Below are 56,693 nucleotides of genomic sequence, written 5' to 3'. Positions count from 1 at the left end.
GATCAGGCCTCGGCGGGCGTCCTCGACCTCGGGCGAGCGCCGGATGAGGGCGATCACCTCGTCGAGCATGTCGAGCGCCTTGGCGAGTCCACGCAGGATGTGGGCCCGCGCCTCGGCCTCGCGCAGGAGGTATTCCGTACGACGCCGGATGACCTCGATCTGGTGCTCGACCCAGTTGCTGATGAACTGGTCGATGCTCAGCGTCCGCGGGACGCCGTCGACCAGCGCCAGCATGTTGGCGGAGAAGTTGGTCTGCAGCTCGGTGTGCTTGAGCAGGTTGTTGAGCACCACGCGGGCGACGGCGTCGCGCTTGAGCACCACGACGATGCGCTGGCCCACGCGCGACGAGGTCTCGTTGCGGACGTCGCTGATGCCCTGCACCTTGCCGGCGTCGGCGAGCTCGGCGATCTTCACCAGCAGGTTGTCGGGGTTGACCATGTAGGGCAGGTCGGTGACCACCAGGACGGTACGGCCGGACTTGTCCTCGTCGACCTCGATGATCGCGCGCTGCGTGATGGAGCCGCGGCCGGTGCGGTAGGCCTGCTCGATGCCCTCGCGGCCGACGATCAGCGCACCGTTGGGGAAGTCGGGGCCCTTGACCCGCTCGAGCAGCGCGTCCTGCAGCTCCTCGCGGGTGGCGTCGGGATGCTCGAGCGCCCACACCGCACCCTCGGCGACCTCGCGCAGGTTGTGCGGCGGGATGTTGGTGGCCATGCCGACCGCGATGCCGGCCGAGCCGTTGACCAGCAGGTTCGGGAACCGGGCCGGCAGGATCGTCGGCTCCTCGGTCTTGCCGTCGTAGTTCGGGACCATGTCGACGGTCTCGCGGTCGATGTCCCGGACCATCTCCATGGCCAGCGGGGCCATCCGGCACTCGGTGTACCGCATGGCCGCGGCGGGGTCGTTGCCCGGCGAGCCGAAGTTGCCCTGGCCCGCGACCAGCGGGTTGCGCATCACCCAGGGCTGCGCGAGCCGGACGAGGGTGTCGTAGATCGCGGAGTCGCCGTGGGGGTGGTACTGACCCATCACGTCGCCGACGACGCGCGCGCACTTGTTGAAGCCGCGGTCGGGCCGGTAGCCGCCGTCGTACATGGCGTAGAGGACCCGGCGGTGGACCGGCTTCAGCCCATCGCGTACGTCGGGCAGGGCGCGCCCGACGATGACGGCCATCGCGTAGTCGATGTAGGAGCGCTTCATCGACTCCTGGAGGTCGACGGGCTGGACGCGGCCGCCACCGGCGCCGTCGGCGAGGTTGTTCTGGGTTTCAGTCACGATTGCTCTCTCTGGCTCGATCTATCGATATCTAAGGAATCTGCTAGAAACTCAGATATCGAGGAATCGGACATCCTTGGCGTTGCGCTGGATGAAGGAACGACGCTGCTCGACGTCCTCCCCCATCAGGATCGAGAAGATCTCGTCGGCCTGGGCGGCGTCCTCCAGGGTGACCTGGAGCAGGACGCGCTGGTCGGGGTTGAGGGTGGTGTCCCACAGCTCGTCGGCGTTCATCTCGCCCAGACCCTTGTAGCGCTGGATCGGGGCGTCCTTGGGGAGCTTCTTGCCCTGCTCGAGGCCGTCGCGCATCATCGCGTCGCGCTCGGCGTCGGAGTAGACGAACTCGTGCTCGTGGGGCTTGTTCCACTTGATCCGGTAGAGCGGCGGCTGGGCGAGGTAGACGTGGCCGGCCTCGATCAGCGGCCGCATGAAGCGGAACAGCAGCGTCAGCAGCAGCGTGTTGATGTGGTGGCCGTCGACGTCGGCGTCGGCCATCAGCACGATCTTGTGGTAGCGCAGCTTCTCCAGGCCGAACTCCTCGTGGACGCCCGTGCCGAGCGCCGAGATGATCGCCTGGACCTCCTGGTTGGCCAGCACCTTGTCGATGCGCGCCTTCTCGACGTTGAGGATCTTGCCGCGGATCGGGAGGATCGCCTGGATCCGGTTGTCGCGGCCCATGACCGCCGAGCCACCGGCCGAGTCACCCTCGACGATGAAGACCTCGCACTCCTCCGGGCTGCGCGAGCTGCAGTCGCGCAGCTTGCCGGGGAGACCGCCGCCGCCGAGCAGGCCCTTGCGGTTGCGGGCCAGGTCGCGGGCCTTGCGGGCCGCGATCCGCGCGGTCGCCGCGGCCTGCGCCTTGCGGATGATCTCCTTGCCCTCGGCCGGGTTCTGCTCGAGCCAGGCGCCCAGCTGGTCGTTGACGACCGACTGCACGAAGCCCTTGGCCTCGGTGTTGCCGAGCTTGGCCTTGGTCTGGCCCTCGAACTGCGGGTTGGAGATCTTCAGGCTGATGATCGCGGTGAGACCCTCGCGGATGTCGTCACCGGTGAGCCGGTCCTCCTTCTTCTTGATGAGGCCCCACTCCTCGCCCCATCGGTTGACCAGTGAGGTCAGCGCCGCACGGAAGCCCTCCTCGTGCGTGCCGCCCTCCGGCGTGTTGATGGTGTTGGCGAAGGTGTGCACCGACTCGTTGTAGGACGAGGCCTGCCACTGCATGGCGAGCTCGAGGCTCATCGGGTTCGGGGCGTCGTCACCCGTCTCGGACTCGGCGGCGATGATCGGGCTGATCGGCGTCTTGCGCTTGTTGAGGAAGTCGACGTAGTCGGCGAGACCGCGCTCGTACTGGAAGACCTGCTCCAGCGCCTTGTGACCGTCGACATCGGCCGCGTGGACCTCACCCAATGACGCAGTGGCATCGGCGACACCGTCGACATCAGATGCAGTGCCGTCCTCGACCGCCTCGGCGAGCTCCTCGGCCTTGGGCCGGGCGTCGACGAGCTCGATGCGCAGGCCCTTGTTGAGGAAGGCCATCTCGCGGAAGCGGGCCGAGATCGTCTCGAGGGTGTAGTCGGTCGTCTCGAAGATGTCGGGCGAGGCCCACCAGGTGACGGTGGTGCCGGACCGCTCGCCCTCCTCGAGGGGGCGGACCTGGCGCAGCGGGTAGTCCGGGACGCCGAGGGAGAACTCCTGCTCCCACAGGTAGCCGCGGTTCTTCACCTGCAGATGGAGCCGGTCGGACAGCGCGTTGACGACCGACGAGCCGACGCCGTGGAGACCACCGGAGACCTTGTAGCCGCCGCCGCCGAACTTGCCGCCCGCGTGCAGCACGGTGAGCGCCAGCGTCGCGGCGGGGAGCTCTTGGCCCGGAGCGGTGTCGGTCGGGATGCCGCGACCGTCGTCGACCACGGTGACCGAGCCGTCGGGGTTGAGCGAGACCTTGATGACGTCGCAGTAGCCGGCGAGCGCCTCGTCGACCGCGTTGTCCACGATCTCCCAGATCAGGTGGTGGAGGCCGCGCTCACCGGTGGAGCCGATGTACATGCCGGGCCGCTTCCGGACCGCTTCGAGGCCCTCCAGGACCTGGATCGCCGAGGCGTCGTACTCGGTTGCCTGGGGGGCCTGATCGTCAGTCGACACAGCCGGTGACCTCTTCTGAATCGGGGAGTGCGCGCCAGGGCCGATGGCATGGCGACGGCCGAGTCAGGCGCCTGCGCGACGCATTCCCGGCCGATAACCCATTCTAGCCCGCTGAGGGCCTCAGGACACGTGTCCGGCCCGTCGTGGGGGAGGTCTGCTGTGGAAAAGGGGCTCTGAGTGCCCCGGAAACGCGGATCGGAGCGCTTCGCAGGGGCACAGGTGGGCCCCCGTACGTCGGCGCCGCTGTTCGGCCGCCCACTGGGAGACTGCTGAACAATCCGCGCGGCTACGCGACGCTCGCGCTCGCCCGTCTCGTCCAGCAGTCTCCTAGCCGGTGGCACCGCCGGCGATCCGCAGGACCTGCGCCGCTCGTACGTCGAGCTCCGGGACCTCCGGCACCGCGCCCACCCGGGTCAGTGTCGCGAAGCTGCGGTCGGCGGCACCGAGGTAGGCCTCGAACCGGCGCAGGCCACCCTCGTCGTCCACCCAGTAGCGGGTGCGGGAGCCGCGGGCCGCAGCACCCTCGTCGGCGGGCCGCGGGCCGCTCATCACGGTGACCGCGGTGCCGTCGACCTCGTCGCGACGGAGGTGACGGGCCGATCCCTGCTGCAGCAGGACCGGGTTCTCGGGGCGGTCCGAGCCGAGGGTCAGCGCCAGCAGGAGGAAGAGGTCCTGGACGACGTCGGTGCTCATCGCGCGGGTGGTCCAGTCCGCGTCGGCCGGCGCGGGGCGGCCGTCGTCGGGACGGGCGGCTGTCGCGACCACGTGGGTGGTCCAGGCGATCACGCGGCTCGGGGCGTCCGCGAAGGTCGCGGTCCCCCACGCCGTACCGGCGGCCAGAGCGAGGGTCGCCTCGATGGTCGAGCCGTCCGCGCCCGGCAGCTCCATCCGGACCGGGACGGCCTTCTCCTGGTGGAGGCGGAAGCGGGTCAGCGCCAGCAGCTCGGCCTCCTCGCCCGTCAGCGGCCGCTCCTCGTCCACCACCGGGTCGGGCTCGTCCTCGCCGCACCCGACGGCGGTCAGGAGCGGGGCGAGCGTGGCGGCGACGAGCAGGGTCCGCCGAGAAGCAGTGGGCACGGGTCGAGGCTAGGCAGCGCCGTACGGCGGCGGGCCGGTCGGACGCCGCCCCGGGACGATTTGACCCCCGGAAGGGGGTCACGGTCGTCCCAGGTGACGAATTCGGTCGTCCCGGGGGCGGAGCCGATGGTGGGGTTGGGCCCATGAAGATCGCGGCTGCCCGGTTGCTCCTCGCCTCCCTCGTCGCCCTGGCCGCGGCCGGCTGCTCCGACGGCGCCGACGAGGAGGCCCCCGCCGCGAAGCAGGCGCTGGTGGAGGTCCCCGGCGACGCGGCGACGATCGGCGAGGCGCTCGACCTGGTCGCCGAGGACGGCATGGTGCTGGTCGGCCCGGGCACCTACCGCGAGCAGGTGCTGGTGAGGACGCCGGGCGTCACGCTGCGTGGCACCGACCGCAACGCGGTGGTCATCACCGGCGAGGGCACCCGCACGGCCGGCGTCGTCGGGATCGCCGACGGCGTGCGCGTGCAGAACCTGACCGTCACCGACACCCTCCTCTACGGCGTCCTGATCACCGGCACGCACGAGGGCGACGAGGTCCTCACCCCCGCCGAGCACGGGTACGACGAGTTCGACCCCGCCGCCTTCCCGCCCCTGCAACGCTTCCGCGTCGACCACGTGACCGCGACCAACAACGGCCTCTACGGCATCTACGCCTTCAACACCCAGCACGGCGTGATCGCCGACAACTGGGCGTCGGGCTCGGCCGACAGCGGCATCTACGTCGGCCAGTGCCGCGACTGCGACACCCTCGTCCAGGGCAACGTCACGGCCCGCAACGCGGTCGGCTTCGAGAACGCCAACGCGTCCGACTCGCTCACCGTCGTGGGCAACCAGCTCAGCCACAACCGGGTCGGGATGACCCTGACCTCCAACTACCAGGAGGCGTTCGTCCCGCAGCACGGCAACCTCGTCGCCGGCAACGTGATCGCCGACAACGACGAGCCGCAGTCGCCGGAGCAGGCCGACGGCGGCTTCGGCATCGGCGTCGGGATCGCGGGCGGCCAGGACAACGTGCTGGTCCGCAACCTGATCACGGGCAACCCGCTCGTCGGCGTGCTGCTCGACGGCGCCGAGGACGTGCCCTCGACGGGCAACCGGATCGCCGACAACCTGCTGGCCGGCAACGGCGCGGACGTCGCCAACGTCTCCCTGCCGGCAGCGGCGACCGCCGGCACCTGCGTCGTCGGGCCGGCGTCGCTGCGCCTGGTGCCGGCCGGTCTCGGTCTCGGCTGCGCCGCGGGGGTCGACCCGGCCGCGACCTCGGCGGACCTGCCGCAGCTGTCGGCGCCCGCGGGTGTGGCCTTCCTCGACGTACCCCGGCCGGGGGCGCTGCCGTCGATGACCGACACCCGGCAGGCACCGACCCCGCTGCCGGCGACGATCGAGCGTCCGGCCGCCGACGCGGTACGACGCCCCGCCACCGACCTGCTCGCGGCCGTGCTGCGCGCCGGCGGCGTGCGGTGAGCGTGCCGTCGCGCCGCCAGGTCCTGTTCGGAGGCGCCGCCCTCGCGGTCGGAGCGGCCGCTGCGGAGACGACGCGGGCGGTGATCGACGCGCCCTCCCCCGCCGCGGATCCCGCGCCAGCAGAGGGATCCAGCAGCACCGCTGCTGCGGGCCGCACCCAGGCCGGCGTCGACCGCCCGGTCCCGCCGCTCGCCCACCTGCACCTGCACGCGCTGACCGCACCCGCCTCCGTCCGCACGCGCGAGGCGATCGGCGCGCTGCTCGCCGGGCTCGGGGAGCGGGTCCTCGCGCTGGTGGCGTCGGCGCAGGCCGGACCCGCCGGCGAGGCTGCGGGCGACCTGACCATCCAGGTCGGGATCGGCAGCGAGCTGCTCGCGCTGGCGGAGCTCGCGGACGCCCCCGACGTACTGCTGCCGCAGTTCCGCGGCTCGGCCGCCCTGGCCGACGACCGCCGCGGGGGTGACCTCTTCCTGCAGGTCGCGGCCGAACGGCCCGAGCTGGTCAACGGCACGGTCGACGCGCTGCTCGCCGCCCTGCCGGGCTTCACGCCGCGCTGGAGCCAGGTGGGCTACCGGCCGCTCGGCGACGGCGCCGTCACCCGCAACCCGTTCGGCTACGAGGACGGCATCGTCCAGCCCACGACGGACAAGGGCGTCCCTGAGCACGTCTGGCTCACCGACGGACCGCTCGCGGGAGCGACCGTGGGCGTCGTACGACGGTTCGTGCTCGACACCGCCGCCTTCCACCGGCTGCCCGCAGCCGAGCAGGACGGGGTCTTCGGCCGCGAGCGGGTCTCGAGCGTGCCGCTCAGCGGCGGTGCACCCCGCGCCGACGTGAACCTCGGCGCCAAGTCGCCCTCGGGCGCCTACCTGGTCCCGGTCGACTCCCACGCCCGGGCGGCGCACCCGTCGTTCGTCGACGTGACCGTGATGCTGCGCCGCGGGTACGGCTTCCGCGAGACCGTCGACGGCGCCGCCGACCGCTCGGGCCTGCTGTTCATCTCCTACCAGGACGACATCACGGTGTTCACGCGCACGCAGCAGCGGATGGACCGGACGGACCGGCTGATGGAGCTCGCGACGCCGACCGCGGAGGCCGGGTTCCTGGTGCTGCCGGGGTTCGACCGCGACCGGCCCCTGGGCAGCTCGCTCTTCGGCTGACGCCCATCGCTGGTCGAGGTGCGAGCGCAGCGAGCCTCGCGACCGGGTTCAGCTGCGCAGGGCGAGGTTGTTGCAGGCCTCGCAGGTCTCCTCGGGGATCAGCCCGGCCCGCATCAGCCAGCCGAAGATCGTGCAGCCCAGGCAGAACGCGAGGAAGGCCTCGAGGCCGGCGGCCACGATGATCAGGACCAGCAGGACCTCGGCGAGGCCGGTCAGACCGAGCGCGACGGCGACGGTGGCCAGCCCGGTGACGACGGCGCCGATGACCTGCGCGAAGCGCTTCGGCGGCCCGGGGACGGGCTTCGGCTCCCCCAGCCGGGGTGCGACGACGGCGCTGGCGAGCCGCCCGAGCGGACTCAGCGTCGGCCCGGTCAGCGCGCGGGCGACGAAGCCCAGCGCCAGCACCAGGCTCAGCCAGAGCCAGTCGGTGCTGACCAGGCGACCCAGCAGCAGGGCGGTCGCCGCGATGAGGACGACCCCGCCGGCGACCACGCGCGCCGCCTTCTCGTTGACCGGGTGCGGGAAGCTGAAGGTACGACGGAGCAGCGACTCCGGAGCAGTGACGGTCATGGTCTCGATCTCTCTCTTCGGGGAGGAGGCGGGGCGAGCACCGCTCGCCCCGCCTCGGGGTGTTCGTGCGCTACCGCGGGACCTGCGTGCCGGCGCCGAGCCCCGGTACCAGCCCGAGCGGCGCGGTGGAGGTGACGGCCCAGTTCCCCTCGGGGAAGTAGGAGTCGTCCTGACGCTCGCCACCGGCGGAGCCGGGGATGAGCGTCGGCGCCAGGAACTGCGGCTGGAGGGCCACGACCGCGGTCGATCCCAGGCCCGGCTGCCGCGGGCTCCAGGGCGCCAGCAGCGCCGAGCTGAACACGTCCGGCGAACCCAGGTATTCGAGGACCTTCCTCGCCGAGGTGCCCGTGGCCAGCGCCTCCGCGATCGCCCGTCCGGTCGCGTATCCCCGCAGCCCGTCGAGCGAGGCGAGCTCGCCGCGGAACAGCTGCGGGACGGCCATCCGGTAGAGCACGGCGTCGGTCGACGAGGGCGAGACCTCGCTGACGCCCTGCACCGCGCCGAGGTGCCCGAGGGCGCCCGACGCGCGGACCACGGTCTCGGACAGCACCCGTTCGGACAACAGGATCGGCGAGGTCAGCACCTTGTCGCCCCGGGCCCGCCCGAGGCGCTCGATGGCGCCGACGTCGGGACCACCGGCGTCCGGCAGGTCCACGACGAGGGCCGTGGTCCGGCGGGCGTCGATGACCCGGGTCAGGGCACCGTCGTCGAGCGACGCGAGGGATCCCGGCTCGAGCTGGACGACCTCGGGGACCGGTCGGGACGACGGCTCGGCGAAGCCGCGCGGCGCCGCCTTCGGCGACAGTCCGATCCGCAGGCCCGCGAGCAGGCGCCTGCCCTGGAGGTCGTCCGCGACGAGGGCGCGCACGACCGGCTCGGCAGCGACGCCGGCCGGCTGCACCCGGCCGCGGATGAGCTGTCCGAGCGCGACGCCCTGGGCGAAGGGATCGGCCACCAGGCGGAACACGCCCCGCGTCTCGGTGGGATCGACGGCGGGGTCGCCGACGACCACCGGGAGATCGGCGTCGGCCAGCGCCTCGACCGCCTCCGAACCGCCGCCGCCGCAGGTGCCGGCCGAGGCGACGCCGCCCGCACGCAACGCTCGGGCGGCGGCCTTCCGCGCACCGTCGGGGGTGCCGCCGCTGTCGATCGTCAGCAGGGACACCTTGCGTCCCCCGTCGAGCCCGCCGTCCGCGTTGAGCCGGGCCAGCGCCATCTGGACGCCGATCACGTGCGCGCGGCAGCGCTCGGCCGCGGGCCCGCTCAGGTCGGCCACGGCGACCACGTCGATCGGCGGCGCGCCCGGTGCCTCGGGCACCCCGACCTCGAGGGCCACGGCCTGGCCGGACTCCCCGTCGACGGTCACCTCGGCACGCCACTGGCCGTCCGCCGGCACGTCCACGGGCGCCGACCAGGTCCGTCCGCCGTGCTGCTGGAGGTCGACGGTGCGCGGGCGGTCGCCACGGTCGGGTCCGGTCAGGACCACGGACACCTTCTTCGCCGCCGGGTCCTCCGGGGGCAGGGCCACGGTGAGGACGTTGTCGCCCGCCCGGGCCGGCGCCAGGCCGACGGCCGCCGTACCGCTGTCGAGGACCGCGGTCGCGGCCGCCGGTCCGGCAAACAGGTTCCCGACCTGGGCCGGGAGCGGCCGGTCGCGGCCCTGCACCAGGGCGCCGAGCGTGACCGCGAGGGCGAGCACGACGACCCCGGCGACCAGCTCGAACCCGACGGCCCGAGCGGGCCCGGGCTGACGGTCGCCGCGCGAGCGGCGCCAGGCGACCAGGCCGATGACCGCGATGACGACGACCAGTGCGGCCTTCGCGAGGACGACGCGTCCGTAGCCCGACCACGTCAGGAAGTACCAGTGCGCCACCTCGCGGATGGCCGCGGCCACGCCGGTGAGGACCACCACGACGAGCGCGCCGATCGCGATCGCGGCATAGCGACGCAGCGACGTGCGCACGTCGACGCCGCCGACCCGCGAGGCGACGGCGACCGCACCAAGCCCACCGAGCCAGAGGCCCGCGGCGAGCACGTGGACGACGACCGCGAGCAGGTAGGGCACCGACGGCTCGGTCAGCACGTGGCCCGAGAACGCATAGCTGGCGAGCACGCCACCGGCGGCGGCGAGGCCGACCCAGGGACGCACCCGGGGCCGTCGTCGTACGACGAGCAGCGCCGCGGTGGCCACGGCCACGAACGCGAGACGGGCGAGGTCGGCCCGGCCGGTGGCGGACTCGGTGAGCAGGCCGAGGTCGAACTCACCGGTCGACCCCGCCGTCGCCGAGGTCAGCGCACCGGCGACGGCGGCCAGCACCGTCACCAGCCAGGCCGTCGGTGTCAGGCGCAGCAGTCGCGACTCCCCAGCCGGCGAGATCTCACCCGCGCGGCGCAGGCGGTGCAGCAGGAGGAGGCCGGCGAACAGCACGGAGGCCATCAGGATGCCGGCCCAGCGGCCGGTCCACCGGATCACGCTGTCGCCCGCGGCGCTGCTGTCGGGGCGTTGGCCGGCGCCGGTCAGCGAGGCGGCCCCGGGCGGGTCGTCGCCGTCCGCGGTGGCGACGCCGAAGCGGAAGGACCCGGAGACGACGTGACCGTCGTCGCCGAGCGCGGACCAGCGGACCGTGTAGACGGCACTGGCCAGGGTCGTGCGGGGGACGACGGACAGGATCTGGCCGTTGGCCTTCTCCGTCACGGGTCCGGTCGCGACGGCCTTGCCGCCGGGACCGGTGACCTCGAAGGTCGAGCCACGGGCGACCGCGGGCTCACTCAGCGCGATGGAGATCGCCTTCGGCGCCTCGGGCGCGACCGAACCGGCCTCGGGGGTGGACTGGATGGCGTTGGGGTGCGCCGCCGCGGGCGCCGCGCCGCCACCCAGGAGGGCAGACAGCGCGACGACCGCGACGACGACGAATTGCCGGAGGATCAACGGAAGTCCCTGTACGACAGGTCCTTGCCCGACGCGTTGGGCGTCGAGATCCCCGGCGGCGTCACCCACAGCTCCGAGTGCGGCTTGTAGAAGCCCGCATCCGGGTTGCCCGGCCAGTTGCGCCGGTTGAAGTTGACGCCCAGACCGCCGGTCTTCTCGTCACGGAACGAGTCGTCGTAGCTCAGCTTGCCGGACGGCGTGATGTTCACCGAGTACAGCCGGTGGTCACCGTCGACACCCGTGCGGGAGACGAAGTAGTCCGTGAACTGCAGGCGCCACGGCGTACCCCACTGGTCGACGGTGTGGTTGTCGAGCGCGCCCCAGTGCGGGCCACCCGTCGTCACGTCGGCCACGGGCAGGGCGGAGATGAACCGCGGGCAGTCCGCGACGGTCTCGCCCTGGGCCAGCTTGTTCCACAGCCGGATGCCGGTGAGGTCGAGCGTGCCGTTGTGGATGCCTCGGGACAGGTCGCAGTCGACCTTGCCGTCCGCGGCGCTCTCGATGAGCGGCGAGATGTCGATGTCGTAGACGATCTTCGCCGAGCCCTGGTCGAAGTAGTTGTCCGAGCCGGGGTTGCGGCCCTGGACGGCCCGGAACAGGATCCGGTTGTTCGGCGCCACCTGGTGCCACGCACCACCGGCGCAGCCACCGGGCTCGTCGTACTTGCGGCCGTCGGGGGTCTGCACGATCGACAGGCCGTCGTTCCACACCTGGACGATCTGGTCGGAGAAGTCGCCCTTGGCCTTGGTGAGGTCGGGGACGAAGAACACGCCGCCGCCGCACATCGAGCCGAAGAACGCGCCCTTCGACGACAGGCCCTTCTGGTACCGGTCGGCGTTCGGCCAGGTCTTGGCCGCCTCCATGATCCCGTACTGCTCGTGGGCCCGCTGGGCGGGCTCCGTCGGGCCGTTGGGGACGTGGGCGACACCGATCAGCTTCGGCTTGCCGGCGTTGGCGCCCTCGTTGTTCCAGGTCCGGACCGTCGGCCGGAAGGCGTACTTGTCGATCGTCTTGACCGGGTCGAGGACGATCTCGCGCGGCTCGGCGTAGTCGGAGGTGATGCCGACGCCGAGGTCGTTGCGGAACTGGATGCCGTGCGGGTTGGCGCAGGTGCCCAGCGGGCGGGCCTCCCGCAGGGTGCAGGGCTCCTTGATGCCGTTCGGGTTGGCACCGAGCGCGCCACCGGCCGGCGACTCGGACTCGACGACGACACCCTTGGTCGGGTGCGGCTTGAAGGTCACGACCTCACCCGGGGAGCCGCCGAAGTTCGCGAGCGGGCCGCCCATGAGGGTGAGGTAGAACCGCCCGCCGGGGCCGTTCTCGTACGCATCGGCGATCGAGCCGCCCGGCGTCGAGGTCACGGGGATCTCGTTGAGCAGCTTGAGGTTGGGGATGTCCGAGGCGTCGAGCACGTGCGTCGTACCGGTGAAGAGGCCACCGGCGAGGATCGGGTCCCCGTCGTTCCACTCGTACTGCATGTGGTGCGACTCGTTCTCCAGGCCCCACGGCAGCGGGAGCTGCACGAAGTTCACCACGCGGGCGTAGTCCGGGTTGTCCGAGCCGTCCAGGTTCTTGGCCCGGCCGTCGATGACCTGGAAGCCGTCGAGACCCGGGAGGAACTGCGGGTTCAGCAGGTCGAGGAGACCCTGCGGGTTGATGGTCGCGTTCTGCACGAACTTGCTGATGACGTCGGCGTTGATGTCGGCGACGTTCTGCTTGGCCGACCACACCACGGAGTACTCGGGCTTCGCCAGCGGATTGGGCTGCGGGCCCTTCCCCGCCTCGTACTTCGCCTGGGCGGCCTTCCACTCGGCCGTCGCCTTGTCACGGCGCGCGATCGCGCCGCTGACGGTGTTGTTCTTGACCTTCCCGAGGCTGGTCGCGTTGCTGAGGGTGTTGACGAGCCACTCGGCGCTGATCGGCAGGTCGCCGAGCAGGCCCAGCGCACCGTCCCCGCCGAGGCCGCCGCCGAGCCCGCCGCCGTCCAGGACGTCGAGGCCGGGCAGTGCGTCGAGGCCCGGCAGCGGGAGCCCGCCCTCACCGAGCGAGTCGAGACCGGGCAGGGGCAGTCCCCCTCCCCCGAGCGAGTCGAGACCGGGGAGCGGCAGGCCGCCCGGGTCGGACGTGTCGTCGGCGGCGGCGGTGACGGTGCCCGCGGTCAGGAGACCGAGACTGAGCAGACCGACAGCCACCCCGCGGACGACGCGGTTCTTCCTGTGCATGCTGTGCATGTGCCTTCCTCTGTACGGGTGCGGTGACGCGACCTTCCGGGGTCGCGTCGAGACATGGACAGGTACGGCGCCGTGACGCGCCGACTCCCGGCTCTGCACCCGAGCAGGGCGGATCGTGCTCCCAGGTCGATCCGACGTCGGTTCACACCGCACTTGTCCAGCAGTTCTCGACTGCCTCCCACCGCGGCCACGAGGACCGCGATTCCCTACAGACGATGGCTCTACTTAACCATACTAATTTAGGTAACTTTAAGGTGATTGAGCTTTCGTGGCACGGACCCCGGCTCCGCCACTCACCCGCCACTCACTTCGCGGCGACGAAGGTCCCCTCGAGGTGCCAGTAGCCGCTGAACCTGTCGAACGGCCCGCCCTCGATGGTGCTGGACCACGAGAGCTCGAAGTGGCCCGAGTCCTCGTCGTAGGTCCCCTCCACCGGGCTGGTGAGACCCTTCTCGGAGCCGTCGGGCTTCGGGGAGCCCTGGTTGAAGTAGAGGTTGTTCCAGCCCGCGGTCCACGCGGTGAGCTGGCCGGACAGGACCCCGTCGTCGTTGCGGATCTCCGGACGCGGGAGCTCCTCCCCCGTGCCCGGGTCGACCGACTGCGTCGAGATCGCGAACTTGATCGCGGTGAACGTGCCCGGTCGCGTGATCTGACCCGCGAGAGCGTCGCCCTGCGGGCTGAACGCCGCCTTGGGGCCGGGCTGGAAGGTGCCCGTCACCAACCCTCCGTCGGTGCCGGCGACCGCGACCGAGTAGGACTGGTCGGGGCACTTGGAGTCGGGGTTGAGGAAGTACCCGCCCTTCTCCACCGTGCCGCCGGGCTGGATCATCCGGAAGTACGAGCCCGTGACTCCCTTCGCGTCGCAGTGACCGGCGTCGAGGCGGAAGGTCCCGACCAACGGCTCGCCGCTGGCCTCCTCCCCGTCGTCGGAGGAACCGCACCCGGCGAGGGTGGCGGACAACAGCGCGCCTGCGGCGACGAGCCGGAACGACGGGCCGGAGAGCTTCATGGTCGAGCCTTTCGGGGAGTGAGGGAGATCAGGACGAGAAGGGCACCTGGAGCGACGAAGAACCACGGGAACAGGCGGAAGCTCGGCAGCGAGGCGACCGCCTGGTAGTTGTCGACGCTGTCGCTCATCGCGCCGATCATCGGAGTCATGTCGTTGAGGACGCGGATCCACTGGGCGTCGAGCTCCTCCGTCGCCGGGTGGGGTACGCCGGCGCGGGCGAGCTCCGGGGCGATGTCCAGCCGGATGGCGCCCTGGCCCGCCGCCATGGTGGCGAAGTAGCCCTGGATGCGGGCGACGTTCTCGGAGGTCTCGATCGTCTGGAAGGCGCCCATCATCTGCGCCCCACGGGGCGCCTTGTCGAACATGCCGACCGCGAACGGCAGCACGACCAGGGCGACGCCCAGCGCGGCGGCCGGCAGCCGGAGCCACCACCCGTCGCGGCCGGTCACGGCGCCGTACCCGGCGAGGAGGAGGATGATCACCCCCGGAACGGCGAAGAACCACGGGAAGAGGCGGAAGTCCGGCAGCGAGGCGACCGCGTCGTAGCCCTCGCGGTTGGCCGCGACCTGGTCCATGAGCGAGGTCATCGTGGTGTGGATCTCGGGCCAGTCCCGGCTGAAGGTGGCGTAGGCCGGGCTCTCGATGCCGGGGCGCGCCTCGACCAGCGGGTCGATCTCCTGCACGGCCGCGTCGATCCCGGCCAGGTGCCCCTGGAAGCCCGCCAGCCGCTCCTGGGTCATCAGGGGGGCGAAGTCCTGGATCATCTCGGCGCCCAGGGGCGCGCGCTGGAACATCCCGAACGCGACGGGAGCCAGCGCCAGGCCCAGCCCCACCAGTGCCAGCGCGAGTGCGGCCCCCCGTGTCGACGTCCTGCCGGTCGCCATGGCATCCCCTTGTCGTCTATTTCTTCCATATTGTTGACTGAATAACTATACTTTAGCCCGTTCCCTCCGCGGGCTGCTCCGCCCCGACAGAAACGACGCCATGACGACGTACTCCCTGCGCAGCGCGCGCCTGCGCCGCTGGACGCCGGCCCTGCTGCCGGCCCTGGTCCTGGGCCTCCTTCCTCTCGCGACCGTGGTCGCGCCGCCGTCGGAGGCCGACACCGCCACCCGCCTGGTCGGTCTCTTCCGGCTCGCGCCGGGCAGCTGCAAGGGCGGGAAGGTCACCGGCACCTACCTGCGGATGGTCCTGCCGAGCGGCACCGCCAACGGTCCGTACATGTCGAACGGCGACTCGTCGTGCAGCGACCAGTCGTTCACCCCGCTCGGCCCGGGGGCGGACGGCGGCCTGAGCACGGTCGGTTACCAGGCCGCACCAAAGCCGGCCTTCGACTCCTCGGGCAACGCCCGGGCCAACCGGATCACCGCCCCGGCGCAGTACTACGGCACCGCCTTCACCACCGCGACCGCCGCCACCGAGCCGCAGTCCGGCCGGTCGGTCCCGGTGCCGACGGTCACCCTGCGCGGGACCAGCCTCACGGCCGACCTCCGCGCGTTCACGGTGAGCTGGAACAAGCAGTACTTCAACCAGGGCGCCCCGAAGCCGGACGGCTCGACACCCGGCAACACGAAGCTCGCGAAGGGCAGCTACGACCCGGCCACGGGCCGCTTCACCCTCGACTGGGCGAGCCAGGTGCAGGGCGGACCCTTCGACAAGTTCACCGGCAAGTGGCACCTCGAAGGCGTGTTCGTGCCGGCTCGCTCGAGCGGCAGCGGCGGTTCGACCGGCGGGCAGGGCTCGGCGTCCGGTGGCTCCGGCTCCGTGAGCACGCCCGGGGCGGTCCAGCCCGGCGCCGCGCAGCCCGGTGCCGCCCCGGCACCCGGGCAGGCGCCCGCCGCCGGTGCTCCGCTCGCCGCCTCACCCGGCGCGGTCGCCACACCGGGAGCGCCGCTGGCAGCCACGGACGCCGGCACCCTGACGGCAGGTACGCCAGGCACCCGCACCGTCACGCAACGCCACAAGGAGTGGCGGGTGTCCGGTCCCCTCACCGGCCTGGCCGTCGGCCTCGCCGTGGTGGCGATCGGCCTCATCGTCGGGACCCGGGTCCTCGAGCGTCGCGCGAGCCGGAAGGTCGCCGCGTCATGAAGCTCTCCCTCGTCCGCAGGCTCGCGACCGGCTTCCTGTTCCTCGACGTCCTCGTCATCGGGGCGGCCGCCGTCCAGGTCGACGCCGTGGTCGCCCAGACGGTGACCGCCCCACCCGTGGGCGCCGCTCCGGCCCCCACCCCGCTGCCGGTCGACGGACTCGCGCCCGCCGCGGTCCCGGAGTGGCCCGGCGCCCCGCTCCCCGCGTCCGTACCCCTCGGCGACGGCGGGGTCCCCCAGGCCGCGGCACCGGTGCCGCCGGTCACCCCGTCCGGCACGGACGAGCCGTCGTCGGGCGGCAAGGGGTCGACGCCGCCGACCGCACCGCCCGAGGAGGGCGGCGTGCCGGCCGGGCCGGGCATCCCGCCCTGCCCGATCAGGCTCAGCGAGCACCCGCAGAGTGGGGGCCTCCAGTCGCTGGTGCCCTTCGCGCCGGCCTTCGGCCCGTTCTCGGCGGAGGCGTTCGCCCTGGCGTCCGCCTACCAGCCCGAGCTGCAGCTCCTCGGACCGATCCTCGCCCAGTACCCCGGCATCGAGCCGGCGGTCGAGCCGATCCTGACGCCGCTGGTCTCCACCCTCGGCACCCTGCTCACCCGCGGGCTGGACGTCATCAACCCGCTCTACGGTCCGTACCGGACCCGGTTCCTCGAGGCGGAGACCAAGCTCGCGGCAGCCCTGGCGCCGTACTCCCAGGCGCTCGCCCACAACGCGCTCGGCGGATGCATCGTCGAGCTGCAGAGCGCCCTGCTGACCGCGAGCAGGACCGGTACGCCGGGCGTACCCCGCCCGACGGCCCTGGACCTGACCGCCCTCGGCCTGGGTGGGCTGCTGTGAGGCGCGGCGGCGCCGCGGCCTGGCTCGCCCCGGCCGTGGTCGGCGTGCTCCTCTCGGGGTGCACCTTCTCCTCCGGGGACACCACGGAGGTCACCGAGTCGGGCCAGGAGGCAGCCGGCGCGTCCGGCACGGGCGGCCAGGCTGCCGACCGCAAGCCGGCGCAGCCCACGCCGTCGGCCCCCCACGTCTCCAAGCTCTGCGACAGCCTCACGGCGGTCTACCTCACCAACATCTCCGACGCGGAGAATGCGGCCAGCATCGTCAACGACTGGGTCCGGGTCACCGCGCAGGCACCTGCTCGGCTCAAGGACGACCTCAACGCCGTCGGCGCCTACCTGGTGGCGGCCGCGAAGGGCGACTACGCCACGCTCAAGGCCGCGTCCGACATCGTCGGTGACGCCCTCGACCACGTGGACAGGTACGTCACCAAGGTCTGCAAGGCCTAGAGCCCGCTCGGGGTCGTCGGCGCGCTGCTGCGGTCGTCGGTGGTGCAGTTCGCAAGCGGCAGCGACGGGGCGAGCCCGGTGAAGGGTCGGGTCCGGCGGCCTGCGGCCGGGCGGTGGTCGGCGGCGCGTGGTGACCCCCTCGAGTGGGCGAGTACCGCAGATTTCGCGGCGCGTTTTCTGCGGTCTGTGACCGATCCAGCAGCACGAGCCAGTCCCAGCACCACGGACAGAGGTTTCGAGGCTCGTCGCTGGCGCTCCTCGCACCTCAACCACCGAGGAAGGGACCGGCCTCTCAGACCGCCTGCCAGCGCAGCACCTCGAGCGCGACGCCGACCCGCAGCGCGTCGTCCGCGAGCGGCCGCGGGAGCAGCTCGTCGGCGCGCGCCAGCCGGCGCAGCACGGTGTTGCGGTGCGTGAAGAGCCGCGCGGCCGCGGTGGAGGCGTTGCCGAGCGAGGCGAGGTAGGTGCGGACCGTCTCCTGCAGCTCCGCCGACGCCTCGGCGAGGTCGCCGAGGACCGTCCGCACGAACTCCTCAGCCCGCGCCTCGTCGCGGGTCACCAGGGCCGCGAGCTGGACGTCGTCGAAGGTGACCAGCTGGTCGTCGGCCCCCAACCGGGCGACCAGGCGTCGTACCTCGACGGCGTCGCGGTGGCTGCGCCGGAAGCCCTCGACGTCGCGGGCCGGGCCGCCGACGGCGACCCGCACCTCCGGGGTACGGCGGAGCGCGGCCTCCAGCGCGGCCCGGTCCGGCGGCGCGGACGACGGGAGCCAGACCCAGATCGTGCTGGCCGCGGCGACGACCGTCAGCCGCTGCCGGGCCCCGCAGGCACGCATCAGCGCCTCGGCCGCCCGCTCGAGCCGGCCGAGGTCGGCGTCGGGGTCGGTCGCCCAGACGACCGCGGCCGTGTGGTCGCCGTCGAGGCGGTGCGCGAGCACGGCCTCCGCCCGGGAGCGGGAGACCGGAGCGCCCTCGAGCAGCAGCGAGACCAGGTCGCGCCGCTCGGCCTGCGAGCCGCGCGTCAGCTCGTCGCGCTCGGCGTCCATCCGCGACGCGACGGCCGCGATGGTCCCGTCGACGAAGGTCGAGATCGACGCGGCCGAGACCACCAGGAGCTCCTCGAGCTCGTCGACCTCGCGGGTCAGGCCGAAGCAGATCTGCATCCACGACTGCCAGGCGACGTTCTGGCCCGTACGGTAGGCATCAAGGGCGGCCTCGTCGAGCCCGCGCCGGACCAGGTCGCGGGCCACGTCGAGCTGGACCGTGCTGACGTTGGGCGGCACCCGGTCGCCCGGCGCGCGCACGTTGGCGCTCGCCCACGCGAGCAGGTTGTCGAAGTTCGCCCGTCGCAGGGCATCGGCCAGCGCGGGGTCGGCCGCGATCGCGGCGATCGGCCGCGCGGACAAGGTGGCCTCGTGGACCGGCACCACCCACGCGTCGGGCGCGGCCAGCGCCAGCTCGGCCGCCTGCCGCATCAGCTCACGGGTGCGCGCGGAGGGGTCGTCCCAACTCATCCCGACACGGTACGGCGTGCGGTGCACCCTGCACCATCGACCAGGGTCGAAATGTCGGATCAGCCCTGCCCGGCCCCGTACCGGCCGCCGCACCATGGAGTCATGACCACGAGCCCCGAACACCTCGACGTCCTCGTCATCGGCGCCGGCATCTCCGGCATCGGGGCGGCCCGCTACCTGCTCACCGAGCGGCCCGGCACCACCTTCGCGGTGCTCGAGGCGCGCGGCGCGTCCGGCGGCACGTGGGACCTGTTCCGCTACCCCGGCATCCGCTCGGACTCCGACCTGCAGACCTTCGGCTACGAGTTCAAGCCGTGGACCGACAAGTCGGCGATCGCCAGCGCCGACAAGATCCTCGCCTACCTGCGCGAGACCTCGGCGGAGTACGGCATCGAGCCGCACATCCGCTACCAGCACCGCGTCCTCGGCGCGGCCTGGTCGAGCGAGGACGCCCGGTGGACGGTCGACGTCGAGCGCGGCGACACCGGCGAGCGGTTCACGCTGACCGCGGGCTGGCTGTTCGGCGCGACCGGCTACTACGACTACGAGGCCGGCTTCACCCCGACCTTCGAGGGCCGCGACCGCTTCCGCGGCGAGATCGTGCACCCGCAGCACTGGCCCGAGGAACTCGACTACGCGGGCAAGAAGGTCGTCGTCATCGGCTCCGGCGCGACCGCCGTGACGCTGGTGCCGTCGATGGTCGCGGGCGGCGCGGAGCACGTCACGATGCTGCAGCGCACGCCGACGTACATCATGCCGGTGCCGTCGGAGGACAAGATCGCCAACGGCCTGCTGAAGGCGTTCGGCCAGGAGCGCGGCTACGCGATGGCGCGCCGCAAGAACATCCTCAAGCAGCGTGCGGTCTACCAGTTCTGCCAGACCTTCCCGAAGACCGCGCGCACGCTGATCCGCACGATCAACGCGAAGGCGCTGCCCGAGGGCTTCGACGTCGACACGCACTTCAACCCGCCCTACGGCCCGTGGGACCAGCGCCTGTGCGCCGTCCCCGACGGCGACCTCTTCCGCACCATCCGGGAGGGCCGGGCCGCGGTCGCGACCGACCGGATCCGCACCTTCACCGAGACCGGCGTCCTGCTCGAGTCCGGCGAGGAGCTCGAGGCCGACGTGATCGTGACCGCGACCGGCCTCAACCTGAAGCTCTTCGGCGGTGTCGACATCACCGTCGACGGCCACGCGTTCCACGCCCCCGACCACGTCGCCTACAAGGGCATGATGCTCAGCGGCGTCCCGAACCTCGCCTTCGCGATCGGCTACACGAACTCCTCGTGGACCCTCAAGGTCGGCCTGCTGTGCGAGCACTTCTGCCGCGTGCTGGCGCACATGGAGGCCGAGGGGTACGACGTGTGCGTGCCCGTCGCGCCCGACGACCTGGCGACCCGACCGCTGCTCGACTTCGCCGCCGGCTACGTCCAGCGCGCCGTCGACGAGCTCCCGCGCCAAGGCGACCGGGCGCCGTGGACGATGTCGATGAGCTACGCCGACGACGCCCGCACGATCCGCGGTGGCGAGGTCGTCGACGACGCGCTGGCCTTCTCGCGGGTCACCGCTCAGGTCGCCGTACCGGCCTGACGACGGCTGCTGCTCGGCCACCAGAACCGGTCGCCGAGCAGCACCGCCAGGGCCGGCACCAGCACCGTCCGCACCACCAGCGTGTCGAGCAGGACGCCGAGGCAGACCACCACGCCGAGCTGCGCGAGCACGACCAGCGGCAGCACGCCGAGCACCGCGAACACCGCGCCGAGCAGCACGCCGGCGCTGGTGATCACGCCGCCCGTCGCCGCGAGCGCACGCAGCATCCCGTCGCGCGTACCGTGCTCGCGCGCCTCCTCGCGGGCCCGCGTGACGAGGAAGATGTTGTAGTCGACGCCGAGCGCGACCAGGAACAGGAACGCGAAGAGCGGCACCTGCACGTCGAGCGCCGCGAACCCGAGCGGCCCGGTGAACAGCCACCAGGACGCGCCCATGCTCGCGGCGTAGGTCGCCAGCACGGTCGCGACCAGCAGCACCGGCGCCACCAGCGAGCGCAGCAGGAGCAGCAGGGCCAGGAGCACGACGGCCAGGATCAGCGGCAGCACGACCTTCCGGTCCCGGGCCGCACCGTCCCGCTCGTCGAGCGCCTCGGCCTCCTCGCCGGCGACGTGGGTGTCGTCGTACTCCTCCAGCGCGGAGCGCAGGTCCTCGAGGCAGGCGCGTGCGGCCGCGCTGCCGGGCGTGGCGTCGAGGACGACGTCGATCCTGCTGACGCCGCCGCCCTCGCCGGCCACCTGCGCCGAGACCACGCCGGGGGTCTGCTCGACCGTCGCGAGCACGTCTGCCGCGTCGGCCCGGGTGAGCACCTCGGTCGGGCTGGAGGTGCCGGCGGGGAAGGACTCGGCGAGTCGTTCGCCCGCGCTGATCGCCTCCGGCTCGTCGAGGAACTGGTCGGCACGACCCAGGCCGGTCTCCACGCGCAGCAGCCCGACCGCGAGCACGGCGAGCACTGCGGTCGTCGCCGCGACCAGCACGCCCGGGCGCCGCCGGACCACGCCGCCGACGCGGTGCCAGAGCGAGGTGCGCTCGGCGAGCGGCGTCGTACCGACGCGGGGGGCGCGGGGCCAGAACACCCATCGCCCGAACAGCACCAGCAGCGCGGGCAGCACCGCGAGCACGAAGGACGCCGCCACCACGATGCCGACGGCGCAGGCGAGCCCGATGCCGCGGGTGCTCGGGGTCAGCGAGAGCAGCAGGGTCAGCAGGCCGAGCACCACGGTGGTGGCGCTGGCGAGGACCGGCTCGGCCGTGCGGCGCAGCGCGAGCGACATCGCCTCGTGCCGCGACTCGTGGCGACCGAGCTCGTCGCGGTAGCGGGAGATCAGCAGCAGCGCGTAGTTGGTGCCCGCACCGAACACGAGGACCGAGAGGATCCCGACGGTCGACTCGTTCCACGCGACGTCCAGGGCGGCCATCGCCTGCGTCGCCAGGATCGCCGCGAGCCGGTCGGCGACGCCGACGACGAGCAGAGGGACGAGCCACAGCACGGGGCTGCGGTAGGTCAGCACCAGCAGCACGGCCACCACCGCGGCGGTCGCCAGCAGCAGCCGGGTGTTGGCGCCGTCGAAGACCTTCGCCAGGTCGGCCTGGATGCCCGCCGGCCCGGTGACCTGCGCCCTCACCCCTTCCGGTACGGCGTCCGCGAGCGTCGTGCGCAGCGCGTCGACCTTGTCGACGGTGTCCGTGGCCGACGCGGCCGTCACGGGTACGACGGCGAACGCGGCACCTCCGTCGGGCGCGATCGTCAGGCTCTGCGGGACTCCCCCGGCCGCGCGGACCGCCGGTGCCAGGGCGTCCGCGGTCATCGGGCCCGCGTCGTCCGCGGTGAACAGCACGATCGCGACGTCCTGCTCGTCATCACCGAGCTGGGCGTCGAGCTGGGCGGCCAGCGTGCTGTCCAGGCCGCGCGGCAGGGAGTCGGTCGGCTGTTGCGCGCGCTCGCCCTCGCCGAGCAGGCCGATCGCGAGCACCGCGAGCAGGAGCGGCGCCAAGGCCACCAGCCACGCCACACGGGGGCGGACAATGGGGAGGAGGGAAGCAGGCATGTGCTTAACTTACTTGACCATCAAGAAGGTGAAGAATTGAACCAGCCCTGGCACGCCACGGTGACGCTGGAGACCCTGCGCAGCATCCTCGAGGCAGCGGTGGAGATCCGGCAGGTCGTGTCGCGGCGCACCGGCCTGAGCCCCGTGGAGCTCGCGGCGCTCGAGCAGCTCAGCCACGGGCCGGTCGGACCGGCTGCCCTCGCCCGCCGGCTCGACGTCACGGGCGCGGCCGCCACCGGCATCGTCGACCGGCTCAGCCGCCGTGGCCACCTCGACCGCGTCGCGGACGCGACCGACCGGCGTCGTACCCAGCTGCACATCACCGACAGCGCCCAGGAGGAGGTGCAGCGCCACCTGCGACCGATGTTCGCCGGCCTGGCCCGCCTCGACGCGGAGCTCGGCGCCGACGAGCGGGCCGCCGTCGAGCGCTACCTGGAGGGTGTCCTCGCCTGCCTCGAGGATGTCATCGAGGCACCCGAGGAGGACTGACCGGGACCTGTCGGCGGAGGGCCGCAGGGGCCTACCCTGCGCAGGAACGGCGCGCGTGCGCCGGCAGCGAGGGGGAAGCGCCATGCACGGACGTCATCTCGTACGACGGACCGCACTCGTCCCGGCAGTCACCGCCGGCCTGCTGGGCGCGAGCTTCCTGAGCCCACCGGGGGCACAGGCCGCCGGCGAGGCGAGCTGCACGATCATCAGCCCGCAGGTCGTACTGATGTACGTCAACCACCCTGCCGTCGTCCCCCTCCTCGAGCTGTCCTTCGGCAGCGGCTCCGCCATCGTGTCCATCAACGGCTCCCCCGTCGGCAGCTGCGCGCTCAGCGGACGCACCGAGGTCCAGGTGAGCAGCGCGTCGGGGTTCGGGGCGTGGCAGGTGTCGGACGCGGGGCCGTTCCTCAACGACGCGATGCAGCCGAGCCACTTCACGTTCGGCGAGAACGACCCGGTCGTGGTGGTCCACGGCAACCCGATGACCTCGGCCTCCTACCAGGCCTCCGGCGGCACCGGCGTCGACATCGACGGGCTCCCGGGACCCGAGATCAACGCCGCGACCGTCTACCGCGAGCTCGTCCTCGTCGGCAGCGACAACAACGACACCATCGACCTGGCCCCGAACCCGATGCTGGTCTTCGACGGCACCAACACGACCATCAAGGGCCAGGGCGGCAACGACACGCTGCGCGGCGGCCTCCACGGCGACGTGATCGAGGGCGGCTCCGGCAACGACCAGATCGAGGGGTGGGACGGCAGCGACACCCTGGTGCCCGACGGGGATGCCGACCAGGTCTGGGGCAAGGCATCCAACGGCGGGCCCGATACCGACGACGGAGCGGTCGACACCTTCGTCGTCGACTTCGACGGCGCCGAGGACACCGTCCGCGGCGACGGCTTCGACGCCATCGATGCACTGTCCCCGCTGGGCGTGGCCTTCAGCAACGGCGGCTCCCACGACGACGGCTCGTTCCAGGAGGGCGACACCTACAGCGGGATCTACGACGTCACCACCGGCCCCGGCCCGGACGCGATCCAGACGACCGGCGTCGGCGTGGTCGACGCCGGCGACGGCAACGACACCGTGCTGGTGGGCGTCTCCCCCATCAACGGCGTGCACGCGGACGCCGGAGCCGGCACCGACACCCTGGACCTGGGCGAGGTGGCGGGCCCGACCGACGGCTCCCTCTCGGCGAGCGGCGGCGGATTCGTCGTACCGACCTTCCCGCAGAACCTCGCCTCCCACTTCGAGGCGATGGCCGGCGGCAGCGGCCCCGACACCTGGACGATCGACTGTGCCTGCACGGCGACGCCCCGCGGCGGCGCGGACGACATCACCTTCACCCGCGACGGCGGACGGTACGTCGCCGAGCCCACCACCGACGGAGCGGACGCCGTGGTCGCCGAGGACCGCGTGACCGTCACCGCCGACTACGCCCAACGCTCCGCGCCGGTGAGCCTGACCCTCGACGCCGAGGCCGGCGACGGTGCGACGGGCGAGGGCGACGCCCTGGACGGGATCACCACCCTGCTGGGCGGCTCCGCGGCCGACACCCTCGTGGGCGACAGCCGCGCCAACCGGATCGAGGGCGGAGCCGGCAACGACACCGTCAACGGCCGCGGCGGCGACGACACGCTGCTCGGCGACGACGGAGCCGACGCCCTCACCGGCGGCAGCGGTGCCGACCAGCTCCTCGGCGGCGTGGGCAGCGACCGGTTGGCCGGCGGCGACGGCGACGACCGCCTGCTCGGCGACGCCGCCACCGCCCCGACCGGCGGCAACGACACCCTCGACGGCGGCGCCGGGGACGACGACCTGTTCGGCCACGCCGGCAACGACGTCTTCACCGAGGGGTCCGTCGCCAACGGCCAGGACCTGCTGTCCGGCGGACCGGGCACCGACCTGGCGTCGTACGCCCTGCGCAGCGCGGCGGTGCGGCTCAGCCTCAACGGCAGGTACGACGACGGCGCGACCGGCGAGGGCGACCGGATCAACGGCGACGTCGAGAACCTCACCGGCGGGAAGGGCGCCGACACGATCACCGGCAACGCCCTGGCGAACCTGCTGACGGGCGGGCCCGGGAGGGACGTGCTGAGCGGGCTGGCCGGCAACGACACCTTCCAGAGCCTCGACCGCCTCGTCGACTCGCTGCTCGGCGGCACCGGGGTCGACCGGGCCCACCGGGACACGACCGACAAGGTCAACAGCGTCGAGCAGCGCTTCTGATCACGCGTCGCACCTGACGTAGCGGTCGCGAAGTCGTCGATCTCGGGCTCCTCTGACACCTCCGTGGGTCGGCTAGGCGCTGGATGCCGTCAGGGCTGCGGTGTCGTGGGTGGTGGGAGTCTGAAGCGGCAGCGACGAGCGGGTCGGGTGGGTGGCTGGGTCCGGCGGTCGGGTGGCGGTCCGAGGTGCGCGGTCGACCCCCTCGATTGGTCAGAGACCGCAGGTTTCCGGGCGAATTCTCTGCGGTTTGTGACCACTCGAGGGGTCCCCGAGCACGCAGCGGACCATCACCCGCTGGGCGGCCGCGTCAGCGGCGGCGCGGACGAAGTCCGCGCCGGAGCCACCGCGAGAAGCCCCCGAACGAGGACCGACGGCTGCGTCAGGAGAGCCGATCTCGCGACCGATCGGTCAGCTGCGACGCATCAAGGATCGAGGCGCGCGAGCTTCGTCCAGCCCGTCCAGCCACGCTCCTCGAGCAGCGCGAGCAGCCGTGGCGCCATCGGCACCGAGCTGAGGAAGACCCCGTCCAGCAGCTCTGCGAGGTCGTCGGGCAGGTCGAGGTCGTCCTCGTCCCACCCGTCCGGGGCGGCGGCCAGCTCGGCCTCGATGAGCCCCACCAGCTGGTCGGCGAGGCCCGCCACCCGCGGGTCGTCGGGCGCCCAGTCGATGGCGTCGGCGAGGTCGCGGTGGAAGGCGTTCTGCTCGGGCTGGTCGAGCTGGGCCTCCTTGAGCGCCATGAACGCCGGCATGTGCTGCGGCAGCTGCGCCGCGACGAGGATCCACGCGTCCCGCTCGCCCGCGATCAGCCGCTCGGGGAGGCCGATCTCCCGGAGCCGGGCGAGGTAGGCCGCCGCCTCCGGAGGGAGCGCGAGGTTGTCTCCGGCGGCGAGCTGGGCGATCCGCTCACGGTGGCGCTGGCGCTCGCGGATCTCGGCCCGCAGCCGCCGGTCGATGTCGGCGACCGCCGCGGCGAACTCCTCCTCGTCCGCGTCGAGCAGCTCCTCGACACGGGCGAGCGGGACGCCCGCCTCGGCCAGGGTGCGGATCCGGATCAGGTCCGAGACCGCGCGGGCGCCGTAGCGCCGGTAGCCGGAGTGGTCCCGCTCGGGCTCCGGCAGGAGTCCCTTCGCGTGGTAGTGCCGGACCGTCCGGATCGTCACGCCGGCGTACGCCGCCAGCTCGCCGATCGTCAGCATGGCTCCATCCTGCCCGCTGGCCCCGTCAGGCGATCGCGCGGTGGTAGGCGCGCATCGCCAGCAGGTAGGCGACCACGAGCAGCCCGGCGCACCACGCGAGCGCGACCCAGATGTCGTCACCGACCGGCTGCTCGGCGTACAGGTTGCGGAGGGTGTCGACGATCGCCGTCACCGGCTGGTGCTCCGCGAACCACCGCACCGGTCCGGGCATCCCCGCGGTCGGCACGAAGGCCGAGCTGACGAAGGGCAGGAAGATCAGCGGGTACGAGAACCCGCCGACCGCGTCGGCCGACTTCGCGGTGAGACCGGGGATGACGGCGAGCCAGGTCAGGGTGAGCGTGAACAGCACCAGGATGCCGGCGACGCCCAGCCACGCGAGCACGCCCGCACCCGAGCGGAAGCCCATCAGCAGCGCCACGAGCACGACGAGGACCAGAGCGATCACATTGGCGACGACCGACGTCAGGACGTGCGCCCACAGCGCAGCGGACCGGGCGATGGGCATCGACTGGAAGCGCTCGAAGATGCCGCCGGAGACGTCCATGAAGAGGCGGTACGCCGTGTAGGCGATGCCCGACGCGACGGTCACCAGCAGGATGCCGGGCAGCAGGTAGTCGACGTAGTCGACGCCGCCGGTGTCGATGGCGCCACCGAAGACGTAGACGAACAGCAGCAGCATCGCGACCGGCGTGATCGCGGTGGTGATGATCGTGTCGGGGCTGCGCAGCACGTGACGCAGGGAGCGGCCGGTGAGGGCGGCGGTGTCGTGCAGGAAGGCGTTGCTCATCTCCAGTTCCTCTCTCACTTGCCCACGAGGGACAGGAAGACGTCCTCGAGGGACGGTTGCTTCTCGACGTACTCGACCTCGGCCGGCGGCAGCAGCGCCTTGAGCTCGGCGAGGGTGCCCTCGACGAGGATCCGGCCGCCGTGCAGGATGCCGATCCGGTCGGCGAGGTGCTCGGCCTCCTCGAGGTGCTGCGTGGTGAGCAGGACCGTCGTACCGGCGCCGGCGAGGTCCTTGACCGTGCGCCAGACCTCGAGGCGCGCCTGCGGGTCGAGACCCGTCGTCGGCTCGTCGAGGAAGACCACCGGCGGCTCGCCGATGAGGCTCATCGCGATGTCGAGGCGGCGCCTCATCCCGCCGGAGTACGACGCCACCCGCTTGCCGCCGGCCTCGACGAGGTCGAACTTCGTGAGCAGCGCGTCGGCGACCCGGTGCGGGTCGGGGAGGTGGCGGAGCCGGGCGACCAGGACGAGGTTCTCCCGCCCGGTGAGGATCTCGTCGACCGCCGCGAACTGGCCGGTGAGGCTGATCGACTCCCGCACCTTCCCGGGCGCCGTCGCGACGTCGTGGCCGTGCACCGTGGCGGTGCCCGCGTCGGCGCGGAGCAGGGTGGCGAGGATGCGGACGGTGGTCGTCTTGCCGGCGCCGTTCGAGCCGAGCAGGGCGTACACCGAGCCCGCCGGGACGGCGAGGTCGACGCCGTCGAGGACGGTCTGGCCGTCGTAGGACTTGCGGAGGTCGGAGACCTGGATCGCTGGGGGTTTCTGTTCCATGTGCGCCAGCGTCGAGGGTTGACGCTGCGTCAAGGTCAACCCCCCGATCCTCGCGAAGCCCGCGGATCCGCGGTGAGCCGGCGTCCGCGGGGTACCGGAGGTCAGGTCCACCGACGAGGGGGTCGTCATGCGAGGTACGGGAATCGGCGGCGTGGTCGTCGCCCTGTGGTTGCTCTTCGGCGTGCTGGCGGCCTACCAGCGCGACTACTTCAGCGACGAGCGGGACGTGAGCTGCAAGACCTTCGGCGACACGGCGCTCACGATCGTCGCCGGCCCGCTCAACTACTTCGGGGTCAACCCGAAGATCACCTGCGACACCCGGCCGTCGCGCTGAATCGCCACCGCGGCGGCCGGGGCGGGTGCCTGCCTCGGTGTGCCTCAGGCGCTGTGGAACCAGGGGTGGTGCAGGTCGTGGAAGGTGGCGCCCTGCATCGCGTGCTCCAGCTCCGCGCGTACGTCGGCCGGCGGCTCCACCTTCTCGCCCTCGCGGGCCGCTGCCTCGGTGGTGAACGCGACGGTCTCGACGAAGCTGCCGTCCGGCTCGATCGCCAGCGTCGCGCCGAGGATGTCCGGGCGCATCGCGTGCAGCGTGTCGCTGTCGGCCATCATCGCCTTCAACCGCGACGGGTCGTCGACCCGGCCGCGGATGATCTGCACGAAGCCCGCCTCGTCGGACCCGCCGCCCATCAGCAGGGTCACGTCGTCGCAGTCGTGGTACTCCATCGGCCCGTCCATGACCGCCGCGAAGCGCTCCGCCCAGGCGCCCTGCTCCGGCCGCTCCGAGCTGGCCGCCGCGTCCTCCCGCGACGCGAACCGGACCACCGCCATGAGCCGGTCGTCGTCGGTGAACCCGTAGGTCCCGCCCAGCCAACCGGTCGCGCCCGGCGACAGGTCGCGCCGCCACTCGTCGATGAGCCCGTGCGCCTCGTCCTGCCGGGTGCAGGATGCCTGGATCATCTGGATGAACATCAGGTGCCTCCTCGGTCGATCTCGCTGATGGTGTGCGCGAGACCGGTCGAGGCCGTTCCTCCGGGGCCCCGGCCGGGCCCACCTCGCAACGTACGACGATTCGTCGTACGGCGCCATGGTCACAAGCGCTGGACCTCGCCGGCGCGGCTCCGGATGTCGGCGAACATCGCCTTCAGGTCTGCCGAGATCTCCGCGAGCTCGACGTACGACGCCCCGGCGGCCGCGGTGTCGAGGTAGGCGAAACGCATCAGCCCGCCCGCCATGGTCCCGGCCTGGACGACCTCCAGCCCGTCGCGCGCCGCTTGCTCGAGCGCGGCGTCCAGGTCGGCGACCTCGCAGCACACGTGGTGCAGGCCCGGCCCGCGCTCGGCGAGGAACTCGGAGTACATCGACGTCCCCGCCACCGGGCGGATCAGCTCGAGCTGCAGGTCGCCTGCGTAGCTGAGCGAGATGTCCGCGGTGAAGTCGGCCGGCTCGCCGCGCAGGGTGCACGCGTCGGGCCCGAAGTGGATGCCCGGCATCCGGGCCCACCCGACCGCGCCGAACGCCGGGCCCAGCGCCTGCTCGGTCGCGTCGAGGTCGTCGGTGACCCAGGCCAGCTGGACGATCGGGCCGAACCCGGCGGTCTGCGACGTCATCGGGCCAGTGTGCCCAACGCCCGGCGTGCGGCGGCCGAGAGGTTCCGCCAGTAGGTGGCGCCGTTGCGAGCGTCGCGAGGCGCGTGCGATGGCAAGGCGCAGGCGCGACCGCGGTCTGGTTGCACCGTCGAGCGTCTGCAACGCCGCCAGCGTGCGTGCATCGCGGCGCGCAGCAGGTGTCACCTACTGGCGGAACCTCTACCCTCGCCGTATGGACATCCAGCGCCTGGCCGAGGCCCTCGCCCCGCTGCTGCGCGACCCCGAGGCCGAGGACTCCTTCGCCTACGGCCTGGCCGCGCTGCCGGCCGCCGGCACCGACCTGATGGTCAACGTCGACCCGGAGCTGGAGGACCGCGACGACGTCACCGTCGAGGCCCTCGTCGAGCGCGTCGGCGCCTTCCTCGCGATGTCCCCCGACCAGTGGGAGCAGGTGCTCCTCGACGTCGTCGCCGAGGTCGAGGACGCCGTGGGCGAGCAGGCGATCGCCGAGCCGACCGCCCTCCACGACGACCTCGCCCTCACCTCGTCGGTCGTCTTCGTCGACGCGGTGCTGCTGTCCTTCCTCGCGCCCCTGCAGTTCCCGGACGGCGTGATCCGGGTGCAGCTCGACGCGGACCTCGCCTTCGAGGACATCGACATCGAGATCGAGGGCGTCGAGACGATCACCTTCGACGGCCTCGACGAGATGCTCGACCAGCTGAGCCAGGACTCCTAGGGCTCCAGCAGGGCGGCGGCCACCCGGTCCGGCGCCTCCAGCGGCGGCCAGTGGGCGACGTCCTCCAGCGCGACGAGCGGCGCGGCCGGCAGCCGCTCCCGGATCCGCTCGGCCATGTGCGCGCCCGAGATCGGGTCGAGCATGCCCCACACGAACCGCAGCGGTACGTCGGTCCGCTCCAGCACCGAGGTCCACCGCTCCGCGTGCTCCTGGCGGTCGACGATGTACCGGATCAGCAGGTGGGCGTTGCGCTGGCCGTCGTACCTCTCGAGGGAGCGCCAGATCGCGGGGGCGTGGTCGGCCGGACCGGCCTCGGAGGCGAAGGTGGGGCCGAGCGCACCGGTGATCAGCGCCTCGTCGAGGATCGCGCTGATCTGCGGGCCCTGGACCGGGTCGAGCAGCGCGGTCTGCACCGGCTCGGGCCGGTGGATGTCCGGGTAGAGACCGCCGTTGAGGAAGTCCACGGCGACCAGCTCGACGCCGAGCGCCCCCTCCTCGCGCCGGGCCAGCAGCTCCTGCGCAACCGAGACGCCGTAGTCGTGGGCGACCAGCCGGGTGCGGGTGGTGCCCTCGGCCGCCCACAGTGCCTCGACGAGGTCGGCCTGCTCGTGGATCGAGTAGGTGTGCTCCGCCGGCTTGTCCGACGCCCCGAACCCGAGGAGGTCCGGCAGCAGCAGCGCGTACCGGACCGCCAGCGCAGGCGCGACGTGGGACCAGTCGTGCGAGGAGCTCGGGAACCCGTGCAGCAAGGTCATCGGCTCGCCCGCGCCGAGCCGCTGGACGAAGACGCCGTGCTCGCCGTCCCCGAACCGGAGCGCGACCCGCTCGCCGGACTCCCACCACGCGTCGATCGTCATGGCTGTCTCCTCGGGGTCGGACTGGTCAGGCCGGACGGCCGCAGACATACATCACCGTGCGGATGCGCCGCACCATGGCCCGCAGGCGTGCGCGATCCACACCCGCCGACGCGAGGGCCGCGACCAGTCCACCGGAGCCGGCGGGGAACCGGGCGATCTCGTCCATCTGCCCATGGTGGCACCGGTGGCCGGAAATCGGATGACACACTCGTGTCCTGCCGGACAGGAACAGGGCATGGACACCACGACTTCGTCGCCGCGGGAGCGCGAGCAACGCTTCCGGGAGCTCTACGACGCAGCGTACGTCGACCTGCTCCGCTTCGTGTCCCGGCGGGTGCACCCCACCCACGCCGAGGACGTCGTCGGTGACGTGCTGCTCGTCGCCTGGCGCCGCCTCGACGACGTACCGGTCGAGCTGTCCGACGCCCGCGCCTGGCTCTTCGGGGTGGCCCGCAAGACGCTCCAGAACGCGCGCCGACGCGAGGACCGGTACGACGCCGTCGCGGTCCGGCTCGCCGAGGCCGGCCACGAGCCCGCGGACGCCGGCCTGCATCCCGACCTGGTGAGCCGGCGGGTCGACATCGCCGCCGCGTGGCCGCACCTGAGCGCCTCCGACCAGGAGGCGATCGCGCTCGCCGTCCTCGACGGGCTCAGCGCACCCGAGGCGGCCGCCGTGCTGGGCATCTCCCCCACCGCCTTCCGTCTCCGGCTCTCCCGTGCGCGTCGCGCGCTCCGGCGCCGGATCGACACCACCACCGCCGGCGACGCCGTGCCCGGCCACCCCGCTTCCGAGAGGAGCACCCGATGAGCAAGCACACGAACGACACCCTCGACGCAGCCCTGCGCCACCTCGACCCCGCCCCTGCCGCCGACCTCACCGAGGCGGAGCGCGGGCGCGCCGACGCCCTGCTCGCCCGGATCGTGGCCACGCCCGCCGACGTACCAGCTGCCGTCGAGCCGGTCCGCCCGCGCCGGACCCGGCGCCGGAACCGCCTGCTGGTCGCCGCGGGCCTCGCCGGTGCGACCGGCATCGCCGTCCCGGCACTGCTCGGCGGAAGCGGCGCCTTCGGATCCTGGACGGCCGAGCCCGAGCCCCTCTCCGCCGAGGCGACGGCCGCCGCGGGCACGACCTGCCGGGCCGCGCTCGACGTACCGGACCTCGGGGAGCACGCCGTCCTCGCCGAGCGACGCGGCGAGTGGACCTACGTGCTGCTCGCCGGGCCGCGGAGCGAGGCGAACTGCCTGATGCCCGACGGCCTGGTCGCCCGGGAGGCGCGCAACGGCGACGACGACTTCTTCGGGAGCTACAGCCCGGACCCGTCCGCGCCTCCGACGCTCCGCCCCGACGCGCTCGAGGAAGGGCAGTCCATGGAGGGCAGCACCCACGAGGGCTGGTTCATCTGGACCTCCGGGTACGTCGGCAGCGACGTCGTCGGCGTCACCGTCCACACGTCGACGGGCCTCGACATCCAGGCCTCGGTGGCGGAGGGCCGCTTCGCGGCGTGGTGGCCGTCCGTCGTACCGAACTCGGAGCACCCGAGCGAGACGTGGTCCTACACGGTGCACCTCGCGAACGGGAGCGACCGGGCGACCGACGGCTGAGCGCGGTGCCGCCGAGCGATCAGCGGCGTCGCGACCACAGCCGGGCGGCGACCAGGCCGATCACCACCACGCCGGCGAGAACGCCGGCAACCAGGGCGGCCTGGTGCGTGCGCGCCGAGACCCGGGCCGACAACAGGTCGACCGTGGCGGCCAGCTGTTCGCGGGTGTGCTCGATGTCGGCCTCGATCTGGGCCGTCTCCGCGCGGTGGGAGGGTGCGTGGGTCATCGTTCGCTCCTCGTCGTCGGGGTGCGTTCAGAGCTGGTGGGAGTGCTCGCGCGCCTCGCGCACGGCGGCCACGTCGCGCTGCACGTTCTCCACGGCGCGGGTCGGCAGCGGGGGCGTGGCCACCTGGACGCGATGACGCCCGCGCAGTGCCACCACGCCGGCCGCGCCGAACAGGGCCACCGTGACGATCAACGCGGCGAGCCACGCGTCGACGACCAGGGCGAGCGCGAGCACGGCCGTGGCGACCAACGTGGCCCCGCCGTACAGCGCGAGCAGGCCGGCCGCACCGAACATCCCCGCTCCCACCCCCAGGCCCTTGGCCTTCTCGGTCATCTCGACCCGGGCCAGGCGCATCTCGTCGTGCACGAGCTGGCTGACCTCGGTGGACAGGTCGGAGACGAGCTGACCGATCGTCGGCTCGGCGGTCGTGTCGTGCCGTTCCCGGACGTCGTGCTGCATCGGGTCCTCCTCCGTGGTGACCCTCCCGCGGTGCCCGCCGGCCCCGACGCCATACGGCCGCCTCCCCGCGGCCCTCGCCGCGGACGCGCGGTGGCGTCATGATGACCGGGTGAGCCTCGAGGCAGCCCGCAGGGCGTACGACGCCCGGGCGTGGCCGGACGCACGCCGGGACTACGCCGCCGGCGATCCCGCCGCGACCACCGGGCGCGACCTCGAGCAGTGGGGCCTGGCCGCCTTCCTCGTCGGCGAGCTCGCCGAGGCCGCCGACGTCCGCGAGCGGGCCCACCACGCCTACCTCGCCGAGGGCGACACGGACAGTGCCTCCCGGGTCGCGTTCTGGCTGGGCCTGACCGCCACCTTCCGCGGCGACCAGGGCCAGGCACGCGGCTGGTGGGGCCTGATGCGCAGCGTCCAGGGCGAGGCCTTCGCCACCTCGGTCTGGAGCGGCTACGAGCTGCTCACCGCGGCGATGTCCCACCTGCACGCGGGGCACGCAGCCGAGGCGTTGCAGCTCTCGGAGGACCTCGTCTCCGTCGCGACCGAGCACCAGGACGTCGACCTCGGTGTCTTCGGCGGACTCGCCCACGGGCAGGCGCTGCTCGCGAACGGCGATCTCGCTGCCGGCCTCGCCGAGCTCGACGCGACCATGGTCCGGGCCACGGCACGCTCGGTCACCCCGCAGGCGGTCGGCATCGTCTACTGCGCGATCGTGGCGAACTGCAAGGCCTGCCTCGACGTGGACCGCAGCGTCGAGTGGACCCGCGTGCTCGACGAGTGGTGCGCCGCGCAGCCCGGCCTGGTGCCCTTCCAGGGCGCCTGCATCGTCCACCGCTCGGAAGTCCACCAGCTGCGTGGGGACTGGGCGCGCGCCATCGCCGAGGTCGACCAGCTCATCGCCCACCCCGGCCCCAACCAGAACACCATCGGTGAGGCCCACTACGTCCGGGCCGAGCTCCATCGCCTCCGCGGGGAGTACGACGCCGCGGAGACCGCCTATCGCGAGGCGCTCGGCCACGGGAAGGACCCGCAGCCCGGCCTGGCCCTGATGCGGCTCGCCCAGGGCCGCACCGACTCCGCCCTGCTGTCGCTGCGCCGAGCGCTCGAGGAGCCGGGTGCACCGCAGCTGCGCACCCGGCTCTGGCCGGCCCTGCTCGAGGTCGCGCTCGTCACGGGCGACCTCGACTGCGCAGCCGAGGCGTCGGCCCGGCTGGACGAGGCGGCGGACGCCTCCGACGCGGGCTACCTCCGCGCGGCCGCGGCGTGGGCCCGCGGCCGGCTCGCCGTGCGGCGCGGTGACCCGCAGGTCGCGCTCGGGGCCCTCCGCTCGGCACTCGAGGGGTTCCGCGCGGCCGGCTCGCCGTACGACAGCGCCCGGTGCCGGGTCGTCATCGCCGCGGCGTGCGAGGCACTCGGCGACCAGGAGACCGCGCGCCTGGAGCGGGACGCCGCCCGCGTCACCTTCGTCGCGCTGGGCGCGCAGCCGGACCTCGACCTGCTCGACCACGTCACCCCGACCGAGCGGCACGGGCTGACCAGCCGCGAGACGGAGGTGCTGCGACTGGTCGCGTCCGGCGCGACCAATCGGGGCATCGCCGAGCAGCTGGTCCTGTCCGAGAAGACCGTGGCCCGCCACGTCGCCAACATCTTCGCCAAGCTCGAGGTGTCCAACCGCTCCGCCGCCACCGCCTGGGCGCACCAGCACGGCCTCGCCTGAGGACCTGCACACCGATCTGCACAATTCTGCCGACGCGACGACGGCAGCTGCGCCCCTACGGTCCGGGAAACGGACCCAGGAGGCACACCACGAAGGCTCTCGTCATCGGGGCAGGACCCGTCGGCACGTTCACCGCCATCGGCCTCGCGCGCCGCGGCCACGACGTCACGGTGATCGACCGCGACCCCGGCCCCGCGACCGACGGCGCCTGGCGTCGTACCGGCGTGATGCAGGGCGACTCGCCCCACGCCTGGCGCGGCCAGGTCGTCCGCGCGATGGTCGAGGAGATGCCCGACGTGGTCGAGCGGCTGCGGGCCGAGGGCGCGCGGCTGGGCGAGATGCCGGGCATGCCCGGGCTGGTCACCGCGATGTTCGCGCGCCGCCCGCTCGTCGAGCGCGTGCTCCGGGAGACCGCGCAGGCCGAGCCGCGGGTGCGCTGGCGCACCGGCCACGCCGAGTGCCTCCTCCTCGAGGACGGCCGCGCCCGGGGCGCGGTGGTCGACGACGACCCGGTCTGGGCCGACCTCGTCGTCGTGGCGACCGGACGCGGGAGCCACCTCGGCGACGAGCTGCGGGGGCCGGTCGAGGGTGGGACCTGCGGCACGTCGTACGTCTTCGCGACCTACCGGACGCGCGAGCACGCGGCGGCGTACGACGCCCCGTTCCCCTCGTTCGTCACGGGCCCCGACTACGCCTCGCTCGTGATGCCGGCCGACAACCGGACGCACCACGTGCTGCTGATCTGCCCGTCCGACGCCGAGGAGCTCGCCGTGCTGCGCACCGAGGACGGCTTCCGGCGCGCGGTGGCCGCCGTCCCGCACACGGCGCCGTGGAGCGACGTCGACACCCACGAGCCGATCACGCGGGTCCAGGTGGGCAGCAACCTCACCAACACCTACCGCCTCCAGGGGCCCGCGCTGGGGCTTCCCCCAGCACGCGGCCTGTACTTCCTGGGCGACAGCGTGTGCACCCTCAACCCCGCCAACGGCCGTAGCCTGGCGCTGCACGTGCCGCACGCGAAGGTCCTGCTCGACCACGTCGAGGACGACGCGACGGACCTGTCGCTGCTCCTCGACCAGTGGGCCGAGGAGCACATCCGGCCGTGGTGGGCCGACCACGTGCTCACCGACGGCTCCCTGCTGCGCCGCTTCCACGGCGAACCGCTGTCGGTCGACGAGCCGCTGCCGAGCGACGTGATCCTCGCCGCGGGCGCCGTGCGCCCGGAGTGGATGCCGGTCATCGGGCCCTGCGCCGGGATGCACGCCGGCCCGGCGATCCTCGACCAGCTGCGCGAGCCGGTCGCGCAGCTGCTCCGCGACGGCTGGGAGCCTCCCGTCGAGGGGCCGCGGCGGGCGGCGCTGGTCGCGGAGACCCGGTCGGCTCTCGCCACGGCGCAGTGACGAGCGCGGCAGCGACCGCGTCACCGACCGAGGCCGGGTCGCCGAGGTGGCCGTTGACCCACTCAGCCGACCCGGCCGTACACCACCCGCAGCACGACGACCGTCAGGTCGTGCAACGCCTGCTCGAGCTCGGCACCACGCAGCGTGGCGAGCACGGGGAAGCGCGCGTCGCGCAGGGACGAGACGATCTCCGCGAGCGCGACGGGAGCGATGTCCGTCGGGGCCGTGCCCGCCGCCTGGTCGCGTTCGATCTTGGCCGCCAGCGCCTCGACGAGGCGGCGGTGCGCCCGCTCGACCCACTCGGCCAACGGCTCGTAGTCGAGCACCGCGCCCGTCGTACAGGTCAAGATGGCGGCGTGCTCGCGCCACACGGCCGCCACGAGGCGGTGGTGCTCGAGCAGGGCGTCGTGGTCGATGCCGTCGGTGGCCAGCCACGCGTGGGTGCTGCCGAACTCGTCCCAGAGCCCGTCGAGCAGCGCCGCCACCACCGCCTGCTTGGTCGGGAAGTAGAAGTAGAACGCCGTCCGCGAGACCCCGGCCGCCTTCGCGATGGCGTCGATCGTCAGGTCGTTGATGGAGCGGTCCGCGAGCAGGGCCCGGGTCGCCTCGAGGATCTGGACCTCACGCTGATCGCCCTTCGTGGGTCCGCCACGTCGGCGTACCGGTGGGGTCGTCGGCTCCGCTGCCATGGCTCCGAGCATACGGGGACCTGACAGGTCGTCGAACGTGATTGACAGCACGTCATCGATTCTCGACACAGTGTCAATTATCTGTCACCCTCAAGTCCATGACTTCCACCCTCGACCCCGCGACGTCCGTCGAGGCGCCCTCGGCCACCGGCCCCGCGACGTACTCACGACTCGTCCTGCCCGCCATGGCGGCCAACGTCTTCCTGCTCTCGCTCATCCAGACCGTCGTCGTGCCGGCCCTGCCGCTCATCGGTCAACAGCTGAGCGTCTCGGCGACCACCGTCGGCTGGGTCGCCACGGCGACGATGCTCACCGCCTCGGCCGTCACGCCCCTGTTCGGCCGGCTCGGCGACGTGTTCGGCAACCGCCTCGTCATCCTCGTCGTGCTCGCCCTCACGCTCGTCGGCTCGGTGCTGGCCGCCGTCGGCGACTCCATCGGCGTGCTGCTCGCCGGCCGCGTCCTCCAGGGCGCTTCCTTCGGCCTCTTCCCGCTGGCCATCTCGGTGCTGCGGCAGGAGCTGCCGCACGAGCGGCTGCACCACGGCATGTCGATCGCCGCGACCGCCCTCGGGTTCGGCTCCGGGTTCGCGCTGGTCGCGACCGGCGTGCTCACCAACAACGGCGGCGACTACCACCGCATCTTCTGGCTCACCGTCGCCGCGTCGGCCCTGATGCTGGTGCTGTCCGCCGTCGCGCTGCCGCGGCGGGCGGGCCGTGGCGGCCGGGTCGACTACACCGGCGCCGTCGTGCTCGGCACGGGGCTGGTGGCCCTGCTGCTGCCCGTCTCCCAGGGTCACGAGTGGGGCTGGACGGCGCCGCTCACCCTCGGCCTGTTCGGCGCCGCCGTGGTCGTCCTGCTCGCCTTCGGGGTGCTGCAGTCGCGCACCGAGCAGCCCCTGATCGCCCTGTCCCTGCTGAGCCACCGGCCGGTGCTCGCCACCAACCTCGCCTCGCTCTTCGTGGGCTACGGCATGTTCTCGGTGTTCCTCGGCGCGACCTACTTCGTCCAGGCCCCTGACGCGCTCACCGGCTACGGCTTCGACGCCAGCATCCTGCGCACCAGCCTCGTCTACATGCTCCCCGGCACCCTGCTCGCCATCCCGCTCGGCCCGATCTCGGGCCACCTGGTCGGCCGGTACGGCGCTCGCCCGGTGCTGCTCTCGGCGACCCTGCTCGGCATCGCCAGCATGTCCTCGCTCGCCCTCTTCCACGACCACAGCGCCGAGTTCATCGTGGCCCTGGTCGCCGGCAACGCCGCGATCGCCGTCGCGTACGCCGCCATGCCCGCACTGCTCGTCCGCTACGTCGCCCCCCACGACACCGGCATCGCCAACTCGGTCAACAGCATCATGCGCACGGTCGGCGGCGCGATCGGCAGCGCCATCGTGATCACCATCCTCGCCGCCTCGTCCGAGACCGTCGCGACGCCGGTGGGTCCGGTGTCCCTCCCGACGGAGGGCGCCTACCAGCTGTCCTTCGCGCTCGGCGCAGGTGCGTTCGTGCTCGCAGCACTCCTGGCCGCGCTCGGCTTCCGCGGCACGTCGCCGTACCGCGCCGAGGTGGGCTGACAGGTCGTGCGCTGTCGCAGACCCCATTGACCGCCCGTCACCCATCTGCGAGAGTCCGGCGAACTGACCGGGCATGTCCGTGCCCGACAACTCATCGACCCATCGGGGGGCGAGGAAATGCTTCAGAAGGTCCGCTCACGCACGTTCGTCGGTCGGCGCATCACCCGACCTGCGGCCGTCCTCTCCGCAGTGGTGGTGGCACTCGTGCTCGGCACCCCGCCGGCCTTCGCCGCCAACATCACGGTGAACAACGGCAACGGAACGATGACCCACATCGACGACGGCGACAGGTTCAAGGTCTGTGACACGCGGGCCAACGGCGTGGGCGTCACCGGCACCCTCGGCTGGACCGTCCCCGGCGTCCAGACCAAGATCGTGTACACGGAGCAGGACGGCGGTGACGCTGGCTGCGACTACTTCCAGTTCGACGTCACCGAGGGCCCCTTGTGGTTCATCTCCATCTGCGACACCGGCGCCAGCAGCGGTTGCGCCACGAAGTTCTTCGAGGAGTAGGAGCGCCCCGATGTGCTCGGCCCGCTCCGGGCCGCGCGACCCAGGAGGGCTCGGTTCCGAAGGGAACCGGGCCCTTGTCGAGATGCAGCGGAGATCGACGAGTCGCTCGCGGGGAACTTTGACGAAACGGTTGCGCTCAAACGGATCAGTCAAAGTTCGCGTGCGACTCACTCGGCGCCGTCGAGGTAGGACTCAGCGAACAGCCGGCGCTCCTCCCAGGAGTTGGCGTCCCACGCGACGCCATGCGTCGTGTCTTGGTCGCGGGCCGCCTGCCCAGTCAGTTCCGTGAACTCGCTGCCACTGAAGCCGGCACCCGACGGCTGCGGGTTGGTCACCCCGACGGGATAGCTGAAGTGAACGAACCGCGCTGCAACGTCGGCGAGAGTGAACTCTTCAGCCCTAATGCCAGCCTCGACGCTCTCGCGCAGCGATTGGAAATCTCCGCATGAGCGCACGAAGTTGATCATGAAGTGGACCCGCTCAGCTGGGTTGGCCCTGTCGCGCGCGCGAAGGTTCGCCAGGACCGTCGGTGCCACTCGGGCTGCGGCCTCGCGGCTCGCGTCTGTGATCCGCTCCCTCGCGTCTTCTGGGACAGACTCGTCGCGGACCAGCCCCCAGAGGACTTCCATGGCAAGCATCGGATCTTCCGTCGTGCTGATGAGTCCGAGCAGATCAGCGTCCGGGGCGACCGCGAGCAGCTGGATCGCCGCACCTTGGAGCGCCGTCGTGGCCTGGCGTCGCGGAGAGATCAGGAACCCGCCGTCGAACTCGTCGGTGCCAGCAGCGATTGAAGCAAGCACCCGGACCAGATCCGGGGTAACGCTCGTGGATGGGTGGTCACCGTGCCCGAAGAGTCGATCATTGATCTTGCGGAGAGCAAGCGTCCGGGTTTCGACGTTCGGCTGGAGCACAAGTGCGCGAAGGAGCTCGCCGTCGCCGCTCGCTGCGGCGCTCAGGGCTGTCGCGACCGCGGAGTCCTTGATGTCGCCTTCCGGAACCGACTGCACGAGATAGCGATCGAAGTAGTCCTTGTGCGCCATCCGTCCGCGGCGCACTTGGCCGGCGCCCTCGTGAAGTGTCGCGGGGAAGATCGCGCCAACCACCGTCACCGCGTCCTTCCGATCCCGTCCGTCGTCAGTCTTCGCGAAGAGCTCGCTCCAGTCTGGCTTCTCCTTGCTGATCCATCGCCGGGTCGAGCTTCCCGTGAGTTCGTCACGCCACCCTTGAAGGCTGGCGAACAGGTCTGGGAATTCCATGCGCAGCAGAGTGACGAGAATCAGATCGACGTCATCGATCTCGCCGTCATCATGAAGGCGGAACTGCTGACGGACCTGCGCAAGGAAGCGTTCCACGGCGCGCGGCGTGCGGAGCTGTGACGGGAGGACATCGGTGACGACCTTGTGGATGCGGGAAACGTCAAGCCGCCCGGCTCGCTCAGCACCGAGGATTCCGGTCAGACCCGCATCTACGAGGGCGATGATCTTTGAGGCAAGCAGTTCGGGGAGCGCCAGTGGATATTGAACGATCTTCTCCATGTATGCGCGAGCGTGGGCGGTTGTGACCTCGCCGCGCGAGCTGTCTTGCAGGGACGCGACCAAGGTCGCCTCGTCGTACGCGAGGAGGTAGTCGACCCCGGGGAAGCGTCCGAGTAGTCGCACGACCTTGAGAAGGTCGAGGAGCTCACTTGGCTGGAGGCGGTCGATGTCGTCGACGATGACCAGTACCCGGATGCCAAGACCTTGCAATTGGGCGGATGCCTCGCCGAAGGCGTCGCTCCAGGGCTTGTCTTGGAGGAATTGCTCTCCGAACGAGGCGATGGCCTCCCCGGCGTAGGGGATGGCCCTTGTCAGCGGTAGTGCCTTGGTTGCGCAGGCCATCAGCTTCTTGCGAGCCTCTTTGCCGCGATCGTTGGCTGGCAGCGCGCTACTCAACGCGACATAGAACTCAGCGAGCAGCGAGTCTGGGTCACTGGTCGACCATGGGGTGAAGTAGACAACGGCCCACTCTGAGGCGTCGGCCGCCAACGCGTTGGCGATCAGGTTGAGGACCGAGGACTTGCCGCTACCCCAGGCGCCGGTGAGTCCGTAGACGATGCTCGAACCAGGCTGGTGCTCCCTTCTGATGAGCTGGGCCCAGTGATTGGCGAAATCGGCGCGCTGGAACCGGTCCTCCCCAGCGTCGGTGATCGGGTCGTCGTGCCAGCGCGGCTCGGAAGTTGAAGAAGTGGTCATCAGATCCCTCGGGACGGACAGGTACAGAGCTTCGCGACGTGGTCGTGGTCCAGGTCAGCTGCCTCTCGCCCCCAGGCCAGCGCGGGCGGCGTCCGGGCCGGGCTCTTCGGATCCGTTGGCAAGGACCGTTTGTCCATTGGGTTAGTTCCCCGATGCCGACTGGCCAGCAGCAGCCTCACGCGCCGCCACGAAAGCCGCTAGCAAATCACGATTCAGCCTGCCGCGCACACCGACCTCCCAGCCGTTCTGCCGTCCCCACTCACGAACGTCGACTGGCGCGACACCTTCGGGCAAATTGACCAGCACCGAGGCGAGCGCCTTCGGCTGCGCGGCGGTCCGCGGCTCGGGCGGAGCCTTGATCTCGCGCTGCTGCGCCGGCTGGAGGTGGTCGAGCAGGATGCGGAAGTCATTCGGATGCACCACGCGCGCTCCGAGTTCACGTGCTCGACCGGCCTTGCCGCCGTCCATGGTGCCGTCACTGACCAGGAGGGCGACCCTTGGCGACATCGAGCCAATGACCAGAACACCGAGCGATTCGGCTCGCTGTTCCATGGCCGGTCGGTCGAAGGCGGCGCAGCCGGTGAAGACCACCTTGTCGCCGACCCGGAGCGGTTCACCGAGGGACCAGTCATCGGGAAGCGGAGCGAGGCCCTCACTCATGCGCTGTTCGCGGGCGGCCTCAGCCTTGCCGAGCAGCGTCGGAAGGAGCTTCGGGTTGACGTTGAGGATGTCTGCGACGCGCAGCAGTTCGGCCTTCTCGGCGCGGGACACCTTGCCGTCGTCGAGTGCCTCGATCGCGAGCGCCTGGACGAAGGCTTCATTGGCGACAGTGACGTCCTCGGCGCTGAGGGCCATCGTCTCTGCGACGTCAGCCAGTGCGGCCGCTTCGTCGTCGGAGATCTCGCCGTCTTCGAGTGCTTCCGCGAGGGTCTCGAGGTATGCCATGCCGTTCTCCGGAGCTCCCATCGCGAGGGCGTCGAGCAACGAGAACCGATCGACCATCGCGACGAGTGCTTCAGGCGCGGTGGATGCCGGTGGCGGCGTAGATGGTCTGTAGGCCGCCTCGGCCTTTCGCGGCATGGCGACGTCACGAACGACGGCGCCGTTGGGCGCCGCGGGCCAACGGACGTGCATGGCCCGCTCGGGGAGAGACACGTGCTCGGCCAGCGGAACGGCGCCGAGGTGCGGGTGCATGAACGCGGCAAGGAGAACGGCGGTCGCGCGCGCGTCACCCAGCGCGGAGTGAGCGCCCGTCAACGGTGTCCCGACAGCCCAGCAGCAGTCAGCGAGACGGCGTCGGTCAAGGTTGGGCAGGTGGTACTCGGAGGCACGGAGGGTGCACAGCGACGGCGCGAGCGGCATATCCCAGCCGGCGCGTCGGAACTCCTCGCGGACGAACGCGAGATCGAACTCGGCGTTGTGAGCAACAAGGGCCGCACCGGCGAGTTGCTGGGTGAGTGCCGCGATGACGTCACGGAAGACAGGCGCTCCTGCGACGTCCGCCTCGGTGATGCCGTGGATATGGGTGGCTCCGACCAATCCCTCGGGATTGATCCGGGTCGACCACTCGCCCAGGACGCGGCCCCAAGGATCCGTGGTGACGACTGCGATCTCGAGGATGCGGTCCAGCTGTGGCGTCAATCCGGTGGTCTCGATGTCAATGACCGCGAAGCGCGGCTGGTCGAGCTGCACCGCCGCCTGCGCGGGCCCGGGCGTCGTCTCCTGCTTGCGGAACCGGTCCATGAATCCCATGGTCAGCACTGTTCCAGCAGGGGCCGACAAATTCGGACGGTTCTAGAACCCATCTGGCCGCTCAGCGTCTTGCCGCATCGATCGCGTCGCGGAGTCCTGCATCGATGCGAGAACCGCGCCGTCGCCACCCGAGCTCTTCCATCGCGTCGCGAATAAGATCTTCCTCGGTCCGCAGCAGCCCGTCGCTCTGGATCCAGCGGACTACGGCGACGAGGTCGGACCGGCTGTAGGTCGTGATGGGCTGGCCGAACCAGATCTTCGGCTTCGGCAGGGTCCTGGTCGGCTGCACCGTCGCCGGCTCCACCGCGGCTGGTGGCGCGATCGCGTGGGTGCGGCGACCGGTGACCTCGCCCCTGTCGGCAGCCTCGACGGCGGCGTTGAATGCCTGGAGGACGCGGTCGACCTCGGCTTGAGGGTTGCGGAACCAGTCGGTGGACCAGATCCGGTGGAAGCGCCAGCCGAGTCGTTCGAGGTGTTCCTGGCGGAGTCGGTCGCGATCTCGGGCGGTGGCCGAGGAGTGGTAGCTCGCGCCGTCAGCCTCGATCGCGAGGACGTATTGGCCGGGCTTTTCGGGGTAAGAGGCGACGAAGTCGATGCGATAGCCGGACACACCGAATTGTGGGGTGAGGGTGAGGCCGGCCTGGGTCAGTCGGTCGCGGATGTCCTGCTCGAAGGCGTTGAGGCGCGGCGGCGGGATTGCAATGGAACCGAGGTCGGTGCCGCCGGACTCCATGAAGGACACGTACGCTCCGAGCAATTCAGCGCCGCGTGCGTTGAGCTTGTTCGGGTCCAGGTCCGCGGAAGCGAACGACGAGACCAGCGTCATGCGTCTCTTCGCTCGAGAAACAGCGACGTTGAGGCGCCGTTCTCCGCCTTGAGTGTTGATGGGCCCGAATCGGTAGAGCATGCGGCCATCCGCGCTCTTCCCGTAGCCGACCGACATGATGATCGCGTCGCGCTCGTCGCCCTGGACCCGTTCGAGGTTCTTGACGAAGAACCGCTCCTCCTGGGCCTCGGAGAAGAAGGATTCGAGGTCGCTGCGATCCCGTAGGCGTTCACGGACCGCTGCGTCGATGCGGTCGGCGTGCTTGATGCCCATCGCGATGACGCCGAGCGACTCTTCAGGACGGTTCTCTGCATGGTCGATGATGAGGTCGACAACCTTCTCTACCTCGGCGCTGGTGGAGCCGGCGACGCCGCCTGCTCCGGGTGTCCAGGGCACGTGGACGTGCTTGAGGACGCCGTCTTGCTGCGCGCCGGGGAAGGTCGTGAGGGAGGAGTCATAGATGTGCACGTTGCTGAACGCGATGAGCTTCTCGTCGCGGCTCCGGTAATGCCACTGCAGGTTCCTGATCGAGATCAGCGGCGCCAGGGCGTCGAGGATCGATTCGAAGCCGCTGGTGAGCGTGACGTTCTCGGTGTCCTCATCCTCGTCTCCGTCATCGACAGTGCTGCCGAAGAATGCCGTCGGGGGAAGTTGGCGCTCGTCACCGGCGACAACGAGCTTGTGCCCTCGCGCGATAGACGGGATCGCATCTGCCGGTGGGATCTGGCTGGCCTCGTCGAAGATCACGACGTCGAACATGCGCCGCATCGGCAGCACCTGACTGACGACCAACGGGGACATCGCCCAGCAGGGCTTGGCTGCGAGAAGCACGTCGCCGGCCTGCTCGAGCAGCTCCCGCATCGGCATGTGCCGGCGTTTGAGGTTGGCCTGCTTGCGGATCAGCAGCGTCTGTTCCGGGTGGGCGTCCAGCGCGGCGTAGAGAGCCTCGGCGGCCTTCCGCTGTACCCGTGCGCCGGCGGACTGGATGTGCTGGGTGTCGGCGGTCTGGAAAGTGTCGACCGCGCGGTTGAGGGTTGTGCCCTGGAACGCCCCGTAGCTGGGGTCGGTCAGTGCGATCTCTTCGAGGATCGAGTCGAGCCAGGCTGACTCGAGCAGTGGACGTACGGCGTGGGGCTGGATCTCACGACTGCGGCATTCGCCCGCGAAGGCATCGAGGCCGAGGTCGCTGATCTTTCGGTGCAGCTCGCGCAGGCGGGGCAACTTCGACAGTTGAGTCTGGTCGCGAACCAGGGCGTCAAGTCGCTGCGGGAGCGACGTGGTGGGGTCGAGTGCGCCGAGGTCACCGGACGCGATGAATGCTCCGAGCCCGCGCAGTTCGGTCGTGAGCTGCTCAAGCTGCTGATGCGTGCCGGCAAGGTCAGCGGGAAGCCGAGGCGTTCCGCCGTCCACCGAGGCCGATCGCCAAGCGGCGGTGAGCTCGATCGCGTGAGCGAGCTTGGCGTGAAGATCGGTCTTGCTCGGCTTGCCACCAACAGCGAGCACCTTCGCAGCCTTGACCGCGCGGCGGCGCTCGCCCCACGGCATCGTGACACCGCGCTCCTTACGCCAGCGACGCGTTGCCGTCGCCGCAAGAAGCGCTTCCTGTCCCTCGCCGAACGCTCCCTCGGCGAGGTGTTGGCGAAGAGCCGCTACCTGGTTCACGAGATCGAGGAGGCCACCCCACTGGTCGACAGAGGTCGGCCGGCGCAGACCCAGGGTCTCGACGAGCGAATTCAGCTTCGTCCCTGCAACGGGCACGGTGTGATCGCGAAGTTGGCGCACGATCTCAATGGCATGCCGTGCCTGGTCGGCTGTGTCGACCTGCGCGCCGGACCACGCACCCGCCTCCGCGGCCTTGAGCCCGTCGAGCTCGGCGTACTCGGTCAAGACAGCGATGCCGTTTTCGACCATCTCTGGCGTCGCGGCCGTCAGCCGGGCGCCACGGAACCGGAAGCTCGGCTTGATGTCGCCGACCTGGAGGCGGAGTGCCTGGAGGTCGTAGACGCTGAAGCCCCAGGGCTCCCGTGGGCGGTGCATCATGTCCGAGTGGTTGATCAGCCGATCGCGGCTGGCAACCAACTCACGATGGAGCGCGGCCACGTCAGGGACGCCCGTACGGGAAGCGCGCTCGAGGGTCTCGGAGAGCTGCTGGGCGACCCGTCGTCGGTTCGACAGCCCGTCGTGAAGGTCCATGACCCATGTGTCCAGGTCGGCGCCGCCGAGACGGCCGAGCACGGCGTCGATGGCGGCGCGCTTCTCCGCGACGAACAAGACGCGCTTGCCGCGCGCCATCAACCCGGCGATCAGGTTGGTGATCGTCTGACTCTTGCCCGTGCCGGGCGGGCCCTTGACGACGACGTGACTGCCGCCGAACGCGGCGTTGATCGCGTAGTTCTGCGACGAGTCGGCGTCGAGCACGAGGAACTCGTCCGCCGGTGGTGTGTGGTCGGGTCGGGATGGCTCGAGCGAGTCCGCGGCGCCCGGGTTTCCTCGAAGCGCGGCCTGCGCTTCGGCGTCGCCGGCCAGCGCGGCGATGACGTCTGACTCGAGCAGCAGCTCGATGTCCGCCTTGAGGTCGTTGACCATCGGGAGCTTCTGGTAGGCGAAGCTGCCGACCGCTAGCGTCCGCTCGGTCGCGAAGCCTGGGACCTGGGCGCATGCCGACTCGAGTGCCGCGAAGGAGTCCGCGATGCCATCCCAGCTCTTCTCGTCTGGGTCCTCCGGCAGGCCACTCAAGTCGACGGCTGACCCGAAGCGTTCGTGGAGGTAGTGGAGCAGGACCGGGTTGTACTCAGCCTCCTCTGCCAGCGTCAGGTCAAAGTCGCTCTCGGACGCACTGCGCGGCTTGATCCAGATCTCCCGCAACAGGATCGGGGCGGCAGGTGCTCGCTCTGTCGCGGCGGCTCCTTCCTCGGTCCACGTCGCCATACCGATCGCGAGGTAGCCGGTCTGGATGCCGCGTTCCTCCTCGAGCGTGAGGACCTTCTTGCGGATCGTCCGGATGCGCCTGAGCGAATCGGCGGAAGCTGTCAGCGTCGGGAACAAGGCCGAGAGCTTGATCTGGCTCCCCGCGAGGAACGCCGTCAACGCCGCCGCGTCCGCGTGATCGAGCGACAGGGTTCCTGCCTGCAGAGGCCGGTAGTAGAGAAGCGGATTGCGCTTGCCTGTATCGACGAGGTCCTTCGCCCAACGCTCGACCGCAGCCGCCACTAGCTGCTTCCGCGACAGCCCCTGCGTCGTCTCCACTTGTCACTCCTTCACACCCTGAACGGCGGAGATCAGGCTAGGTGCCGCGCCCGACAGATCAGCCACGAATCAGAAAACTGGCACTGCCACGCAGAGCGCGGCGCCTCGCTGGAGGAGCTGGCGCGGAAGACCGGTTTCGCGCGGGTCAGGCCGCCGGGACGAGTACATAGCCGCGGCGCCGGGAGTCCTGCAGGTTGCCGCGGAGCTCGCGCTCGACAACCTCCGGCAGGTGCTCGGGCACGCGGCACCCACAAGTTGCGCCACCCCCGCCGCCGTAGCCGGCAGGGTCAGCGTCGACGCAGCGAAGCTCGGGCGGGACGGCCCGAGTGAGCGGTACACAGAGATCGTGGTCGCACGAGCGGCCGATGAGCTTCACCTTGCAACGGTGAGAGTTGGTCATGGTTTGTTCCTCTGGTTGGACCCCGAGCGGGGTGATCGGCCCAGAGGCTCTACGCTTTCGATTGCATGAAGGCGACGTAGTTGCCTCTGGGTTGGGACGAGCGTTGGAGCGCTCGTCCCAACCTTCTTTTCCCTCCATTTGTCCCAGGTCACGCCGTGCCCTGGGTCCTTATTCTGGCACTCACCACCGACGAGTGCCAGCGATGAATCCCACCATCGTAATTACAAATTCTGCCGGAGCTCCGCCGAGGTCGACTGGTCGCGATGCCCTGTCAATGCCGCCCTCCACAGGCGCCGGGGTTGACGTAATCGGAGAAGTCAAACTTGTCGTAGGCAAGGTCAAAGTTCGCTGCATCTCGACAAACAGCCCTCCTGCGTCAGTGCGCCATGTCGACGAACCGGCTGTAGTGGCCCTGGAAGGCCACGACGATGTCGCGAGTCGCGCCGTTGCGGTGCTTGGCGACGATCAGGTCGGCCTCGCCGGGGCGGGTCGACTCCTTCTCGTAGACGTCGTCGCGGTGGAGCAGGACGACCATGTCGGCGTCCTGCTCGATGGAGCCGGACTCGCGCAGGTCGCTGACGGCGGGGCGCTTGTCGGCGCGCTGCTCGGGACCGCGGTTGAGCTGGGAGAGCGCGATCACCGGGATCTCGAGCTCCTTGGCGAGGAGCTTGATCTGGCGGGAGAACTCGGAGACCTCGAGCTGACGGGACTCGACCTTCTTGCCGGAGCTCATCAGCTGGAGGTAGTCGATGACCATGAGGCGCAGGTCGTGCTTCTGCTTGAGCCGGCGGGCCTTGGCCCGGATCTCGGTCATCGTCATGTTGGGCGAGTCGTCGATGAACATCGGCGCGGCCGACACCTTGGCGACGTGGCGCGCGAGACGGTCCCACTCCTCGGTGCCCATCTTGCCGTTGCGGATGTGGTTGAGCGGGATCCGCGCCTCGGCCGAGAGCAGACGCATCACGATCTCGGCGCGCGTCATCTCGAGGCTGAAGAAGGCGGCGGTCAGGTTGTTGTGGATCGCGGCCGCGCGGCAGAAGTCGAGGGCGAGGGTCGACTTGCCCATCGCGGGACGGGCGGCGACGACGATCATCTGGCCCTTGTGGAAGCCGTTGGTCAGGTCGTCGAAGTCGGCGAAGCCGGTCGGGACGCCGTAGATGCCCTGCTCACGGTTCTCGATGGCCTCGATCTCGTCGAGGACCGAGTCCATGATGTCGCTCAGCGGGGCGTAGTCCTCGGACTTGTTGCGGTCGGTGACCTTGTAGATCTCCGACTGCGCCTCGTTGACGATGCCGTCGACCTCGCCCTCGCCGGCATAGCTGATCTGGACGATCTTGGTGCCGGCGTCGACCAGGCGGCGCAGGATCGCCTTCTCGTAGACGATCTCGGCGTAGAAGCCGGCGTTGGCCGCGATCGGGACGTTGGCCGCGAGGGTGTGGAGGTACGACGCCCCGCCGATCTTCTGCAGCTGGCCACGCCGCTGCAGCTCACCGGCGACGGTCACCATGTCGGCGGGCTCGCCGCGACCGAACAGGTCGAGGATCGCCTCGTGGATCTCCTCGTGGGCCGGCCGGTAGTAGTCGACGCCGCGGATGACCTCGACGACGTCAGCGATCGCGTCCTTGGAGATCAGCATCGCGCCGAGCACCGACTGCTCGGCCGCGAGGTCCTGCGGAGGCATCCGGCCGCCGGCGCCACCGGAGGGCGCCTCGCCGGGCGCGTACGCCGCGGGCCCGTCGCCCCACTGCTCCGGGGGCTCCGCGGTCCAGCTCGGCGCGTCGTCGGTGAGGCTCACGGGCCTGGCATCTCCTGACTCGGTCGCGGACGGCGCCTGCGGAAGGCGCCGGGGGGCGTCGTACGGTGACCATCGTGCCGAGGGGGTCCGACCCAACTCCTCGCGCACCGAACCTAGAGGCCGGAACGACGCGCGCGGAAGCCAGCGCGAGTGGTTTATCCACAAGGCTTGGGGATAACCGGGGCGAACACGTGGACGACACGCGGAGAGCGTGTGCACGGGCTGGGGAGGAAGCTGTGGAAGCACTGGTCGGGATCACTCCGAACAGGCCTCTGACCTGCACAAACGTTCGCCCACAGGTGTGGAGTGGAAATTCCTGGCCGTTGATTCCGTTCACCTCGTCGTCATCGTCCCGCCACGACCGGTCCCCCCGGACAGGGTCTTGTGCACCGCCCCCTGAGCATGCATATCCACAACTGGTCACGAGTTTTCCACCGACCCTTGACCTCACCCTGAGCCTCACGTACCGGACCCACCGATGAGCAGCCGCGCCCTCGACCGCGAGATCGCCCGGCTCGCCGTCCCCGCCTTCCTCGCCCTGGTCGCCGAGCCGCTGTTCCTGCTCGGCGACGCCGCCGTCGTCGGGCACCTCGGCACCCGCGAGCTGGCCGGCCTCGGTCTCGCCGGCACGGTCCTGACGACCGTGGTCGGGCTGTGCATCTTCCTCGCCTACGGCACCACGGCCGGCGTGGCCCGCCAGCTCGGCGCCGGCCACCGCCGCGCCGCCCTCGAGCAGGGGATCGACGGGCTCTGGCTCGCGGTCGCGATCGGCGTCCCGGTCACCCTCGGCACCAGCCTGCTCGCCGGACCGCTGGTCACCGTGTTCGGTGCGTCGGCGGGCGTCGAGGACGCCGCCACCGAGTACCTCCGCATCGCCGGCGCCGGCATCACGCCCCTGCTCCTCGTGCTCGCCAGCACCGGCGTGCTCCGCGGGCTGCAGGACACCCGCACACCGTTGGTCGTCGCTGTCGTCGGCAACGCCGCCAACCTCGCCCTCAACCTCACCCTCGTGTACGGCGCCGGCCCGGCCCCGCGCCTCGAGCTGGCCGGCTCGGCGCTCGGCTCGGTGCTCGCGCAGGTCGGCATGGCGGTGGCGCTCGTCGCCGCGGTGGTGCGCGCCGCCCGCCGCGAGGGCGCGCCGCTGCGACCCCACCCGGCCGGCATCCGTGCGGCGGGCCGGGCCGGCGTCCCCCTGCTGGTGCGGACGCTCACGCTGCGTGCCGCGCTGCTCGTCACCACCTGGGCGGTGGTGCTGGCCGCCGGCGAGGCGTCCGGCGCGGACGACGCCGTACCGATCGCGACCCACCAGCTGGCGTTCACGATCTGGGGCTTCCTCGCCTACGTCCTCGACGCGATCGCGATCGCCGCCCAGGCGATCACCGGTCGCCACCTCGGCGCCGGCGACGTCGCCGCCACCCGGGCCGTGACCGGGCGGATGGTGGGCTGGGGGATCCGGAGCGGCATCGTGACCGGCCTCCTGCTCGCGGCGAGCAGCCCGTGGCTGGGCGCCCTGTTCACGCCCGACGGGGCGGTCCGCGACGCCCTGGTCCCGGTCCTCCTCGTCGCCGCGCTCGCCCAGCCGGCGGCAGGTGTCGTGTTCGTGCTCGACGGCGTGCTGATCGGCGCCGGTGACGGCCGGTACCTGGCTCTCGCCGGGCTCGCCGTCCTGGGCGGCTACGCTCCGCTCGTGCTGCTGACGAGTGCGCTGGGTGCAGGCCTGACCGGGGTGTGGGCCGTGTTCGGCGCGCTGTTCATGGGCGGGCGCCTCCTCACCCTGGTACGACGCGCGCGCAGCGACGCCTGGCTCGTCACCGGAGCCGGCGCGTGAAGCCGCTGCAGGCGGTCGCCCTCGGGCTGGTCCTGCTCGCCCTCGGCCCCGCGGACGCGGCGCCCGGCACCTTCGACCCGCTCCCCGACCCGCTGGGCTGGTTCCTCGTGCTGGTCGGCCTGCACGGGCTCGGCCCCTCCCTCGACCCGCGCCGGCTCCCGACCCTGCGCTTCGTGGGCGCGCTCGCGCTGGTCGTGTCGGTCGCGATGGTGGTGCCGGCGGTCGCACGGTGGCTGGAGACCGACCCGTCGCTGGGCTGGTCGGCCGACGTGCCCCGCTTCGCGTTCTTCGCGCTGCTCTGCCACGAGCTGAGCCAGGCCGCGCTCCGGGCGCGCGCCACCGCCGGCGCGAGCAGCTTCAGCATCGCCGGGTTGGTGCTGCTCTTCGTGATCGCGGCCCCGCCGCTGGCGTTCGGTGCCGACCTCGACGGCGTCGGTACGGCGGGCGAGGTCGCCGCACAGGCCGTGCAGATCGCGCTGGTGATCCTCTGCTTCGTGTTCAGTGGACGGGCGTGGGCGGGCGCCCCGGAGCCGGAGCTCGAGGCACCCGCCGACTGACGTGCTGGCCCGGATGCTGTCCCGGTGTCAGGCCTGCAGGTTGGCCAGCACGAAGGCCGCCAGCTGCGAGGCCTGCTCCCCCGGGTCGCCGTCGTAGTCGACGCCGTCCTCGTAGTCGAGGTCGACCTCCACCAGGGCGTCGGTCGAGCAGGCCCGGACGATGCCCTCGAAGTTCGGCGGCGGGCTGATCTTCCACCAGGCCTCGGTCGCGCCCGCGACGTCGCGGGGCTCGACGCTGCCGTCGCCCTCGGCGGGCATCGGGCACTGGACCTTGCCCGACGCGAACGCCGCCGGCTCGGCGACGCGCACGGAGACCTCGACCAGGTCCTTCGCCTCGAACGAGCACTCGGAGGCGGTCCACGACACGGCGCCCTCCTTCTCGTCCTCGGTGTCCGGGCTGCCGGCCGTGAAGCTGACGCCCATCACCTTGCCGACGTCGCCGGCGGTGATCAGGTCGCACGCGGCGACGGCGGCGGGCGGCTCCTCGGTGGGCGCCGAGGTGGTCTCGGTGGCCGCCGGCGTTGAGGCGGGCGTGGTCGGGGCGTCCGACGTGGTGGGCGCCTCCGAGGTCGGGTCGTCGGTGCCGGCGGCCGGCTCCTTGTCGTCGCCGCAGGCCGCGAGGACCGGGACGAGCAGCAGGACGGCAGCGGGCGCGAGGCGACGCAGTCGCATCAGGGACTCCTTGGGTTGGGGAAGTACCGCCCAAAATTGCCACGTGGCCGGCCCCCGGAGGGACCGGCCACGCCGACTGTGTCTGACGCGTTGTGTCAGGCCGGGATGACGTTGAGCGTCACCGCGACGGAGACCTCGTCGTGCAGCTTGACCGAGACCGCGTGGTTGCCCAGCGACTTGATCGGGTTGCCGAGCACGATGGTGCGCTTGTCGATCGACTCGCCGGCAGCCTCGCCGAGCGCGGCGGCGATGTCGGCGGGGGTGACCGCACCGAACAGACGGCCGCCCTGGCCCGCCTTCACCTTCACGTCGACAGGGGCACCCTCGAGCTTGGCCTTGATCTCGGCGGCGTGCGCCTCGTCGCGCACCGCGCGGGAGGCACGGGCGGCCGTGATCGAGTCGGCCTGGGCCTGCGCGCCACGCGTCCAACGGATCGCGAAGCCGCGGGGGATGAGGTAGTTGCGGCCGTAGCCGTCCTTGACCTCCACCACGTCACCAGCGGCGCCGAGGTTCTCGACCTCCTGGGTCAGGATGATCTTCATGAGTTCAGCTCTCCTTCTCTACCGTCGGGCTCAGCGGCCAGCGGAGGTGTAGGGCAGCAGCGCGACCTCACGGGCGTTCTTCACCGCGATGGCGATGTCACGCTGGTGCTGCACGCAGTTGCCGGTCACCCGACGGGCGCGGATCTTGCCGCGGTCGGAGATGAACTTCTTCAGAAGGGCGGTGTCCTTGTAGTCGACACCGGTGGCCTTCTCCTTGCAGAACTGGCAAACCTTCTTCTTCGGCTTGCGGACGACTGCCTTCGCCATTGTGGTGCTCCTCCTCAGAGCCCGGCCGCGTCAGTCAACGGCGGCCGGAATGGTTGATGTGTTGTTGCTCAGAACGGGGGCTCGTCGCCACCGGAGACACCGGGCGCAGCCCAGGGGTCACCGGCCGGCGCGCCGCCACCGCTGTTGGATCCACCGGACGGCTGGCCGCCCCACGGGTCTCCGCCCGCCGGACGTGCGCCGCCACCCTGGCCGCCACCGCCGCCGAAGCCGCCCTGGCCGCCACCCTGGTTGCCACCACCGCCGTAGCCACCACCGCCGCCACCGCCGGAGCGGTTGGCGCGGGTGACCTTGGCCGTGGCCCAGGTCAGCGACGGGCCGACCTCGTCGACCTGCAGCTCGTTGACCGTGCGCTTCTGGCCCTCACGGTCCTCGTAGGACCGCGACACCAGACGGCCCTGCGCGATGACGCGCATGCCCTTCTGGAGGGACTCGGCGACGTTCTCGGCCGCCTGGCGCCAGATCGAGCAGCGAAGGAACAGGGTCTCCCCGTCCTTCCACTCGTTGGTCTGGCGGTCGAACTGCCGCGGGGTCGACGCCACCGTGAAATTGGCAACCGCAGCGCCCGACGGGGTGAAGCGAAGCTCCGGGTCGTCGGTCAGGTTGCCGATAACGGTGATGACGGTGTCGCCAGCCATGGTGGTCTCCTGTGAGTGGATTCGAGTGGCCCGCCCGGGTCAGTCCCGGGCAACGGCCCCCATCGTGTCCCGTGGGTCCGACATTGAACAGTCGTGATCCACAGGCACGAGACCGTCTCAGACGGTGGGGCGCAGGACCTTCGTCCGAAGCACGGACTCGTTGAGGGTCAGCTGGCGGTCGAGCTCGTCGACCGTCGCCGGCGCCGCGGTCAGCTTGATGATCGCGTAGATGCCCTCGGCGTTCTTCTTGATCTCGTACGCCAGACGGCGCTTGCCCCACACGTCGACGTTGTCGACGGTGCCGCCGTCATTGCGGACGACGTTCAGGTACTTGTCGAGCGACGGCTGAACCGTCCGCTCGTCGAGGCTCGGGTCGAGGATGACCACGACTTCGTAGTTGCGCAAAGCGGTCTCCACCTCCTCTGGACTGACGGCCACGGACTTTCCGCGGCAGGAGGGCCTTGCAAGTCCGCACCGGTTCGGCCCGGGCAGACAGGTGTACGGCGCCGCGAGGCACCGGACAGGAGAGGTTAACCCGTCGCACGCAGACCCGCCGAATCGCGACGCTGCCGGACCAACGGGACGACAGCCCACCTCCCCAGCGCGGTGGCGACCGGAACCCCCGCGAACGGCACGACCTCCCACTGCTGCGTCATAACGCTGGAGACCGCCATCGGGAGCAGGCCCGCGACGCCGGCCGCCAAGACGTGCACCCACTGGGCAGGAACCCGGACGCAGGCGACGTGCACGGCCAGCAGGCCGAGGGCGGCGAAAGGCACCGCGTACAGGGTGACGAAGAAGGCGAGCAGGAACGCCCAGAAGAGGGCGTCCTGCCAGGTCACGGTCTCGTCGGCGAGCACGGGCAGGTACAGGCCTGCGGCGAACAGCACGTCCGCGATCAGCGCGGCCAGGAGGTAACCCGCCACCCCCGGGGTGTTCGGTCCGTGACGCGACATCGGTTCCTCCGGTCTTGAGCGGTCGCTCAAACTGTGTCATGGATTGAGCGGACGCTCAAGATGGGGCACGATCACTGCGTGGCCACCCCGACCCGCGAGAAGCTGCTCGACGCCTGCCTGCGCGTCGTGGTCGACCAGGGCATCGCGAAGGCCTCCGCCCGGGCCATCGCCACGGAGGCGGGGGTCAACCAGGCGCTGGTCTTCTACCACTTCGGCTCGGTCGACGAGCTGCTCGCGGCGGCGTGCGACCACGGCGCGAGGCAGCGGATCGAGGCGCACCGCGCGGCTCTCGCCGAGGTCACGGACTTCAGCGGTCTCATCGCCGTGGCCCGCGCCATCCACGCCCACGAGCAGGACGCCGGCAACGTCGCGCTGCTCGGCCAGCTGCTCGCCGGGTCCTCCTCCCACGCCTCCCTCGGCCCGGCGACGGCCGCCGGCCTGGCGCTGTGGGCGACCGAGGTCCAGGTGGTGCTCGAGCGGTTGCTGGGCTCGGGGCCGCTGGCGGGGCTGGTCGACGTACCCGGCCTCGCCCGGGCCGTCAGCGCCTCCTTCGTCGGCCTGGAGCTGTACGACGGCGTCGATCCCGAGGGCGCCGCGAGCGCGTTCGCGGCGTTCGAGCAGCTGGCGCGCCTCCTCGGCGTGGTCGACGGCCTCGGGCCGGTGGAGCGTGCGGCCCTTCGGCGGCGGCTGCGCCGCTCCACCGGCTGACCGGACTGTCCCCGCGCCTCCCTACAGTGGACGCCATGAGCGAGCTGCGCATCGGTGCCCACGTCGACCAGACCGACCCGATCGGCGAGGCACTCGCCCGCAACGCCCCGCTCGTGCAGTTCTTCCTCGGCAACCCGCAGTCCTACAAGGGCCCCGTCCTCTCCTACGACGGCGGCCCGGCCGCCCTGCGCGCAGCCGCCGAGTCGGCGGGGGTGGACCTCTACGTGCACGCGCCGTACCTGATCAACGTGGCGACGACCAACAACCGGCAGCGGATCCCCAGCCGCAAGCTCCTGCAGCAGCACATGGACGCCGCGGCCGAGCTCGGCGCCAAGGGCCTGATCGTCCACGGCGGCCACGTGACCGATGAGGACGACCCGGCGAAGGGCTTCGACAACTGGCGCAAGGCCGTCGAGGCGACCGACATCAAGGTGCCGCTGCTGATCGAGAACACCGCCGGCGGCACGAACGCGATGACCCGCTACCTCGACCGGATCAAGGGCACCTGGGACGCGATCTCCAGCGCCGAGGGCTCCGACATGGTCGGCTTCTGCCTCGACACCTGCCACGCCCACGCGGGCGGCAACGCGCTGGAGACGATCGTCGACGACGTCCTCGCGATCACCGGGCGGATCGACCTGGTGCACGCCAACGACAGCCGCGACGCCTTCGACTCGGGCGCCGACCGGCACGCCAACTTCGGCGCGGGCCAGATCGACCCGGACCTGCTGGCGCAGGTGGTGCGGGACGCGAAGGCGCCGGTGGTGTGCGAGACGCCTGGCGGCGCCACCGAGCACGTCGCCGACTTCGCCTGGCTGCGCGAGCGGGTCTGAGACCGCGGTTCGGTCCGGCTCAGGCACGGTCGCGGTTCGGGCTCCGAAAGCTCGCCGTCAAGGCTGCGGTGGACGGGTGGTCCCGTTCACAAGCTGCAGCAACGGCGCGGCTGTCCGGCGCTCGCGCACACCCCCTCGAGTGGGCACATACCGCAGGTTTTTGGCAGATTTTTCTGCGGTCTGTGACCAATCGAGGGGGTCAGCGCGCGCAACAGACCATCACCCGCTGGGCGGCCGCGTCAGCGGCGGCGCGGACGAAGTCCGCGCCGACAC

General features: G+C 71.5%; 50 protein-coding genes (1 of these 50 running past the window's edge). 20 read left to right on the top strand and 30 right to left on the bottom strand.

The window, feature by feature from the left end:
- The 3 genes from gyrA to ASE20_RS24090 form a co-directional block, all read right to left on the bottom strand.
- Positions 1-1,272, bottom strand: the beginning of a protein-coding gene (gene gyrA, locus ASE20_RS24100) for a DNA gyrase subunit A (RefSeq protein WP_056897125.1). It extends 1,404 nt beyond the left edge of the window; only the first 1,272 of its 2,676 coding nucleotides appear in the window; its start codon is at positions 1,270-1,272; the stop codon falls past the left edge of the window.
- Between the two features lie 51 nt (positions 1,273-1,323).
- Complete coding sequence (gyrB, locus tag ASE20_RS24095; RefSeq protein WP_056897124.1) at positions 1,324-3,411, bottom strand: DNA topoisomerase (ATP-hydrolyzing) subunit B; 2,088 nt, start codon at positions 3,409-3,411, stop codon at positions 1,324-1,326.
- 327 nt (positions 3,412-3,738) lie between these two features.
- The gene (locus ASE20_RS24090; protein WP_056897123.1) at positions 3,739-4,488 is read right to left on the bottom strand and encodes a hypothetical protein; all 750 of its coding nucleotides are present in this window, start codon (positions 4,486-4,488) and stop codon (positions 3,739-3,741) included.
- 143 nt (positions 4,489-4,631) lie between these two features.
- Here ASE20_RS24090 and ASE20_RS24085 point away from each other — a divergent pair, with 143 nt between their 5' ends.
- Positions 4,632-5,954, top strand: coding sequence for a nitrous oxide reductase family maturation protein NosD (locus ASE20_RS24085; RefSeq protein ID WP_056897122.1), 1,323 nt, complete (start codon positions 4,632-4,634; stop codon positions 5,952-5,954).
- Positions 5,951-7,114 (top strand): Dyp-type peroxidase, encoded by a 1,164-nt coding sequence (locus ASE20_RS24080; protein WP_056897121.1) that lies wholly within the window; start codon positions 5,951-5,953, stop codon positions 7,112-7,114. Before ASE20_RS24085 ends, ASE20_RS24080 begins: the two co-directional genes overlap by 4 nt.
- 48 nt (positions 7,115-7,162) lie before the next feature.
- On the opposite strand, the gene ASE20_RS24075 is transcribed toward ASE20_RS24080, so the two are convergent.
- The 5 genes from ASE20_RS24075 to ASE20_RS24055 all read right to left on the bottom strand — a co-directional run bounded on the left by ASE20_RS24075 (position 7,163) and on the right by ASE20_RS24055 (position 14,737).
- Complete coding sequence (locus ASE20_RS24075) at positions 7,163-7,684, bottom strand: DUF4395 domain-containing protein (RefSeq protein ID WP_056897120.1); 522 nt, start codon at positions 7,682-7,684, stop codon at positions 7,163-7,165.
- Between the two features lie 70 nt (positions 7,685-7,754).
- A complete protein-coding gene (locus tag ASE20_RS24070) occupies positions 7,755-10,613 on the bottom strand; it encodes a copper resistance protein CopC (protein WP_056897119.1) in 2,859 nt (952 codons plus the stop codon).
- On the bottom strand, positions 10,610-12,844 hold the full coding sequence (locus ASE20_RS24915) for a hypothetical protein (RefSeq protein ID WP_056897118.1): 2,235 nt from the start codon (positions 12,842-12,844) through the stop codon (positions 10,610-10,612). The genes ASE20_RS24070 and ASE20_RS24915 overlap by 4 nt, the downstream gene beginning before the upstream one ends.
- Positions 12,845-13,148: 304 nt before the next feature.
- Positions 13,149-13,853 carry a hypothetical protein gene (locus ASE20_RS24060; protein WP_056897117.1) on the bottom strand — a complete coding sequence of 235 codons (705 nt, stop codon included), beginning with the start codon at positions 13,851-13,853 and terminating at the stop codon, positions 13,149-13,151.
- On the bottom strand, positions 13,850-14,737 hold the full coding sequence (locus ASE20_RS24055; protein ID WP_056897116.1) for a hypothetical protein: 888 nt from the start codon (positions 14,735-14,737) through the stop codon (positions 13,850-13,852). The genes ASE20_RS24060 and ASE20_RS24055 overlap by 4 nt, the downstream gene beginning before the upstream one ends.
- Before the next feature lie 100 nt (positions 14,738-14,837).
- Between ASE20_RS24055 and ASE20_RS24050 the strand changes: the two genes are divergently transcribed.
- Genes ASE20_RS24050 through ASE20_RS24040 form a run of 3 tightly spaced genes read left to right on the top strand, consistent with a single transcriptional unit; the run spans position 14,838 to position 17,220 of the window.
- Entirely contained in the window at positions 14,838-15,941 is a 1,104-nt protein-coding gene (locus tag ASE20_RS24050) for a hypothetical protein (protein ID WP_056897115.1), read from the top strand.
- On the top strand, positions 15,938-16,774 hold the full coding sequence (locus ASE20_RS24045) for a hypothetical protein (protein WP_056897114.1): 837 nt from the start codon (positions 15,938-15,940) through the stop codon (positions 16,772-16,774). Before ASE20_RS24050 ends, ASE20_RS24045 begins: the two co-directional genes overlap by 4 nt.
- On the top strand, positions 16,771-17,220 hold the full coding sequence (locus tag ASE20_RS24040; RefSeq protein WP_056897113.1) for a hypothetical protein: 450 nt from the start codon (positions 16,771-16,773) through the stop codon (positions 17,218-17,220). Before ASE20_RS24045 ends, ASE20_RS24040 begins: the two co-directional genes overlap by 4 nt.
- A 292-nt stretch (positions 17,221-17,512) precedes the next feature.
- Here the strand turns inward: ASE20_RS24040 and ASE20_RS24035 are convergent, their stop codons facing one another.
- Positions 17,513-18,733: a PucR family transcriptional regulator gene (locus ASE20_RS24035; RefSeq protein WP_056897112.1), complete on the bottom strand. Its 1,221-nt coding sequence runs from the start codon at positions 18,731-18,733 to the stop codon at positions 17,513-17,515.
- A gap of 102 nt (positions 18,734-18,835) precedes the next feature.
- Here ASE20_RS24035 and ASE20_RS24030 point away from each other — a divergent pair, with 102 nt between their 5' ends.
- Positions 18,836-20,323 carry a flavin-containing monooxygenase gene (locus ASE20_RS24030; RefSeq protein WP_056897111.1) on the top strand — a complete coding sequence of 496 codons (1,488 nt, stop codon included), beginning with the start codon at positions 18,836-18,838 and terminating at the stop codon, positions 20,321-20,323.
- Here ASE20_RS24030 and ASE20_RS24025 read toward each other — a convergent pair.
- Positions 20,302-22,329: an MMPL family transporter gene (locus ASE20_RS24025; protein WP_056897110.1), complete on the bottom strand. Its 2,028-nt coding sequence runs from the start codon at positions 22,327-22,329 to the stop codon at positions 20,302-20,304. The two genes, ASE20_RS24030 and ASE20_RS24025, sit on opposite strands and share 22 nt — an antisense overlap.
- Before the next feature lie 36 nt (positions 22,330-22,365).
- Here ASE20_RS24025 and ASE20_RS24020 point away from each other — a divergent pair, with 36 nt between their 5' ends.
- Positions 22,366-22,818, top strand: a complete 453-nt coding sequence (locus ASE20_RS24020) for a MarR family winged helix-turn-helix transcriptional regulator (RefSeq protein ID WP_225869134.1) — start codon at positions 22,366-22,368, stop codon at positions 22,816-22,818.
- 82 nt (positions 22,819-22,900) lie between these two features.
- Positions 22,901-25,048: a calcium-binding protein gene (locus tag ASE20_RS24015; RefSeq protein WP_056897108.1), complete on the top strand. Its 2,148-nt coding sequence runs from the start codon at positions 22,901-22,903 to the stop codon at positions 25,046-25,048.
- Between the two features lie 422 nt (positions 25,049-25,470).
- Here the strand turns inward: ASE20_RS24015 and ASE20_RS24010 are convergent, their stop codons facing one another.
- Genes ASE20_RS24010 through ASE20_RS24000 form a run of 3 tightly spaced genes read right to left on the bottom strand, consistent with a single transcriptional unit; the run spans position 25,471 to position 27,801 of the window.
- Positions 25,471-26,244 (bottom strand): MerR family transcriptional regulator, encoded by a 774-nt coding sequence (locus ASE20_RS24010; RefSeq protein WP_056897107.1) that lies wholly within the window; start codon positions 26,242-26,244, stop codon positions 25,471-25,473.
- A gap of 25 nt (positions 26,245-26,269) precedes the next feature.
- Entirely contained in the window at positions 26,270-27,031 is a 762-nt protein-coding gene (locus ASE20_RS24005) for an ABC transporter permease (RefSeq protein WP_056897106.1), read from the bottom strand.
- 14 nt (positions 27,032-27,045) lie between these two features.
- Positions 27,046-27,801, bottom strand: a complete 756-nt coding sequence (locus tag ASE20_RS24000) for an ABC transporter ATP-binding protein (protein WP_056897105.1) — start codon at positions 27,799-27,801, stop codon at positions 27,046-27,048.
- A gap of 127 nt (positions 27,802-27,928) precedes the next feature.
- Between ASE20_RS24000 and ASE20_RS23995 the strand changes: the two genes are divergently transcribed.
- Positions 27,929-28,135 carry a hypothetical protein gene (locus ASE20_RS23995; protein WP_056897104.1) on the top strand — a complete coding sequence of 69 codons (207 nt, stop codon included), beginning with the start codon at positions 27,929-27,931 and terminating at the stop codon, positions 28,133-28,135.
- A 44-nt stretch (positions 28,136-28,179) separates the two neighbouring features.
- On the opposite strand, the gene ASE20_RS23990 is transcribed toward ASE20_RS23995, so the two are convergent.
- Positions 28,180-28,770: a hypothetical protein gene (locus ASE20_RS23990; RefSeq protein ID WP_056897103.1), complete on the bottom strand. Its 591-nt coding sequence runs from the start codon at positions 28,768-28,770 to the stop codon at positions 28,180-28,182.
- A gap of 119 nt (positions 28,771-28,889) precedes the next feature.
- A complete protein-coding gene (locus ASE20_RS23985; protein ID WP_056897102.1) occupies positions 28,890-29,408 on the bottom strand; it encodes a VOC family protein in 519 nt (172 codons plus the stop codon).
- Between the two features lie 211 nt (positions 29,409-29,619).
- Here ASE20_RS23985 and ASE20_RS23980 point away from each other — a divergent pair, with 211 nt between their 5' ends.
- Entirely contained in the window at positions 29,620-30,123 is a 504-nt protein-coding gene (locus ASE20_RS23980) for a hypothetical protein (protein ID WP_056897101.1), read from the top strand.
- Here ASE20_RS23980 and ASE20_RS23975 read toward each other — a convergent pair.
- Positions 30,120-30,980, bottom strand: coding sequence for an alpha/beta fold hydrolase (locus ASE20_RS23975; RefSeq protein ID WP_056897100.1), 861 nt, complete (start codon positions 30,978-30,980; stop codon positions 30,120-30,122). The two genes, ASE20_RS23980 and ASE20_RS23975, sit on opposite strands and share 4 nt — an antisense overlap.
- Positions 30,981-31,005: 25 nt before the next feature.
- Entirely contained in the window at positions 31,006-31,146 is a 141-nt protein-coding gene (locus tag ASE20_RS24910) for a hypothetical protein (protein WP_157538548.1), read from the bottom strand.
- A 69-nt stretch (positions 31,147-31,215) separates the two neighbouring features.
- Between ASE20_RS24910 and ASE20_RS23970 the strand changes: the two genes are divergently transcribed.
- Complete coding sequence (locus ASE20_RS23970; protein ID WP_056897099.1) at positions 31,216-31,788, top strand: RNA polymerase sigma factor; 573 nt, start codon at positions 31,216-31,218, stop codon at positions 31,786-31,788.
- Positions 31,785-32,582, top strand: coding sequence for a hypothetical protein (locus ASE20_RS23965; RefSeq protein ID WP_056897098.1), 798 nt, complete (start codon positions 31,785-31,787; stop codon positions 32,580-32,582). The genes ASE20_RS23970 and ASE20_RS23965 overlap by 4 nt, the downstream gene beginning before the upstream one ends.
- Before the next feature lie 19 nt (positions 32,583-32,601).
- Here the strand turns inward: ASE20_RS23965 and ASE20_RS23960 are convergent, their stop codons facing one another.
- The gene (locus tag ASE20_RS23960; RefSeq protein WP_056897097.1) at positions 32,602-32,808 is read right to left on the bottom strand and encodes a DUF3618 domain-containing protein; all 207 of its coding nucleotides are present in this window, start codon (positions 32,806-32,808) and stop codon (positions 32,602-32,604) included.
- Between the two features lie 27 nt (positions 32,809-32,835).
- On the bottom strand, positions 32,836-33,267 hold the full coding sequence (locus ASE20_RS23955) for a phage holin family protein (RefSeq protein ID WP_056897096.1): 432 nt from the start codon (positions 33,265-33,267) through the stop codon (positions 32,836-32,838).
- A 109-nt stretch (positions 33,268-33,376) separates the two neighbouring features.
- On the opposite strand from ASE20_RS23955, the gene ASE20_RS23950 reads away from it, so the two are divergent.
- Positions 33,377-34,981, top strand: coding sequence for a helix-turn-helix transcriptional regulator (locus ASE20_RS23950; protein ID WP_056897095.1), 1,605 nt, complete (start codon positions 33,377-33,379; stop codon positions 34,979-34,981).
- Positions 34,954-36,381 (top strand): FAD-dependent oxidoreductase, encoded by a 1,428-nt coding sequence (locus tag ASE20_RS23945; RefSeq protein WP_082619258.1) that lies wholly within the window; start codon positions 34,954-34,956, stop codon positions 36,379-36,381. Before ASE20_RS23950 ends, ASE20_RS23945 begins: the two co-directional genes overlap by 28 nt.
- A 62-nt stretch (positions 36,382-36,443) precedes the next feature.
- Here the strand turns inward: ASE20_RS23945 and ASE20_RS23940 are convergent, their stop codons facing one another.
- A complete protein-coding gene (locus tag ASE20_RS23940) occupies positions 36,444-37,070 on the bottom strand; it encodes a TetR/AcrR family transcriptional regulator (RefSeq protein WP_056897149.1) in 627 nt (208 codons plus the stop codon).
- 98 nt (positions 37,071-37,168) lie between these two features.
- Between ASE20_RS23940 and ASE20_RS23935 the strand changes: the two genes are divergently transcribed.
- Complete coding sequence (locus ASE20_RS23935; RefSeq protein WP_056897093.1) at positions 37,169-38,638, top strand: MFS transporter; 1,470 nt, start codon at positions 37,169-37,171, stop codon at positions 38,636-38,638.
- Positions 38,639-38,755: 117 nt separating this feature from the next.
- Positions 38,756-39,151, top strand: a complete 396-nt coding sequence (locus ASE20_RS23930) for a hypothetical protein (protein WP_056897092.1) — start codon at positions 38,756-38,758, stop codon at positions 39,149-39,151.
- A 167-nt stretch (positions 39,152-39,318) separates the two neighbouring features.
- Here the strand turns inward: ASE20_RS23930 and ASE20_RS23925 are convergent, their stop codons facing one another.
- The 4 genes from ASE20_RS23925 to dnaB all read right to left on the bottom strand — a co-directional run bounded on the left by ASE20_RS23925 (position 39,319) and on the right by dnaB (position 49,287).
- A complete protein-coding gene (locus ASE20_RS23925; RefSeq protein WP_056897091.1) occupies positions 39,319-41,382 on the bottom strand; it encodes a P-loop NTPase fold protein in 2,064 nt (687 codons plus the stop codon).
- 141 nt (positions 41,383-41,523) lie between these two features.
- On the bottom strand, positions 41,524-43,125 hold the full coding sequence (locus ASE20_RS23920; RefSeq protein WP_162261575.1) for an exonuclease domain-containing protein: 1,602 nt from the start codon (positions 43,123-43,125) through the stop codon (positions 41,524-41,526).
- Positions 43,126-43,195: 70 nt separating this feature from the next.
- Positions 43,196-47,206, bottom strand: a complete 4,011-nt coding sequence (locus ASE20_RS23915; RefSeq protein WP_056897089.1) for an AAA domain-containing protein — start codon at positions 47,204-47,206, stop codon at positions 43,196-43,198.
- A 776-nt stretch (positions 47,207-47,982) separates the two neighbouring features.
- Positions 47,983-49,287, bottom strand: a complete 1,305-nt coding sequence (dnaB, locus tag ASE20_RS23910; RefSeq protein WP_082612920.1) for a replicative DNA helicase — start codon at positions 49,285-49,287, stop codon at positions 47,983-47,985.
- A gap of 592 nt (positions 49,288-49,879) precedes the next feature.
- On the opposite strand from dnaB, the gene ASE20_RS23905 reads away from it, so the two are divergent.
- Both ASE20_RS23905 and ASE20_RS23900 read left to right on the top strand, forming a co-directional pair.
- Complete coding sequence (locus tag ASE20_RS23905; RefSeq protein ID WP_056897087.1) at positions 49,880-51,229, top strand: MATE family efflux transporter; 1,350 nt, start codon at positions 49,880-49,882, stop codon at positions 51,227-51,229.
- A complete protein-coding gene (locus ASE20_RS23900) occupies positions 51,226-51,786 on the top strand; it encodes a hypothetical protein (RefSeq protein WP_056897086.1) in 561 nt (186 codons plus the stop codon). Before ASE20_RS23905 ends, ASE20_RS23900 begins: the two co-directional genes overlap by 4 nt.
- A 27-nt stretch (positions 51,787-51,813) precedes the next feature.
- On the opposite strand, the gene ASE20_RS25370 is transcribed toward ASE20_RS23900, so the two are convergent.
- The 6 genes from ASE20_RS25370 to ASE20_RS23870 form a co-directional block, all read right to left on the bottom strand.
- Complete coding sequence (locus tag ASE20_RS25370) at positions 51,814-52,458, bottom strand: hypothetical protein (protein WP_056897085.1); 645 nt, start codon at positions 52,456-52,458, stop codon at positions 51,814-51,816.
- A gap of 95 nt (positions 52,459-52,553) precedes the next feature.
- Positions 52,554-53,000: a 50S ribosomal protein L9 gene (gene rplI / locus ASE20_RS23890; protein WP_056897084.1), complete on the bottom strand. Its 447-nt coding sequence runs from the start codon at positions 52,998-53,000 to the stop codon at positions 52,554-52,556.
- 30 nt (positions 53,001-53,030) lie between these two features.
- Positions 53,031-53,267 carry a 30S ribosomal protein S18 gene (gene rpsR / locus ASE20_RS23885; RefSeq protein WP_038682917.1) on the bottom strand — a complete coding sequence of 79 codons (237 nt, stop codon included), beginning with the start codon at positions 53,265-53,267 and terminating at the stop codon, positions 53,031-53,033.
- 68 nt (positions 53,268-53,335) lie between these two features.
- Positions 53,336-53,923, bottom strand: a complete 588-nt coding sequence (locus tag ASE20_RS23880) for a single-stranded DNA-binding protein (RefSeq protein ID WP_056897083.1) — start codon at positions 53,921-53,923, stop codon at positions 53,336-53,338.
- A 117-nt stretch (positions 53,924-54,040) separates the two neighbouring features.
- The gene (gene rpsF / locus ASE20_RS23875; protein ID WP_056897082.1) at positions 54,041-54,328 is read right to left on the bottom strand and encodes a 30S ribosomal protein S6; all 288 of its coding nucleotides are present in this window, start codon (positions 54,326-54,328) and stop codon (positions 54,041-54,043) included.
- A gap of 125 nt (positions 54,329-54,453) precedes the next feature.
- On the bottom strand, positions 54,454-54,849 hold the full coding sequence (locus ASE20_RS23870; protein ID WP_056897081.1) for a hypothetical protein: 396 nt from the start codon (positions 54,847-54,849) through the stop codon (positions 54,454-54,456).
- A 108-nt stretch (positions 54,850-54,957) separates the two neighbouring features.
- Between ASE20_RS23870 and ASE20_RS23865 the strand changes: the two genes are divergently transcribed.
- Together ASE20_RS23865 and ASE20_RS23860 are read left to right on the top strand one after the other, a co-directional pair.
- Positions 54,958-55,587 (top strand): TetR/AcrR family transcriptional regulator, encoded by a 630-nt coding sequence (locus ASE20_RS23865; RefSeq protein WP_225869135.1) that lies wholly within the window; start codon positions 54,958-54,960, stop codon positions 55,585-55,587.
- Positions 55,588-55,622: 35 nt separating this feature from the next.
- Positions 55,623-56,420, top strand: coding sequence for a deoxyribonuclease IV (locus ASE20_RS23860; RefSeq protein ID WP_056897079.1), 798 nt, complete (start codon positions 55,623-55,625; stop codon positions 56,418-56,420).
- Positions 56,421-56,693: the final 273 nt, after the last annotated feature.

It is taken from the genome of Nocardioides sp. Root240 (assembly GCF_001428825.1).
In the GTDB taxonomy this organism is placed as follows: Bacteria; Actinomycetota; Actinomycetes; order Propionibacteriales; family Nocardioidaceae; genus Nocardioides.
The sequence above is the reverse complement of the archived record's forward strand: the minus strand, read 5'-3'. Positions and strand labels throughout refer to the sequence as shown.

Excerpts from the sequence above, each read along its gene's own strand:
- ASE20_RS24085 (WP_056897122.1), top strand. The coding sequence starts at position 4,632 with ATGAAGATCGCGGCTGCCCGGTTGCTCCTCGCCTCCCTCGTCGCCCTG.
- ASE20_RS24075 (WP_056897120.1), bottom strand. The coding sequence starts at position 7,684 with ATGACCGTCACTGCTCCGGAGTCGCTGCTCCGTCGTACCTTCAGCTTC.
- ASE20_RS24915 (WP_056897118.1), bottom strand. The coding sequence starts at position 12,844 with ATGCACAGCATGCACAGGAAGAACCGCGTCGTCCGCGGGGTGGCTGTC.
- ASE20_RS24060 (WP_056897117.1), bottom strand. The coding sequence starts at position 13,853 with ATGAAGCTCTCCGGCCCGTCGTTCCGGCTCGTCGCCGCAGGCGCGCTG.
- ASE20_RS24055 (WP_056897116.1), bottom strand. The coding sequence starts at position 14,737 with ATGGCGACCGGCAGGACGTCGACACGGGGGGCCGCACTCGCGCTGGCA.
- ASE20_RS24050 (WP_056897115.1), top strand. The coding sequence starts at position 14,838 with ATGACGACGTACTCCCTGCGCAGCGCGCGCCTGCGCCGCTGGACGCCG.
- ASE20_RS24045 (WP_056897114.1), top strand. The coding sequence starts at position 15,938 with ATGAAGCTCTCCCTCGTCCGCAGGCTCGCGACCGGCTTCCTGTTCCTC.
- ASE20_RS24035 (WP_056897112.1), bottom strand. The coding sequence starts at position 18,733 with ATGAGTTGGGACGACCCCTCCGCGCGCACCCGTGAGCTGATGCGGCAG.
- ASE20_RS24030 (WP_056897111.1), top strand. The coding sequence starts at position 18,836 with ATGACCACGAGCCCCGAACACCTCGACGTCCTCGTCATCGGCGCCGGC.
- ASE20_RS24025 (WP_056897110.1), bottom strand. The coding sequence starts at position 22,329 with ATGCCTGCTTCCCTCCTCCCCATTGTCCGCCCCCGTGTGGCGTGGCTG.
- ASE20_RS24015 (WP_056897108.1), top strand. The coding sequence starts at position 22,901 with ATGCACGGACGTCATCTCGTACGACGGACCGCACTCGTCCCGGCAGTC.
- ASE20_RS24010 (WP_056897107.1), bottom strand. The coding sequence starts at position 26,244 with ATGCTGACGATCGGCGAGCTGGCGGCGTACGCCGGCGTGACGATCCGG.
- ASE20_RS24005 (WP_056897106.1), bottom strand. The coding sequence starts at position 27,031 with ATGAGCAACGCCTTCCTGCACGACACCGCCGCCCTCACCGGCCGCTCC.
- ASE20_RS24000 (WP_056897105.1), bottom strand. The coding sequence starts at position 27,801 with ATGGAACAGAAACCCCCAGCGATCCAGGTCTCCGACCTCCGCAAGTCC.
- ASE20_RS23995 (WP_056897104.1), top strand. The coding sequence starts at position 27,929 with ATGCGAGGTACGGGAATCGGCGGCGTGGTCGTCGCCCTGTGGTTGCTC.
- ASE20_RS23990 (WP_056897103.1), bottom strand. The coding sequence starts at position 28,770 with ATGTTCATCCAGATGATCCAGGCATCCTGCACCCGGCAGGACGAGGCG.
- ASE20_RS23985 (WP_056897102.1), bottom strand. The coding sequence starts at position 29,408 with ATGACGTCGCAGACCGCCGGGTTCGGCCCGATCGTCCAGCTGGCCTGG.
- ASE20_RS23980 (WP_056897101.1), top strand. The coding sequence starts at position 29,620 with ATGGACATCCAGCGCCTGGCCGAGGCCCTCGCCCCGCTGCTGCGCGAC.
- ASE20_RS23975 (WP_056897100.1), bottom strand. The coding sequence starts at position 30,980 with ATGACGATCGACGCGTGGTGGGAGTCCGGCGAGCGGGTCGCGCTCCGG.
- ASE20_RS24910 (WP_157538548.1), bottom strand. The coding sequence starts at position 31,146 with ATGGACGAGATCGCCCGGTTCCCCGCCGGCTCCGGTGGACTGGTCGCG.
- ASE20_RS23970 (WP_056897099.1), top strand. The coding sequence starts at position 31,216 with ATGGACACCACGACTTCGTCGCCGCGGGAGCGCGAGCAACGCTTCCGG.
- ASE20_RS23965 (WP_056897098.1), top strand. The coding sequence starts at position 31,785 with ATGAGCAAGCACACGAACGACACCCTCGACGCAGCCCTGCGCCACCTC.
- ASE20_RS23960 (WP_056897097.1), bottom strand. The coding sequence starts at position 32,808 with ATGACCCACGCACCCTCCCACCGCGCGGAGACGGCCCAGATCGAGGCC.
- ASE20_RS23955 (WP_056897096.1), bottom strand. The coding sequence starts at position 33,267 with ATGCAGCACGACGTCCGGGAACGGCACGACACGACCGCCGAGCCGACG.
- ASE20_RS23940 (WP_056897149.1), bottom strand. The coding sequence starts at position 37,070 with ATGGCAGCGGAGCCGACGACCCCACCGGTACGCCGACGTGGCGGACCC.
- ASE20_RS23935 (WP_056897093.1), top strand. The coding sequence starts at position 37,169 with ATGACTTCCACCCTCGACCCCGCGACGTCCGTCGAGGCGCCCTCGGCC.
- ASE20_RS23930 (WP_056897092.1), top strand. The coding sequence starts at position 38,756 with ATGCTTCAGAAGGTCCGCTCACGCACGTTCGTCGGTCGGCGCATCACC.
- ASE20_RS23925 (WP_056897091.1), bottom strand. The coding sequence starts at position 41,382 with ATGACCACTTCTTCAACTTCCGAGCCGCGCTGGCACGACGACCCGATC.
- ASE20_RS23920 (WP_162261575.1), bottom strand. The coding sequence starts at position 43,125 with ATGGACCGGTTCCGCAAGCAGGAGACGACGCCCGGGCCCGCGCAGGCG.
- dnaB (WP_082612920.1), bottom strand. The coding sequence starts at position 49,287 with ATGCCTCCGCAGGACCTCGCGGCCGAGCAGTCGGTGCTCGGCGCGATG.
- ASE20_RS23905 (WP_056897087.1), top strand. The coding sequence starts at position 49,880 with ATGAGCAGCCGCGCCCTCGACCGCGAGATCGCCCGGCTCGCCGTCCCC.
- ASE20_RS25370 (WP_056897085.1), bottom strand. The coding sequence starts at position 52,458 with ATGCGACTGCGTCGCCTCGCGCCCGCTGCCGTCCTGCTGCTCGTCCCG.
- rplI (WP_056897084.1), bottom strand. The coding sequence starts at position 53,000 with ATGAAGATCATCCTGACCCAGGAGGTCGAGAACCTCGGCGCCGCTGGT.
- rpsR (WP_038682917.1), bottom strand. The coding sequence starts at position 53,267 with ATGGCGAAGGCAGTCGTCCGCAAGCCGAAGAAGAAGGTTTGCCAGTTC.
- ASE20_RS23880 (WP_056897083.1), bottom strand. The coding sequence starts at position 53,923 with ATGGCTGGCGACACCGTCATCACCGTTATCGGCAACCTGACCGACGAC.
- ASE20_RS23860 (WP_056897079.1), top strand. The coding sequence starts at position 55,623 with ATGAGCGAGCTGCGCATCGGTGCCCACGTCGACCAGACCGACCCGATC.